This is a genomic window from Streptomyces sp. NPDC048603 (assembly GCF_043199475.1).
Lineage (GTDB): Bacteria > Actinomycetota > Actinomycetes > Streptomycetales > Streptomycetaceae > Streptomyces.
In genome coordinates, this window is sequence record NZ_JBICVY010000008.1 from 1 (window position 1) to 56,486 (window position 56,486).

The 56,486-nt window shown below is 73.1% G+C and carries 48 protein-coding genes (1 of these 48 running past the window's edge); 28 read left to right on the forward strand and 20 right to left on the reverse strand.

Features of this window, described 5'->3' with window-relative positions; genetic code table 11:
- Positions 1–2,530: SNF2-related protein (locus tag ACGFQ9_RS20400; RefSeq protein WP_393575398.1), on the reverse strand; the 2,530-nt coding region annotated here is incomplete at its 3' end.
- 204 nt (positions 2,531–2,734) lie between these two features.
- Between ACGFQ9_RS20400 and ACGFQ9_RS20405 the strand changes: the two genes are divergently transcribed.
- Both ACGFQ9_RS20405 and ACGFQ9_RS20410 read left to right on the forward strand, forming a co-directional pair.
- Complete coding sequence (locus tag ACGFQ9_RS20405) at positions 2,735–2,917, forward strand: hypothetical protein (RefSeq protein WP_393575400.1); 183 nt, start codon at positions 2,735–2,737, stop codon at positions 2,915–2,917.
- A 46-nt stretch (positions 2,918–2,963) separates the two neighbouring features.
- On the forward strand, positions 2,964–3,509 hold the full coding sequence (locus ACGFQ9_RS20410; protein ID WP_393575402.1) for an MOSC domain-containing protein: 546 nt from the start codon (positions 2,964–2,966) through the stop codon (positions 3,507–3,509).
- A 79-nt stretch (positions 3,510–3,588) separates the two neighbouring features.
- Here the strand turns inward: ACGFQ9_RS20410 and ACGFQ9_RS20415 are convergent, their stop codons facing one another.
- Together ACGFQ9_RS20415 and ACGFQ9_RS20420 are read right to left on the reverse strand one after the other, a co-directional pair.
- Positions 3,589–4,050 carry an SAM-dependent methyltransferase gene (locus ACGFQ9_RS20415; RefSeq protein ID WP_393575404.1) on the reverse strand — a complete coding sequence of 154 codons (462 nt, stop codon included), beginning with the start codon at positions 4,048–4,050 and terminating at the stop codon, positions 3,589–3,591.
- A gap of 122 nt (positions 4,051–4,172) precedes the next feature.
- Complete coding sequence (locus tag ACGFQ9_RS20420) at positions 4,173–4,961, reverse strand: hypothetical protein (RefSeq protein WP_393575405.1); 789 nt, start codon at positions 4,959–4,961, stop codon at positions 4,173–4,175.
- A 154-nt stretch (positions 4,962–5,115) separates the two neighbouring features.
- Here ACGFQ9_RS20420 and ACGFQ9_RS20425 point away from each other — a divergent pair, with 154 nt between their 5' ends.
- Positions 5,116–6,036 carry an oxygenase MpaB family protein gene (locus tag ACGFQ9_RS20425; protein WP_393575407.1) on the forward strand — a complete coding sequence of 307 codons (921 nt, stop codon included), beginning with the start codon at positions 5,116–5,118 and terminating at the stop codon, positions 6,034–6,036.
- 30 nt (positions 6,037–6,066) lie between these two features.
- On the opposite strand, the gene ACGFQ9_RS20430 is transcribed toward ACGFQ9_RS20425, so the two are convergent.
- Positions 6,067–6,666 (reverse strand): class I SAM-dependent methyltransferase, encoded by a 600-nt coding sequence (locus ACGFQ9_RS20430; RefSeq protein WP_393575408.1) that lies wholly within the window; start codon positions 6,664–6,666, stop codon positions 6,067–6,069.
- A 178-nt stretch (positions 6,667–6,844) separates the two neighbouring features.
- Between ACGFQ9_RS20430 and ACGFQ9_RS20435 the strand changes: the two genes are divergently transcribed.
- From ACGFQ9_RS20435 to ACGFQ9_RS20455, 5 genes are all read left to right on the forward strand, one after another.
- Positions 6,845–7,621 (forward strand): MHYT domain-containing protein, encoded by a 777-nt coding sequence (locus tag ACGFQ9_RS20435; protein ID WP_393575409.1) that lies wholly within the window; start codon positions 6,845–6,847, stop codon positions 7,619–7,621.
- Positions 7,622–7,688: 67 nt separating this feature from the next.
- Positions 7,689–10,613: a nitrate- and nitrite sensing domain-containing protein gene (locus ACGFQ9_RS20440; RefSeq protein ID WP_393575410.1), complete on the forward strand. Its 2,925-nt coding sequence runs from the start codon at positions 7,689–7,691 to the stop codon at positions 10,611–10,613.
- Entirely contained in the window at positions 10,610–11,059 is a 450-nt protein-coding gene (locus tag ACGFQ9_RS20445; protein ID WP_393575411.1) for a roadblock/LC7 domain-containing protein, read from the forward strand. The genes ACGFQ9_RS20440 and ACGFQ9_RS20445 overlap by 4 nt, the downstream gene beginning before the upstream one ends.
- A 14-nt stretch (positions 11,060–11,073) precedes the next feature.
- Positions 11,074–11,451: a DUF742 domain-containing protein gene (locus tag ACGFQ9_RS20450; protein WP_393575412.1), complete on the forward strand. Its 378-nt coding sequence runs from the start codon at positions 11,074–11,076 to the stop codon at positions 11,449–11,451.
- On the forward strand, positions 11,451–12,080 hold the full coding sequence (locus ACGFQ9_RS20455) for an ATP/GTP-binding protein (RefSeq protein WP_393575413.1): 630 nt from the start codon (positions 11,451–11,453) through the stop codon (positions 12,078–12,080). Before ACGFQ9_RS20450 ends, ACGFQ9_RS20455 begins: the two co-directional genes overlap by 1 nt.
- A 76-nt stretch (positions 12,081–12,156) precedes the next feature.
- Here the strand turns inward: ACGFQ9_RS20455 and ACGFQ9_RS20460 are convergent, their stop codons facing one another.
- Positions 12,157–12,594, reverse strand: coding sequence for a PPOX class F420-dependent oxidoreductase (locus ACGFQ9_RS20460; RefSeq protein ID WP_393575415.1), 438 nt, complete (start codon positions 12,592–12,594; stop codon positions 12,157–12,159).
- Between the two features lie 95 nt (positions 12,595–12,689).
- Between ACGFQ9_RS20460 and ACGFQ9_RS20465 the strand changes: the two genes are divergently transcribed.
- Positions 12,690–13,088, forward strand: coding sequence for a roadblock/LC7 domain-containing protein (locus ACGFQ9_RS20465; protein ID WP_365114447.1), 399 nt, complete (start codon positions 12,690–12,692; stop codon positions 13,086–13,088).
- A 106-nt stretch (positions 13,089–13,194) separates the two neighbouring features.
- Here ACGFQ9_RS20465 and ACGFQ9_RS20470 read toward each other — a convergent pair whose 3' ends face one another.
- Both ACGFQ9_RS20470 and ACGFQ9_RS20475 read right to left on the reverse strand, forming a co-directional pair.
- Positions 13,195–14,730 carry a hypothetical protein gene (locus ACGFQ9_RS20470; protein WP_393575416.1) on the reverse strand — a complete coding sequence of 512 codons (1,536 nt, stop codon included), beginning with the start codon at positions 14,728–14,730 and terminating at the stop codon, positions 13,195–13,197.
- Between the two features lie 120 nt (positions 14,731–14,850).
- Positions 14,851–15,846: a threo-3-hydroxy-L-aspartate ammonia-lyase gene (locus ACGFQ9_RS20475; protein WP_393575417.1), complete on the reverse strand. Its 996-nt coding sequence runs from the start codon at positions 15,844–15,846 to the stop codon at positions 14,851–14,853.
- A gap of 294 nt (positions 15,847–16,140) precedes the next feature.
- Between ACGFQ9_RS20475 and ACGFQ9_RS20480 the strand changes: the two genes are divergently transcribed.
- Positions 16,141–16,896 carry a DUF6397 family protein gene (locus ACGFQ9_RS20480; RefSeq protein WP_393575419.1) on the forward strand — a complete coding sequence of 252 codons (756 nt, stop codon included), beginning with the start codon at positions 16,141–16,143 and terminating at the stop codon, positions 16,894–16,896.
- Here the strand turns inward: ACGFQ9_RS20480 and ACGFQ9_RS20485 are convergent.
- The 3 genes from ACGFQ9_RS20485 to ACGFQ9_RS20495 are packed head-to-tail and all read right to left on the reverse strand — an operon-like array spanning position 16,860 to position 20,726.
- Positions 16,860–17,264, reverse strand: a complete 405-nt coding sequence (locus ACGFQ9_RS20485) for a YchJ family protein (RefSeq protein WP_393575421.1) — start codon at positions 17,262–17,264, stop codon at positions 16,860–16,862. The genes ACGFQ9_RS20480 and ACGFQ9_RS20485 overlap by 37 nt on opposite strands.
- Positions 17,265–17,272: 8 nt before the next feature.
- The gene (locus ACGFQ9_RS20490; RefSeq protein WP_393575423.1) at positions 17,273–18,154 is read right to left on the reverse strand and encodes an acyl-CoA thioesterase; all 882 of its coding nucleotides are present in this window, start codon (positions 18,152–18,154) and stop codon (positions 17,273–17,275) included.
- Between the two features lie 58 nt (positions 18,155–18,212).
- Entirely contained in the window at positions 18,213–20,726 is a 2,514-nt protein-coding gene (locus ACGFQ9_RS20495; protein ID WP_393575424.1) for a DEAD/DEAH box helicase, read from the reverse strand.
- Between the two features lie 112 nt (positions 20,727–20,838).
- On the opposite strand from ACGFQ9_RS20495, the gene ACGFQ9_RS20500 reads away from it, so the two are divergent.
- From ACGFQ9_RS20500 to ACGFQ9_RS20510, 3 genes are all read left to right on the forward strand, one after another.
- Positions 20,839–21,624: a metal-dependent hydrolase gene (locus ACGFQ9_RS20500; RefSeq protein ID WP_393575425.1), complete on the forward strand. Its 786-nt coding sequence runs from the start codon at positions 20,839–20,841 to the stop codon at positions 21,622–21,624.
- Positions 21,625–22,033: 409 nt separating this feature from the next.
- A complete protein-coding gene (locus ACGFQ9_RS20505) occupies positions 22,034–24,301 on the forward strand; it encodes an MMPL family transporter (protein WP_393575427.1) in 2,268 nt (755 codons plus the stop codon).
- Between the two features lie 154 nt (positions 24,302–24,455).
- Positions 24,456–25,736: a hypothetical protein gene (locus ACGFQ9_RS20510; protein WP_393575428.1), complete on the forward strand. Its 1,281-nt coding sequence runs from the start codon at positions 24,456–24,458 to the stop codon at positions 25,734–25,736.
- Here the strand turns inward: ACGFQ9_RS20510 and ACGFQ9_RS20515 are convergent, their stop codons facing one another.
- Positions 25,737–25,910 carry a hypothetical protein gene (locus ACGFQ9_RS20515; RefSeq protein ID WP_393575429.1) on the reverse strand — a complete coding sequence of 58 codons (174 nt, stop codon included), beginning with the start codon at positions 25,908–25,910 and terminating at the stop codon, positions 25,737–25,739.
- A gap of 221 nt (positions 25,911–26,131) precedes the next feature.
- Between ACGFQ9_RS20515 and ACGFQ9_RS20520 the strand changes: the two genes are divergently transcribed.
- From ACGFQ9_RS20520 to ACGFQ9_RS20535, 4 genes are read left to right on the forward strand one after another with little or no spacing between them, the layout of a single operon-like run.
- Entirely contained in the window at positions 26,132–27,553 is a 1,422-nt protein-coding gene (locus tag ACGFQ9_RS20520) for a S8 family serine peptidase (protein WP_393575430.1), read from the forward strand.
- Positions 27,554–27,602: 49 nt separating this feature from the next.
- Complete coding sequence (locus ACGFQ9_RS20525; protein WP_393575432.1) at positions 27,603–28,055, forward strand: hypothetical protein; 453 nt, start codon at positions 27,603–27,605, stop codon at positions 28,053–28,055.
- Positions 28,042–29,010 (forward strand): polyprenyl synthetase family protein, encoded by a 969-nt coding sequence (locus tag ACGFQ9_RS20530; RefSeq protein ID WP_393575434.1) that lies wholly within the window; start codon positions 28,042–28,044, stop codon positions 29,008–29,010. The genes ACGFQ9_RS20525 and ACGFQ9_RS20530 overlap by 14 nt, the downstream gene beginning before the upstream one ends.
- A 2-nt stretch (positions 29,011–29,012) precedes the next feature.
- Positions 29,013–31,217 carry a geranylgeranyl reductase family protein gene (locus tag ACGFQ9_RS20535; RefSeq protein ID WP_393575435.1) on the forward strand — a complete coding sequence of 735 codons (2,205 nt, stop codon included), beginning with the start codon at positions 29,013–29,015 and terminating at the stop codon, positions 31,215–31,217.
- A 240-nt stretch (positions 31,218–31,457) separates the two neighbouring features.
- Here the strand turns inward: ACGFQ9_RS20535 and ACGFQ9_RS20540 are convergent, their stop codons facing one another.
- From ACGFQ9_RS20540 to ACGFQ9_RS20555, 4 genes are all read right to left on the reverse strand, one after another.
- Positions 31,458–33,239: an ABC transporter ATP-binding protein gene (locus ACGFQ9_RS20540; RefSeq protein WP_393575437.1), complete on the reverse strand. Its 1,782-nt coding sequence runs from the start codon at positions 33,237–33,239 to the stop codon at positions 31,458–31,460.
- Positions 33,236–35,095 carry an ABC transporter transmembrane domain-containing protein gene (locus ACGFQ9_RS20545; RefSeq protein ID WP_393575438.1) on the reverse strand — a complete coding sequence of 620 codons (1,860 nt, stop codon included), beginning with the start codon at positions 35,093–35,095 and terminating at the stop codon, positions 33,236–33,238. Before ACGFQ9_RS20545 ends, ACGFQ9_RS20540 begins: the two co-directional genes overlap by 4 nt.
- Positions 35,096–35,225: 130 nt before the next feature.
- On the reverse strand, positions 35,226–38,162 hold the full coding sequence (locus ACGFQ9_RS20550) for an FAD-binding and (Fe-S)-binding domain-containing protein (protein WP_393575440.1): 2,937 nt from the start codon (positions 38,160–38,162) through the stop codon (positions 35,226–35,228).
- A gap of 19 nt (positions 38,163–38,181) precedes the next feature.
- Entirely contained in the window at positions 38,182–38,691 is a 510-nt protein-coding gene (locus ACGFQ9_RS20555; protein WP_393575441.1) for a MarR family winged helix-turn-helix transcriptional regulator, read from the reverse strand.
- Between the two features lie 136 nt (positions 38,692–38,827).
- Between ACGFQ9_RS20555 and ACGFQ9_RS20560 the strand changes: the two genes are divergently transcribed.
- Positions 38,828–40,660, forward strand: a complete 1,833-nt coding sequence (locus ACGFQ9_RS20560) for an ABC transporter ATP-binding protein (protein ID WP_393575443.1) — start codon at positions 38,828–38,830, stop codon at positions 40,658–40,660.
- 85 nt (positions 40,661–40,745) lie between these two features.
- Entirely contained in the window at positions 40,746–41,621 is an 876-nt protein-coding gene (gene mltG, locus ACGFQ9_RS20565; RefSeq protein ID WP_393575444.1) for an endolytic transglycosylase MltG, read from the forward strand.
- A 15-nt stretch (positions 41,622–41,636) separates the two neighbouring features.
- Here the strand turns inward: mltG and ACGFQ9_RS20570 are convergent, their stop codons facing one another.
- Together ACGFQ9_RS20570 and ACGFQ9_RS20575 are read right to left on the reverse strand one after the other, a co-directional pair.
- Positions 41,637–42,719, reverse strand: coding sequence for an FAD-dependent oxidoreductase (locus ACGFQ9_RS20570; protein WP_393575446.1), 1,083 nt, complete (start codon positions 42,717–42,719; stop codon positions 41,637–41,639).
- 36 nt (positions 42,720–42,755) lie between these two features.
- Positions 42,756–43,235 (reverse strand): Lrp/AsnC family transcriptional regulator, encoded by a 480-nt coding sequence (locus ACGFQ9_RS20575; protein WP_393575448.1) that lies wholly within the window; start codon positions 43,233–43,235, stop codon positions 42,756–42,758.
- Between the two features lie 425 nt (positions 43,236–43,660).
- Here ACGFQ9_RS20575 and ACGFQ9_RS20580 point away from each other — a divergent pair, with 425 nt between their 5' ends.
- Positions 43,661–45,412 (forward strand): MFS transporter, encoded by a 1,752-nt coding sequence (locus ACGFQ9_RS20580; protein WP_393575449.1) that lies wholly within the window; start codon positions 43,661–43,663, stop codon positions 45,410–45,412.
- Positions 45,413–45,541: 129 nt separating this feature from the next.
- On the forward strand, positions 45,542–46,414 hold the full coding sequence (locus ACGFQ9_RS20585; RefSeq protein WP_393575450.1) for a hypothetical protein: 873 nt from the start codon (positions 45,542–45,544) through the stop codon (positions 46,412–46,414).
- Positions 46,415–46,468: 54 nt separating this feature from the next.
- Here the strand turns inward: ACGFQ9_RS20585 and ACGFQ9_RS20590 are convergent, their stop codons facing one another.
- The gene (locus ACGFQ9_RS20590) at positions 46,469–47,173 is read right to left on the reverse strand and encodes a TetR/AcrR family transcriptional regulator (protein WP_393575452.1); all 705 of its coding nucleotides are present in this window, start codon (positions 47,171–47,173) and stop codon (positions 46,469–46,471) included.
- A 525-nt stretch (positions 47,174–47,698) separates the two neighbouring features.
- Between ACGFQ9_RS20590 and ACGFQ9_RS20595 the strand changes: the two genes are divergently transcribed.
- The gene (locus tag ACGFQ9_RS20595) at positions 47,699–49,183 is read left to right on the forward strand and encodes an FUSC family protein (protein ID WP_393575981.1); all 1,485 of its coding nucleotides are present in this window, start codon (positions 47,699–47,701) and stop codon (positions 49,181–49,183) included.
- A gap of 93 nt (positions 49,184–49,276) precedes the next feature.
- Here ACGFQ9_RS20595 and ACGFQ9_RS20600 read toward each other — a convergent pair whose 3' ends face one another.
- Positions 49,277–51,316, reverse strand: coding sequence for a HelD family protein (locus tag ACGFQ9_RS20600; protein WP_393575454.1), 2,040 nt, complete (start codon positions 51,314–51,316; stop codon positions 49,277–49,279).
- 54 nt (positions 51,317–51,370) lie between these two features.
- Here ACGFQ9_RS20600 and ACGFQ9_RS20605 point away from each other — a divergent pair, with 54 nt between their 5' ends.
- The 5 genes from ACGFQ9_RS20605 (at position 51,371) to ACGFQ9_RS20625 (ending at position 55,083) form a co-directional block, all read left to right on the forward strand.
- On the forward strand, positions 51,371–51,532 hold the full coding sequence (locus ACGFQ9_RS20605) for a hypothetical protein (protein WP_393575455.1): 162 nt from the start codon (positions 51,371–51,373) through the stop codon (positions 51,530–51,532).
- Positions 51,533–51,731: 199 nt separating this feature from the next.
- Positions 51,732–52,073: a thioredoxin family protein gene (locus ACGFQ9_RS20610; protein WP_393575457.1), complete on the forward strand. Its 342-nt coding sequence runs from the start codon at positions 51,732–51,734 to the stop codon at positions 52,071–52,073.
- A 27-nt stretch (positions 52,074–52,100) separates the two neighbouring features.
- The gene (locus ACGFQ9_RS20615; protein WP_393575458.1) at positions 52,101–52,658 is read left to right on the forward strand and encodes a GNAT family N-acetyltransferase; all 558 of its coding nucleotides are present in this window, start codon (positions 52,101–52,103) and stop codon (positions 52,656–52,658) included.
- Between the two features lie 137 nt (positions 52,659–52,795).
- The gene (locus ACGFQ9_RS20620) at positions 52,796–53,932 is read left to right on the forward strand and encodes a nitric oxide synthase oxygenase (protein ID WP_393575460.1); all 1,137 of its coding nucleotides are present in this window, start codon (positions 52,796–52,798) and stop codon (positions 53,930–53,932) included.
- Between the two features lie 59 nt (positions 53,933–53,991).
- Positions 53,992–55,083 carry a lactonase family protein gene (locus tag ACGFQ9_RS20625; RefSeq protein WP_393575461.1) on the forward strand — a complete coding sequence of 364 codons (1,092 nt, stop codon included), beginning with the start codon at positions 53,992–53,994 and terminating at the stop codon, positions 55,081–55,083.
- A gap of 98 nt (positions 55,084–55,181) precedes the next feature.
- On the opposite strand, the gene ACGFQ9_RS20630 is transcribed toward ACGFQ9_RS20625, so the two are convergent.
- Entirely contained in the window at positions 55,182–56,111 is a 930-nt protein-coding gene (locus ACGFQ9_RS20630) for a hypothetical protein (RefSeq protein ID WP_393575462.1), read from the reverse strand.
- Positions 56,112–56,370: 259 nt separating this feature from the next.
- On the opposite strand from ACGFQ9_RS20630, the gene ACGFQ9_RS20635 reads away from it, so the two are divergent.
- Positions 56,371–56,486, forward strand: the 5' portion of a protein-coding gene (locus ACGFQ9_RS20635; RefSeq protein ID WP_393575464.1) for a uracil-DNA glycosylase. 562 nt of this gene lie beyond the right edge of the window; 116 of the gene's 678 nt are visible here — the first part of the coding sequence; its start codon is at positions 56,371–56,373; its stop codon lies off the right edge, out of view.

Sequence of the window (56,486 nt, forward strand, 5' to 3'; positions counted from 1 at the left end):
GGGCCAGCTTCCCCGAACGGTGCGGGATGCGGGGCCGCTCCTCCTTCAGGAACTGCGCGGGGTGGTTGCAGATCTGCTTCAGCGAGGCCAGCAGCCTGACCACCAGACCGCGCCGCTCCATGCCGTCCGCCGCGGAGATCGCGTCGAGTGTCTCGCGGACCACGGCCTCGTAGAGCGATGCCTGCTCGGAGGTGAGGGACACGGGGTGGTCCGTCTCGGTCTTGGGCGGGAGTTCGGGGGCGATCCCCGGGTCGGACTTCCGGCGGCGCAGCAGGAACGGCCGCACCAGGGCGGCCAGTCGTGCCGCCGCCTGCGGGTCGCGGCCGGATTCCACGGCGTCGGCGTAGCGGGTACGGAAGGTGCCGAGGCGGCCGAGCAGGCCGGGGGTGGTCCAGTCGAGCACGGCCCACAGGTCGGTCAGGTCGTTCTCCACCGGGGTGCCCGTGAGCGCGATCCGGGCCGGGGCCGGTACGGCGCGCAGCGCCCGGGCGGTGCTCGAACGCGGGTTCTTGATGTGCTGTGCCTCGTCGGCGACGACCATGCCCCAGCCGGTGGCGGTGAGGGCGGGTACGTCCAGGCGCATGGTGCCGTACGTGGTGAGCACGACGGCGTCGTCGGACAGTCCGGCCAGGTCCCGGCCGGGGCCGTGGAAGCGGCGTACGGGGGTGCCCGGCGCGAACTTCCCGATCTCCCGCTGCCAGTTGCCGAGCAGCGAGGCCGGGCAGACCACGAGGGTCGGTCCGGCCGTCGCCGGATCCTGCTGCCGGTGCAGGTGGAGGGCGATCAGGGTGATGGTCTTGCCCAGGCCCATGTCGTCGGCGAGACAGCCACCGAGGCCGAGCGAGGTCATCCGGTCCAGCCAGGCCAGGCCGCGCAGCTGGTAGTCGCGCAGGGTGGCGGCGAGCGCGGCGGGCTGGGCGAACGGGCGGACGGCGGCCGCAGGCCTGGCGGCGGCCGGGCTGCCGGCCGGTTCCCCGGCCCGCTCCTCCGGGGCGGAGGTGAGTACGGTCCACAGCCGCTCCAGCGCCCCGGTCGCGGTGACCCCGACCCGCTCTCCGTCCACCTCCGTCGACCCGGTGAGTACGGCGGCCAGCGCGTCGGCGGCGGTGACCTGGTGCTCCTGCCGGGCCCGGGCCCGGCGCGCCTCGGCGGGGTCGACCAGGACCCAACGGTCGCGGAGCCGGACCAGGGGGCGGGCGGCTTCGGCGAGACGGTCGAGTTCGGCCGGGGTGAGGTCGGTCCCGAGGCCGGCCCCGAGGTCGGTCCCGAGGCCGGCCCCGAGGTCGGTCCCGAGGCCGGCCCCGGTGTCCGTGTCGCGCGTTTCGCCCGTACCACCCGCGTCTCGCGTCCCGCCACCGAGTGCGTGCCGCCAGTCGAAGGACAGCAGGGCGTCGGGGGAGAGCAGCCCCCGCCCTCCCGGCGCTCCCGGAGCTCCCGGCCCTCCGTGCGAGGACGGGCGGGAGGGGTCGCCGCCGATCACGGCCCGCGGGGTGAGACCGCGTGCCAGGTCACGCGGCCAGTGCACCCGCACGCCGTCGGCTGCCAGCGCCCGGCCGGGCTCGCCGAGCAGTTCGACCACCTCCTCGTCGGCCAGGTCGACGGCGTCCGGGACGGCGGCCCTGAGCAGCGGGGACAGCGGCGGCCACAGGCGGGCCGCGCGGCGCAGCGCGAGCAGCGCGTCCATCCGGGCGCGCGGACCGAACCCGGCCGCCGCGGGCCCGGAACCGGTCCACACCGCGGCGGCGTCGGCGACCAGGGAGGGGTCGGCCACGCCGTGCAGCTGGAGCACGGCACGGAATCCGGGTTCCCCGGGTGTGCCGGGCCGGTCCGTCAGTTCCACGCGCAGGGAGACGCGTACGCCGGCGTCGTGGCCCGCGGCGACCTCGGCGGCCCAGGTGCGCAGGGCGGGGTACCGGGCCGGCTCCGCGGCGGCGAACGCGGGCCCGCCGGCGGCGGCCGGTGCGGCGGGGGTGCGGGGGAGGGTGTCGGCCACGGCGTCCAGGAAGCGGCGCAGCAGGGCTTCGGGAGCGGGCAGCCGCAGGGGTTCCCCGTCCACCGGGACGCAGTGCGCGGCCGGCGGCATCGCGGCGGCCAGCTCGCGCACCCGGCCCAGGTCGGCCGCGTCGAGCGGGCCGATCCGCCAGGCGTCGTGGTCGGTGGCGGTCAGGCCGGGCAGCAGCAGACCACGGGCGGTGAGCCCGAGGGCGAGGAGGGCGGCCGCACCCCAGAAGGCGGCTGCGGGGGAGGGGGCCGGGGCGTCCGCCCCGGCCGGGTACGGCCCGTCACCGCTCCGCACGCGGGCGCGGATCAGCACCGGCAGCGCGTCGGCGAGCGGCAGCACGAGGGCGGTGGCCGGCACCGGCCGGAGGCCCGGGTCCACCACGAGCAGGAACTCGGGCGAAACGGCCCCGCCGGGCGCGGGCAGGTGCCCGTCCTCCGGTGGCAGGAAGGCCACGCGGCCGGTCCGGGCGGGATCGGCGGGCAGGAAGACGGCGGAGCAGCGGATGAGGTCGTCGATCTTGGGAAGCACGCATTCCTCAAATTTGACTACCGGGTACGAGGCGGACGACGGTACCCCACGAACGGGTCGCGCGGACCCGGCCGGGCCGTGACCCGGATCACTTTCCGGCGCCGGGAACGGCCGCCCCGCCGGGTACGTTGTAGGAGTGCCGCCCGAATCGGGATGCGGGGCGGCAACGGGTCTGCAGGACGGCGCAGGAGGAGGTGCCGAGGGATGTCGACGAGCGGAAAGGTCGCCGCCGCGGGAGTGGTGGCGGCCATCGTGCTGTTCTGGACGGTCGGGTTCTGGCCGGGGCTGCTGGTGCTCATCGGAGTGCCCGCGGCGGCCTACCTGCTGCTGGACTCCTCACAGCGGCGCCGGCTGAGGCGCACCACACGCAAGCAGATAGGCCGCTGAGCGCGCCGCCCGCGCGCAGGCCGGCCCGGGGACAGGGGGAAAGAGAATGAGCACGGCGGTCGTCGCGGCGGTCAGCAGCAACGCGGAGTACTCCTTCAGCAAGCCCAACCGGGACAGCATCACGCTGCTCGCCGGGCTGGGTGTGGAGGGCGACGTCCACGCGGGGGTCACGGTCAAGCACCGTTCACGGGTGGCCGAGGACCCGACCCAGCCCAACCTCCGTCAGGTCCACCTGATCCACCGTGAGCTCTTCGACGAGGTGGCGGCGGCGGGCTTCGAGGTCGGCGCGGGCGGGCTCGGGGAGAACGTGACCACGGAGGGGATCGACCTGCACGCGCTGCCCCGTGGGGCCGTGCTGCGGCTGGGCGCCGAGGCGGAGGTCGAGATCACCGGCCTGCGCAATCCCTGCCTGCAGATCGACCACTTCCGGGAGGGCCTGCTCAAGCAGGTGGTCGGCCGGGACGCCGACGGAGCCATCGTGCGGAAGGCCGGGATCATGGGCGTCGTCCGGCGCGGTGGCACCGTCCGCCCGGGCGACGGCATCACGGTCACCCTGCCCGCCGGGCCGCACGAACCGCTGGAACGGGTGTGACCACCCGGCCGGGCGGCGTACCAGCCCGGCCCGCCCGGCCGGCCCGCACGTCCGGCCCGGCCCCCGGGCGTGAGCGGCGTCAGTAGTACTCGCGCATCAGGACCGTGGCCCACTCCGGCTGCCGGAGCGGGCCCGACGGCCCGAACTCGGCCATGTAGGGCTTGAGATCCAGCACGGGAGTCCCGTCCACCGCGTCCAGCCCCTCGACGTGTACGTCCAGCCCGTCCACCTTCAGCAGCCGGCAGCGCGAGACCCCCAGCCGGTTCGGCCGGTTCTTGCCGCGCTGCGCGAAGATCCCGACCAGCGGCCAGTCCGGGTTGCCCCGGGGATGCCGCGCCCCCGTCTCGACCTTCTCGGCCGGCACCCGGTCGAAGAGGAAGACGACCTCCAGGTGCGAGAAGTCCTCCAGCCCGTACAGCGCCTCCGGCCCGAACCGGGACGCGTCCAGCCGGATCACCGCCCGTTCCGGACCCCACTCGTCGTCCCGGACCTCCGCCCGGCCCCCCACCACCGTGCCGACCGGCTCGCTCTCCACCCGCATGTGCTCCCCCTCGATCCGGTCCGTCTCCGTCAGGTGGCCGTACGGCCACCCGGTTCGGGCGGGCTGTCGCCCCGTTCGGGCAGGCTGTCGCCCCGTTCGGGCCGGCCGTACGCCGACCCGGTTCAGGAGGGCCGTACGGCCACCCGGTCCAGGCCCTCCAGCAGACCTGGCAGTTCCGCGTCGCGGGGCACCGGAATGACCCCGCTCGGTTCCTCGTCCAGCAGCACGAAGGCGATGTCGTCCGTCCGGGCCACCAGCGACCAGCCGGGGCCGTCGACCCGCAGCATGCGGGCGTCCTCGCCCGCGAAGGACGACCGCACCCGCCCGGGCGGCGGCGGGCTCTCGGTGTAGCCCCGTGCCTGATTCAGGGCCCTGTCCAGCCCCGCGTGCGCCACCCGGTTCCGCCCGCCGGCCCGGAACCGCTCCCGCCAGTCCGCCCACTGCAGCGCGATCTGGTCCGCACCCATCCGGCGCTGGGCCGGGCCCCACACCTCCGCGGAGGGCGGAGCCAGCGGTACCCGGCCGGTGCCGTCCGCGCCCTGCTCGGGGTCGTGCGGGTCCGGCAGTCCGGGCGCCGCCACCGCCAGGTCCAGCGGCCAGCCGGCCAGCGAGACCACGATGGTGCGCTCGTCGGGGGACAGGTCGTACTCCATCCCGCAGTCCCACGAGGCGATGGCCGTCGCGACCAGTGACACGTCGTCGACGACCACGGTCCACCGGGCGCCCTCCTCGTCCTGGCCGAGCACCAGCCCGTACCCGTCCACCGCGGGTGCCACCCCGAGCAGCGCGCACGCCTGGGGGTAGTCGTCGCCCAGGATGCTGGGGAACTGCGCCGGAGTCAGCAGCACGGCGGTCAGCACGTACAGCGACCCGTCACCCGCGTCCTCGGCCACCGCCGAAGCAGCCGACACCGCCGTCTCCTCCGACACATCGCCTCCCGGTCGTTCTCTCGTCGGCGCACCCTAACCAGCCGGTAACCCGTACGTCGAGAGCCCACGGGCGGCGATTTCCAAGGCCGCTACCTGCACGTAGAGTTGGACCTCCGCCACAGAAAGGCAGGCCCCGGTGCAGCGTTACGACCGGCTGAAGGAGATCCTCCGCCTGGACGCCGACCAGGATTTCCTCGCCATCTACCGGCTGACCGCCACCTACGAGTTCCCGTGGGACTTCACCAGGGCCCTGGAGCTCGCCCTCTACCGCACCTACGCGGTGCCGAGCATCGGCCGCCTGCTCGCCGAGACCGCCGAGTTCACCGACCGGCCGCAGCGCCGCTACGACGACACCACGCTGCTGCTCGACGCGGTGGTGGAGCACGGCTTCGAGAGCGACACCGGGCGCACCGCGATCCGCCGCATCAACCGGATGCACCGCAGCTACGACATCGGCAACGAGGACATGCGGTACGTCCTGTGCACTTTTGTGGTGATTCCCAAGCGCTGGCTGGACGACTACGGTTGGCGCCCGCTGACCGCCCACGAGCGGCGTGCCTGCGCGAACTACTACGCCACTCTCGGCCGCCACCTGGGCATCCAGGAGGTTCCGGGCTCCTACGAGGAGTTCGAAGCCGCCCTCGTCGCCTACGAGAAGGAGCACTTCGGCTGGGACGAGGGCGGCCGGGCGGTGGCCGACGCCACCCTCGACCTGATGGCCTCCTGGTACCCGGCCCCGCTCGCCCCGCTGCTGCGCACCGCGAGCCTGGCCCTCCTCGACGAACCGCTGCTGCACGCCTTCCGCTACGAGCAGCCGGGTCCGGCGGTCCGGAAACTGGTCCGCGGCGCCCTGCGGCTGCGCGGCCGGGCCGTCCGGCTGCTGCCGCCGCGCAGCGCCCCGCACTACGCCCGGCAGAACCCGGAGATCAAGAGCTACCCCGGTGGCTACGACGTCGGCGAGCTGGGCACCCACCCGGTGCCGGGCCACGGCGGCTGCCCGGTCCCGCACCAGCGCCGCGCCACGGGAGCCGGCGCGCAGCCGCCCGCCGGCGGCTGACCCCGTACCTGCCGGTCCCCGGCCCGCGCGTCAGGAGTCCCGTACGGCCAGGGCCAGGAAGCGGGCGTCCTCGTCGGCGTACGAGACCATCCGCCAGCCCGAACCGGCCAGCAGCGGACCGAGGTTCTGCTCGGCCCGCAGGTCCTCGGGGGACGGCTCGCGGCCGTGCCGGGCCGCCAGTGCCGCTCGCCCGATCGGGTGGAAGAGGGCGAGCCGGCCGCCGGGCCGCACCACCCGGGCCAGCTCGCGCAGGTTCTCGGCCGGCTCGGGCAGGTGCGCGATCAGGCCGGCGGCGAACACCGCGTCCAGGCACCCGTCACGCAGGGGCAGCCGGGCCACGTCGGTGCGCAGCAGCGTCCCGTCGGAGTCGCGGCCGGCACGGACCGCCTCGGCCAGCATCGGGGCGGTCAGGTCCGCCCCGATGACGGTCCCGGTCGGACCGACGGCGGCCCGCAGCGCGGGCAGGGCGCGTCCCGTGCCGCAGCCGGCGTCCAGCACCCGGTCCCCGGGCCGCAGTCCCGACTCGGCCACCGCGGCGGCGAAGGCCGGCCCGTCGCCGGGGAACTTGCGGTCCCAGCCGGCGGCGCGCACGCCGAAGAACTCCTGCACGTGAGTGTGGTCCTCGCTCATGCGCACATGATCCCGCACCGGAGCCGCCGGGCGTACGGTCCGCTGTGCGCGGACCGTGATCGGACTGACACCCGGCACGGTCCGAGGTGAACGTATCTCTGTCATATTCCGGCAGTTCCAGCAGCTTTTGAAATGCTTCCCTTGTTCGTGCCGTCACCCGGACTAGCGTCCCTGGGCCATGGGACACCTGGACCACGCGGCCTACGGCTGGCTGACCCCCGTTCTCTCCTACGCGATGGCCTCGCTCGGCGCGGCCCTCGGGCTGCGCTGCACCGTCCGCGCGCTCGCCGCCACCGGACGCTCCCGCCGCAACTGGCTCCTCACCGCGGCCTCCGCCATCGGCACCGGCATCTGGACCATGCACTTCGTGGCGATGCTCGGCTTCAGCGTCACCGGCACCGAGATCCACTACAACGTGCCGCTGACCATCCTCAGCCTGCTCGTGGCGATGGCCGTGGTGGGCGCAGGCGTCTTCGCCGTCGGCTACGGCCGCGACCGCGGCCGGGCCCTCGTCCTCGGTGGACTCACCACCGGCCTGGGCGTCGCCAGCATGCACTACCTGGGCATGGCCGCCCTGCGCCTGCACGGAACCATCGGCTACGACCCGGTCACCGTCGGCCTCTCCGTGGCCATCGCGGTCGTCGCCGCCACCGCGGCCCTCTGGGCCGCCCTCAACATCAAGTCCCCGGCGGCCGTGGCCGTCGCCTCCCTGGTCATGGGAGCCGCCGTCAGCAGCATGCACTACACCGGGATGGCGGCCGTGGCCGTCACCGTCACCCCCTCCGACACGCCCCTTCCCGGCGCCACCGCCATGCAGTTCGTCTTCCCCCTCGCGGTCGGCCTCGGCTCCTACCTCTTCCTGACCTCCGCCTTCGTCGCCCTCTCTCCGACCGCCGGCGAACGCGCCGCGTCCGCCCACGCCCGCAGCCTGGGCGGGCGGGCCGCCGCCCACTGAGACGGCCACCGGGACGGCCACCGGGCCCACCCGACACCACGACCGGACCGACCGGAACGAGGAGCCCATGCGCAGACCCCGCAGGACGGACGCCGACCGGGCGCCCCGGCTGCCCGCGCCCCCGGCGCGCGGGCGCCGGGCCCACGCCGGGCCACCCGCCGACGAGCTGCCGGCCGTCGGGCAGCCGGTCGACGGAGAGGCGGCCGACGGAGATCCGGCCGGCCGGTACCGGGCCGGTCCTCACCCGGTCGGCGGGTACCCGGCCGGGTCGTACGAGGACCACGAGGACGGGGTGCGGCCCCCGGACGGCACCCCGCCGGAGGGCGGCCGGGCCGGCCGCGGCCCCGCCGCACGGCTGCGGCTGCGCACCGGAACGGTCCGAGGGAAGATCATCGCGCTGCTGATGGTGCCCGTGATGTCCCTCCTCGCCCTCTGGGCCTTCGCCACCGTCAACACGGCCCAGGACGTCGCCCGGCTGAGCCGCGTCCGGCAGGTGGACGAGCAGATCGGCACCCCGGTCGCCCGGGCCGTCACCGAACTCCAGGCCGAGCGCCGCACGGCAGTGCGCTTCCTGGCGGAGGCCGGTACGGGCGGCGGCAGCGGCGGCGGCACCGGCAGCGGCGGCAGCACCGGCGCCGGCCCCGCTCAGGCCCCGGACCTGGAACAGCAGGGCCGTCGTACCGAAACCGCCGTGCGGGCGCTCCGCCTCGGTGACCGGCACACCGTCGCCGACTCCGGCGACTACCCGGCCGACGTGGCCCGCCGGCTGCGCTCCTTCGTCGTAGCCGCCGAGGCCCTCGGCACCGTCCGCGCCGACATCGCCGCCCGCAAGACCACCCCCGACGCGGCCTACACGACGTACACCGAGGTCATCGACCTGGCCCTGAGCGCCGACGGGGCGGTCACGGCCCTCCCGGGCGCCGGGCTCGGCGCCGACGCCCGCGTCCTCCTCGAATTCACCCGCGCCGCCGAGCTCCTGGCCCGGGAGGACGCGCTGCTCGCCCTCCCCGGCCAGCGCACCGCGGAATCCCTCCGCCGTCTCGCCGGCACGGTGGAGGCCCGGCGCACCCTCACCGCCGCCGCTGCCCGCGACCTCCCCGCCCCGCAGGCCACCGCCTGGCAGGCCGTGCTCACCGGCACCGCGCACGCCGGCCTCACCACAGCCGAGGACCGGGTGCTCGCCGCCGGTACCGGCCGCGAGGCGCACGGCGCCCCCGCCGGCTGGGAGACCGCCCACACCGAGGTCACCACCGCGATGCGGGACATCGGCACCGCGGCCCGGCGCGGAGCCGCCGACCGCACCGATCCCCTCGCCCAGGGCGTCCTCAGTACCGCCGGGGCCGCGGTCGTGCTCGGCCTCGCCGCCGTCGTCGCCTCCCTGCTCATCTCCGTGCGCATCGGCCGCGGCCTCGTCGTCGAGCTGGTCTCGCTGCGCAACGGCGCCCTGGAGATCGCCCACCGCAAACTCCCGCACGCCATGGACCGGTTGCGGGCCGGACAGGACATCGACGTCCTGGCCGAAGCCCCGCCCGGAAACCCTGCCGAGGACGAGATCGCGCAGGTCGGCGAGGCCCTGTCCACCGTCCACCGGGCCGCGCTGAGCGCGGCCGTGGAACGCGCCGAACTCGCCGGCGGGATCTCCGGGGTCTTCGTCAACCTCGCCCGCCGCAGTCAGGTCCTCGTCCACCGCCAGCTCGCCTTGCTCGACGCCATGGAGCGCCGTGCCGACGACCCGGGCGAGCTCGGCGACCTGTTCCGCCTCGACCACCTCACCACCCGTATGCGCCGCCACGCGGAGAGCCTGATCATCCTGTCCGGTGCCGCCCCCGGCCGCGCCTGGCGGATACCCGTCCCGCTCACCAACGTCGTACGCGCGGCCGTCTCCGAGATCGAGGACTACCCCCGCGTCGAGGTCGGCCGGCTCGCCGAGGCCGCGGTGACCGGCGCCGCCGTCGCCGACCTCACCCACCTGATGGCGGAACTCATCGAGAACGCCACCCAGTTCTCCCCGCCGCACACCAAGGTGCGGGTCACCGGCGAACCCGTCGGCACCGGATACGTCCTCGAGGTCGAGGACCGCGGACTCGGCATGGGCCGCGACACCCTGGCCGAGGCCAACCGCCGCATCGAGCAGTCCGAGGCCCTCGACCTCTTCGACAGTGACCGGCTCGGGCTCTTCGTGGTCAGCCGGCTCGCCGCCCGCCACGGGATCAGGGTGCACCTGCGTCCTTCCCCGTACGGCGGGACCACCGCGGTGGTGCTGCTGCCCAACGCCCTGCTGCAGAGCGCGATCCCCGCAGGTCCGGCCGCCGGACCGCAGGAGGCCGCGTCCCCTGCCCCGGCCCCGGCTCCGGTCCCCGAGCCGGAGCCGGAGCCGGCCCCCACCGCGGGGTCCGGCTCCCGTGGATCCGTACCGCGGGAGATGCCGCGCCCGCGCCCCGTGCCCGCGGCGGCCCCCGTACCCCGGGCCGAACGGCCCGCTCCGGTGGCCACCCTGCGGTTGCGCGGGAACGGCACACCGGTCACCGTCGGAACCCCGGGCACTCCCGGAACTCCGGGCACCTCAGGCACGTCCGGTACGTCCCGTACCCCTGGCACCCCTGGCACCCCCGGCCCCCGTGCCGTGCCCGCCGTCAGAGCCGTCCTGGCCGAGGTGACCGAACTGCCGAGGCGGGTCAGGCAGGCCAGCCTCGTGCCGCAGCTGCGCGAGGCGTCCCCGGAGGCCGGAGCCGGGCAGGGCGCCGCGGGCACCCGCACCCCGCAGGACCCGCGCGGCCGCAGCCCGGAGGAGGCCCGGGACCGGATGACGGCCTACCGGGCCGGCTGGGTCCGCGGCACCGAGGACGCCGCACACGCCGCACACGCCACGCCCGCCGCACACGCCACGCCCGCCGCACACGCCACGCCCGCCGTGCGCACAGACCCGGCGGGTCCGGCGACCCCGGCAGTCCCGGGCGCCCCCGCAGACAGCAGTGAAAGAGGACAGCGATGATCGAACAGCACAGATTCGACCCGGGCTACGACGGAGCCCGCCGCTCCGGTGAACTGGACTGGCTGCTGGACGACCTGGTGCACCGGGTGCGCGAGGTCCGGCACGCCGTCGTGCTCTCCAACGACGGACTGGCCGTCGGATCCTCCAGCGCCCTGAGCCGAGAGGATGCCGAGCACCTCGCCGCCGTGGCCTCCGGCTTCCACAGCCTCGCCAAGGGCGCGGGACGGCATTTCCACGCCGGGGGCGTGCGCCAGACCATGGTGGAGATGGACGAGGGCTTCCTGTTCGTCGCGGCCGCCGGAGACGGTTCCTGCCTGGCCGTGCTCAGTTCGGCCGCCGCCGACATCGGCCTGATCGCCTACGAGATGGCCCGCTTGGTCAAGCGGGTCGGCGAGCACCTCTACACCCCGCCGCGGTCCGCGGCGCGTCCCCCGGCCGCGGGCTGAGGGCGGCCCGGCGGATGAACGGTCTGTGGTACGACGCGGAGGCGGGCCCGCTCGTCCGTCCGTACGCGATGACCGGCGGGCGGACCCGGCCGGGACCCCACGGGGTGCGCTTCGACCTGATCGCCCTGGTCGCCGTGGATCCCGGAGGCCCGGACGGCGACGAGGAGCTCCTGGGACCCGAGCACCGCGCCCTGCTCGGCCTGTGCCGGGCGGAGACCCAGTCGGTCGCCGAACTCGCCGCCGACGCCGACCTGCCCGTCGGTGTGGTGCGCGTCCTCCTGGGCGACCTGCTGGAGTCCGGACACGTCCGGGTCAGCCGCCCCGTACCGCCCGCCCAGCTGCCGGACGAGCGGATTCTGCGAGAAGTCATCGAGGGATTGCGAGCGCTGTGATGGGACTGGACGAGGGGCGGCTCGGCGGGGGCGACACCGAACTGGCCGCGCTCGCGCTGAAGATCCTGGTGGCGGGAGGCTTCGGGGTCGGCAAGACGACCCTGGTCGGAGCGGTCAGCGAGATCCGTCCGCTGCGCACCGAGGAGCTGCTGAGCGAGGCCGGCGAACTGGTCGACGACACGGGCGGGGTGGACCAGAAGACCACCACGACCGTGGCCATGGACTTCGGGCGGATCACCATCAGGACGGGGCTCTCCCTGTACCTGTTCGGCACCCCCGGCCAGGACCGGTTCTGGTTCCTGTGGGACGAGCTGTCGCAGGGAGCGCTCGGCGCGGTGGTGCTGGCCGACACCCGGCGGCTGGAGGACTGCTTCCCGGCGGTGGACTACTTCGAGCACCGGCGCATCCCGTTCGTGGTGGCCGTCAACTGCTTCGCGGGCGCCCGGGCCTACGGGGCGCACGAGGTGTCCCGGGCGCTCGACCTGGAGGACGGTACGCCGGTGCTGCTGTGCGACGCGCGGGACAAGGACTCCGGCAAGGAGGTGCTGATCCGCCTGGTCGAGTACGCGGGGCGGGTGCACACCGCCCGGCTGCTGGACTCGGTGGCACCCCAGACCGACCCCGCGTGACCACGCGCACCCTCAGCCTCACCCTCACCCGCAGACGTACCCGTACCCGTACCCGTACCCGTACCTGCGTCCGGACCTAGTCGGCGATGCCCGACTGCGCGACCACCTTCTCCACGGTGACCCGGACCAGCAGTTCACCGGGTACCGCGTTGCGGCGGCCGTACGCCTCGGCGTGCTCCTCGCCCATGTACCGGGCGGCGATGCGGGTGGCCCAGTGCAGCATCTCCGCCTCGTTCCCGGCGTGGTGGAGGACTTCGGCGCGACCCTGCAGCACGACGTAGGAGAACGGCGGGCGGTCGTCGTCCACGCAGAGGGCGACCCGGCCGTCCCGGACCAGGTTGCGGCCCTTGACCGTGTCCTTCCCCGTGTTGAAGAGGAACGAGTCGCCGTCGAGCACGAACCAGACGGGGGCGGTGTGCGGGCTGCCGTCCGCCCGCACCGTCGCCAGCTTGCCGGTCCTGGTGGAGTACGACACAAAGGCCCGCCACTCCTCTTCCGTCATCTTCTTCGTCATGGGGACATCCTCCTTGCCGGAAAGCCGCTGGTGGGGAAGGCTGGCGGAACGACGACACGGGGCGGGACCGGCCGCGTGCACGGGGAGGGGCGTAAATGGCACTGGACAAGCAGCTCGACTGGCTGTTGGACGATCTGACGCGCAGGGTTCCACAGGTCCGGCACGCGGTGGTGCTCTCCAACGACGGCCTGGTCACCGGCGCGAGCGCCGGCCTGGCCCGGGAAGACGCGGAGCACCTGGCCGCGGTGTCCGCCGGACTGCAGAGCCTGGCGAAGGGTTCGGGGCGGCACTTCCGGGCAGGTGAGGTCCGGCAGACGATGGTGGAGTACGACGAAGGAGTTCTGTTCGTGATGGGCGCGGGAGCCGGCAGCTGCCTGTGCGTCCTCAGCGGCGCGGAGGCCGACATCGGGCAGGTGGCGTACGAGATGACGCTGCTGGTCAACCGGGTCGGTGAACACCTGGGCGTCGCGGAGCGGCGGATCACCGGAGGCTGACCGGGACGGCGGCGCGCACCGCCGCGGACGCCACCGGGCCGACGGCGCCCGGCCGACGGGCGCCGGGCGGGTGAGACCCCGCCCGGCGGAGGCCGCCGGGCGGGGTTCAGCGGCGGAGTTCCGCGACCACCAGGGCCCCGCCGCCGGGGAAGGTCAGCCGTTCCAGCGGCGCCCGGTACGGCCAGTCCTCGGCACGGTAGAAGGACACGTCACTGGGGATGGGGGCGAGCCGCAGGTCGACCGCGTGCGTCCCGGCGGACAGCCCGGCGGCGGCCGCCAGCAGCGGATCGGACGCGCCCGCCCATTCCTCGACCGGCACCGGACGCGGCCACGCCTCGCCGGTGTTGGGGAACATCCAGCCTCCGCCGATCCGCCAGCCGCCGTCCGTCCGCCGCCGCGCCGTAGCCTCCCGCGCCAGCCGCGCGTAGGTCAGCAGCAGGTCTTCCAGGGATTCGCCGATCAGCGTGAGGTCCGGGAACTCGCGCAGCGTGTCCGGGTCGGCCATCACGGACACCGCGCAGCCCCACGCCCCGGACTCCGGGTCCAGGCGGATCTGCGCGAGCGCCCGGTACGGGCCGTAGGTGACCTCGGCCACCGGCCAGTACGTGCCGTCGCCGCCCAGCATCCGGTGCACCTCGGGGTCGACGCCGAAGTCCACCGAGCCGGGTCGCAGGCGGAGTTCGGGGAGGCCGGTGATGCGGACCGAGCCGATCTCGCGCAGCACGGCGCGCACGGCGGGCGGGACCGGCACGGGCCAGGCGTCCAGCTCGGTGTCCGGGCAGCCCTCGCCCAGCCGTACGTCCTCGGGCAGTTCCGCGGCCAGGGCGCGCAGCTCGGCCACCGCGCGGGCCGCCGCGTCGGCGGGCACGGCGTGCCGGCGTACCGGGCGGCCCAGGAAGTCGCCGCTCACCTCGCTGCGCAGCAGCAGGGCCGCTCCGCCGCCGACGACGGCCGTGTGGACCTCGCTGGAACCGGTGTCGGCCGTGTTGAACTCCGTGGAGTGGTACGGCTCCCAGACGACCCGGCACGGATAGCCGGGCAGCGCCCGCAGGTCCACCACGTCGGTGAGCGAGTCACCGCGTCCGACCAGTGCCGCCAGGACCGGGTCGGTGCCCTCGGCCGCGGCGACACTGGGCACGGCGTGCACCGTGTGTCCGACCCGTACCGTGTGCCCGGCCTGCACCGTGTGCCCGGCGGTACCCGCGGGACCGACGCCTCCGTCCGGAGCGCCGGCGGCGAACCCGGCCAGCCATTCGGTGAACGACGGGGACAGCACGGTCAGCTCCCCGTCCTCCCCGGTGGCCGCGGCCACCACCGGGCCCCAGTCGTCGCGGCCCTCGCCGTCGACGCCCACGATCAGCGGGGCCTCGGTCTCGTCCAGGTAGCCGAGTTCCCAGGTGCCCTGGTGGAAGGGGCTGATGCGGTGGGTCCGGCGGGGCCCGAAGACGTAGCGCTCCCCGTCGGCCTCGATGCCGCCGGTCTCCAGGAGGATCCGGCGGACCGCCGGCGGCAGGTCCAGCTCCCAGCCGTCCAGTTCCTCCGTGCCGAACCCGTCGAGCAGCCGCACCGCGTCGTTCTCCCGCAGTGCCCGCAGGACTTCCTCCGCCCGTGCCCGGATCCGTTCCCGCGCCTCGCCGTTCACCGTTGCCCGCTCCGTTCGTGTACCCGTCGTCCGTTCGGGACCGAGCCTAACGGCGCCGGAACGTGACGCCGGGCAGCGAGGGGGTGGGCGGCGAGGGGGTGGGCGATCGCGCCCTCGGGGTCAGCCGGTGGCGATGAGTTCGGCGAACCGGGAGGGATCGATGTTGCCTCCGCTGACGAGGACGCCGACGCGCAGTCCGCCGAGGTCCTGCAGCTCCCGCAGGGCGGTGGCGTGGGTACGGAGGGCGGCCAGTCCCAGGCAGCCGGTCGGCTCCACGACCAGCTTCATGTAGGCGGCGAACGTCCGCATGGCCTCGACGAGTCCGGCATCGGTGGCGGTGACCGCCGTGACCGTGCCCGGGCCGGCCGCGCGCAGGATCCGGAAGTTCAGCTCTCCGATGTGGGTGACCTGGGCGCCGTCGGCGATGGTCCGCGGTGTCTCGATGCGTACGATCCGGCCTTCGGCCAGAGACCGCCGGCCGTCGTCACCCGCCTCGGGTTCCACCCCGTAGAGGCGGCAGTCCGGGGAGAGCGCGCCGGCCGCCAGCACGGACCCGGCGAGCAGACCGCCGCCGCCGAACGGTACGAACAGCGCGTCGAGCGGGCCCGTCTCCTCGAACAGCTCCATCGCCGCGGTGCCCTGCCCGGCGATGACGTCCGGGTGGTCGTACGGCGGAACCAGGGTGAGGCCGTATCTCTCCACCAGGGCCTGGCCGATCTCCTCGCGGTCCTCGGCGTAGCGGTCGTACATGACCACCTGACCGCCGTAACCCTGGGTGGCGGCGACCTTCACCGCCGGGGCGTCCCGGGGCATGACGATGGTCGCCGGGATGTCCAGCAGCCGGGCGCTCAGCGCGACGGCCTGCGCGTGGTTGCCGGAGGAGTACGCGACCACGCCCGCGCGGCGCTGCTCGGGGGTGAAGCGGGAGAGGGCGTTGTAGGCGCCGCGGAACTTGAAGGCGCCCATGCGCTGGAGGTTCTCGCACTTGAAGACGGCCTGGACGCCGAGCTGTTCGTCGATCAGCCGGGAATGCAGGACGGGGGTGCGGTGGGCGCGGCCGGCGATGCGCGCGGCCGCCGCGGCGACGTCCTCGTAGCTGGGCGGTGGGGTCGGCATGGAGCGCAGCATAGGCCGCGGGTCCGGGTTGTCCACAGGGCTCGCGGGGTGTCGGGGCGCGGGGATACGGTCTTCACTCAGAGTGACGGGCAGGTTGGATTTCGGCGAGGGGGACCCATGAAGGCAGGACAGGTCGACGGACGGGTTGCGGCGGACGTTCCCGGACGGGCCGGCACGCGGGCGGGAGCGAAGGCCGTGCCGAAGGAGGGAGGCGCTGTCTGTGGGAAGGGGGGCGCGGAAGCGCGCACGCGGGTGGGCCCGCGGGTGGGCGCTCAGGGCGTCAGGAGGGCGCGGGTGGCGGTGGGCGGCGCGCGGGCCGCGGCGGAACTGGGGCTGGGGCGGGCCGATTTCGCCCGCGCCGTGCAGCTGGGGATCGTCCGGGCAGGGGCTGCCGGTCCCGGCGGGGCGACCCGGTTCGCCCGCGTGGAGCTGGACCGGATCAGGTCCGGCGAAGGGTTCCCGCGCACTCTGAGGGACCGGGTCGAGACCACCGGAGCCGCGGGAGCGGCCGAGCTGCTGGGGGTGAGCCCCGCCCGGTTCACCCGGCTGGCGCGGTGCGGGCACGTGACCCCGGTCGGGTACCGGATCAACCGGTACCGGGTGGTCGTATGGCTCTATCTCACCGAGGAGCTGAAGGAGTTCGCCGGCCGCAGGCCCGATCTGCTGCGGGGCGGTGCCCCCGCGGAGGACCGGGAGGGGGCCGTGGCCGGGGAGGACCAGCGGCCCCGCCGCTGGCGCGGCCGGCACGTGGGGCTGCTGCTGAGGCGGACCGCCGACCCCTGGGAGCGCGCCGCCATCCTCGCCTCGGTGCTGCCCGACGGCGAGGTGGCCGGTGCCGTCCCCGATCCGGCGGAACGGACCAGGCTGGCCGGGCTGGCCCCTCCGCCACCCTACGGACATCCCCAGGCGGAGGCCGCCGCGGCCGTCGCCCTCCGGCTGCTCCGCGCGGAACAGCCGGAGGAGGTCCTCTGGTACCGCACCAGCCTGGACTTCGCCCTGACGGGGGCGCGGGCTCAGTCGAAGGCGACGGGGGAGAGCGGGCCGACGTAGACCCAGCTGCCGCCCTCCCGGGTGAAGCTGCTGTTCTCGTGCAGGGAGCCGGCGTGCCGGCCCTCCCGGTAGTACGCGCGGAACTCCACCGCACCCTCCGTCTCGAACATGCCGCCGCGCTCGGTGCCCAGGATCTCCAGCCGCTCCCAGCGCTGCGCCGGATCCAGCTCCAGCCCGTCCGGACGGGTCGAGGAGTGCCAGGAACGCAGCAGGTAGGAGGCGTCGCCGACGGCGAACGCGCTGAACCGGGAACGCATCAGCAGCTCGGCGGTGGGTGCCTGCTGTGCGCCGGAGTGGAACCGGCCGCAGCAGTCCACATAGGCGGCGGGCAGCCCGCAGGGGCAGGGACGGGGGGACGGCGTGGGCACGGGAGGGATCAGTCCTTCGGGGAGGCGTACGGGCGGAACAGGCCCTCCTGCACCACGGAAACGAGGAGCCGGCCCTCGAGGTCGTAGATACGGCCGCGGGCCAGGCCGCGGCCGCCGTGGGCGATGGGGGACTCCTGGTCGTAGAGGAACCACTCGTCCGCCCGGAAGGGCCGGTGGAACCACATGGCGTGGTCGAGGCTGGCCATGTCGAACCCGCGCACGCCCCACAGGGGTTCCACGGGGATGCGCACGGCGTCGAGGAGGGTCATGTCACTGGCGTAGGTGAGGGCACAGGTGTGCACCAGCGGGTCGTCGCCCAGCGGGCCGACGGCGCGCATCCACACCGCGCTGCGCGAATCGGCGTCCTTGATCTCCTCGGGCGTCCAGCGCAGCCGGTCCACGTAGCGGATGTCGAAGGGCTGGCGGCGCGCCATCCGCTCCAGCGCCTCGGGCAGTTCCCCGAGGTGCTCGCGGATCTCGTCCGCGACCTTGGGCAGCGCGTCCGGGTGCGGGAAGTCCAGCCGGGGAGGCAGCTGGTGCTCGATGCTGCCCTGCTCCGGCTGATGGAAGGAGGCGGTGAGGTTGAAGATCGTACGGCCCTGCTGGACCGCGGTGACCCGGCGCGTGGTGAAGGAACGCCCGTCGCGCACCCGCTCCACCTGGTACACGATCGGCACCCCGGGGATGCCCGGGCGGAGGAAGTACGCGTGCAGGGAGTGCACGGGGCGGTCGCCCGAGGTGGTCCGGCCGGCGGCCACGAGGGCCTGGCCGGCCACCTGCCCGCCGAAGACGCGCTGCAAGGACTCCTGCGGGCTGCGCCCGCGGAAGATGTTGACCTCGATCTGCTCCAGGTCGAGCAGGTCGACGAGTCTTTCGGCGGGGTTCGTCATCAGAGGTTCTCCACTGCTGTCGGTGCCGTCGGGAACGCGGGGCGGCGGCGCCGCCCGGTCAGAGCTGCCCGACCGAGGTCACCCGGACGACCGCACGGCCCTCCTCGTCGGAGGCCGCCAGGTCGACCTCGGCGCTGATGCCCCAGTCATGGTCGCCGTTGGGGTCGGCGAAGGTCTGGCGGACGCGCCACAGGCCGTGTGCCGGGTCCTCCTCGATCATCAGCAGCTTCGGGCCGCGGGCGTCCGGGCCGGTCCCCAGGTCGTCGTACTCGTCCCAGTAGGCGTCCATCGCCTCGCCCCAGGCGTCCGCGTCCCATCCGGACTCCCCGTCCAGCTCGCCCAGCTCCTCGACGTCGTCGAGGGCCGCGAGCTCCACCCGGCGGAACATGGCGTTGCGGACCAGCACCCGGAACGCACGGGCGTTGGCGGTGACCGGCTTGACCTGGTCGGCCTTCTCCTGGGCCTGCTCGGCCGTCTCCACCTCCGGGTTGGCCAGCTGCTCCCACTCGTCCAGCAGGCTGGAGTCGACCTGGCGCACCATCTCGCCCAGCCACTCGATCAGGTCCACCAGGTCCTCGGACTTCAGGTCGTCCGGGATGGTGTGGTCCAGCGCCTTGTACGCACTCGCCAGGTAGCGGAGCACGATGCCCTCGGTGCGGGCCAGCTCGTAGAAGGAGGTGAACTCGGTGAAGGACAGCGCCCGCTCGTACATGTCGCGGATGATCGACTTCGGCGAGACCGGGTGGTCGCCGACCCACGGGTGGCTCTTGCGGTACACGTTGTAGGCGTGCAGCAGGAGCTCTTCCAGCGGCTTGGGATAGGTGACGTCCTGCAGGCGCTCCATGCGCTCCTCGTACTCGACCCCGTCCGCCTTCATCGCGCTCACGGCCTCGCCCCGGGCCTTGTTCTGCTGGGCGGCGAGGATCTGGCGCGGGTCGTCGAGGGTCGATTCGACCACCGAGACCATGTCCAGCGCGTAGGAGGGGGACTCGGGGTCGAGGAGGTCGAAGGAGGCCAGGGCGAAGGTGGACAGCGGCTGGTTCAGCGCGAAGTCCTGCTGGAGGTCGACGGTGAGCCGGATGGTCCGGCCCTCCGCGTCCGGGGCGTCCAGCTGTTCCACCACACCTCCGTCGAGCAGGGAGCGGTAGATGGCGATGGCGCGGCGGATGTGCCGCAGCTGGTTCTTGCGCGGCTCGTGGTTGTCCTCCAGCAGCCGGCGCATCGCCTCGAAGGCGTTGCCGGGCCGGGCGATCACCGAGAGCAGCATGATGTTGCTGACCTTGAAGCGGGAGGTCAGCGGCTCCGGCTCGGAGGCGATGAGCTTCTCGAAGGTGGTGTCGGTCCAGCCGACGAAGCCCTCGGGCGCCTTCTTGCGGACCACCTTCCGCCGCTTCTTCGGGTCGTCGCCCGCCTTCGCCAGGGCCTTCTCGTTCTCGATCACGTGCTCCGGGGCCTGCGCCACCACGAAGCCCGCGGTGTCGAAGCCGGCCCGGCCGGCCCGGCCGGCGATCTGGTGGAACTCGCGCGCCCGCAGGGTGCGGACCCTGTTGCCGTCGTACTTGGTGAGCGCGGTGAACAGCACGGTGCGGATGGGGACGTTCACGCCGACGCCGAGGGTGTCGGTGCCGCAGATCACCTTCAGCAGACCGGCCTGGGCCAGCTTCTCCACCAGCCGCCGGTACTTGGGGAGCATGCCGGCGTGGTGCACGCCGATGCCGTGCCGGACGTAGCGGGAGAGGTTCTTGCCGAACTTGGTGGTGAACCGGAAGTTGCCGATGAGCTCGGCGATCTGGTCCTTCTCCTCGCGCGAGCACATGTTGATGCTCATCAGCGACTGCGCCCGCTCCACCGCCTGCGCCTGCGTGAAGTGGACGATGTAGACCGGGGCCTGCTTGGTCTGGAGCAGCTCGGTGAGGGTGTCGGTGATCGGGGTGGTGACGTACTCGTAGGACAGCGGGACCGGGCGGGTCGCGGAGCGGACCACGGAGGTGGGCCGCCCGGTGCGGCGGGTCAGGTCCTCCTCGAACCGGGACACGTCCCCGAGGGTCGCCGACATCAGGACGAACTGTGCCTGCGGCAGCTCCAGCAGCGGGATCTGCCAGGCCCAGCCGCGGTCCTGCTCCGCATAGAAGTGGAACTCGTCCATCACGACCTGGCCGATGTCGGCGTCCTTGCCGTCGCGCAGGGCGATGGAGGCCAGTACCTCGGCGGTGCAGCAGATCACCGGGGCGTCGGCGTTGACCGAGGCGTCGCCGGTGAGCATGCCGACGTTCTCCGTGCCGAAGAGCTTGCACAGGTCGAAGAACTTCTCCGACACCAGCGCCTTGATCGGCGCGGTGTAGAAGGTGACCTTGTCCTGGGCCAGCGCGGTGAAGTGCGCCCCCGCCGCGACCAGGCTCTTCCCGGAGCCGGTCGGGGTGGAGAGGATCACGTTCGCCCCGGAGACCACCTCGATCAGCGCCTCCTCCTGCGCCGGGTACAGGGCGATGCCCTGACTCTCCGCCCACGAGGAGAAAGCCTCGAAGAGGGCGTCGGGGTCGGCGGTCGGCGGCAGCTGATCAATGAGGGTCACGCCCCCATCTTGCCTGGCTTCCGCCCGGATCAGGGAACCGGCCGGGAACGGAAGATCGACAAAGGTACTCTGGGGCGTCGAGGATCACCACGGGACTGGGGCGGGAACGAACATGATGGGTCCGGCGCACTCGCTCTCCGGCGCGGCCGCCTGGCTGGGGTTGGGAGCGGCCGTCGCGGCCGCCGGGCACCCCATGCCCTGGCCGGTCCTGCTGGCCGGATCGCTGATCTGCGCGGGTGCGGCCCTGGCCCCCGACCTCGACCACAAGTCCGCGACGATCTCGCGCGCCTTCGGGCCGCTCTCCCGCGGCCTGTGCGAAGTGGTCGACAAGCTCTCGTACGCCGTCTACAAGTGGAGCCGCTCCGCCCGCGACCCCCGCCGCTCCGGCGGGCACCGCACCCTGACCCACACCTGGCTCTGGGCCGTGCTGATCGGCGCCGGCGCCTCCGCCGTTGCCGCGACGGCCGGCCGCTGGGGTGTCCTCTTCCTGCTGTTCGTACACCTGGTGCTGGCGGTGGAGGGCCTGCTGTGGCGGGCCGCCCGGATGTCCAGCGACGTCCTGGTCTGGCTGCTCGGCGCGACCAGCGCCTGGATCCTCGCCGGGGTTCTCGACCAGCCCGGCAACGGCTGGCTGTTCACCGCTCCCGGCCAGGAATACCTCTGGCTGGGCCTGCCCGTCGTGCTCGGTGCCCTGGTCCACGACCTCGGCGACGCCCTCACCGTGTCCGGCTGCCCGGTCCTGTGGCCGATCCCGATCGCCGGCAAGCGCTGGTACCCCGTGGGCCCGCCGAAGGCGATGCGCTTCCGGGCCGGCAGCTGGGTCGAACTCAAGGTCCTCATGCCGGTGTTCATGCTGCTCGGCGGCATCGGCGGCGCTTCCGCCCTGGGCTTCGTCTAGGCCGCGTCCTCCGGATCAAGCCGGGCCCGTGGCACGGACGTCATGGCCGTGATCCGCGCTCTCTAGTGCCGATGCCCCTGTCATGTACAGGGGCATCGATGGTTTGGCGCCACGATGGCGCATTTATGGCGCGTTTATATCGCCGCGCGGCGTGGATCTGACATAAGGCCCCCGTCAGGGGCGACGCGGCGCCCGCTGTGGTGTGACGCTATCGAAGAGCGCATTCCGGAACGCCCGGATAGTGCCTGCATGGCGCCATCGATGGCGGCAAGGTCTTGCGCTGGCGCCATGATGGCGCCATAGTGATGCCACGCGGTCGAGGTGTGCACGCCTCCCGGACCCGTTGCTGCGCGCATCGAGAAGCGGTGCGTGAACCCCACACTGCCGATCCGACAGGAGCCTGTTCGACGTGGCCACATTCCTCTACCAGCTGGGCCGCTTCGCCTTCCGCCGGCGATGGCTGACCCTCCTGATCTGGGTGCTGATCTTCGGCGGGGTGGGTGCTGCGGCCTCCTCCGCTCCACCACCCCCCGCCGACACCTTCACCATGCCGGGCACCGAGTCGCAGAAGGCGTTCGACCTCCTCAAGGAGAAGTTCCCGGCCGCGAGCGCCGACGGTGCCACCGCCCGGGTGGTCGTCCGCGCACCGAAGGGCGAGAAGGTATCCGGCGCGGAGCGCAAGGCCGCGGTCTCCGCGCTCGTCGCCGACATGACCAAGGCCCCCGGAGTGGCCGCGGTCACCGACCCGTACCAGGCGGGTTCCGTCAGCAAGGACGGCACCACCGCCTACGCGGTCGTGACCTACAAGGCCGCCGCCACCGCGCTCAAGGACAAGGAGCACGACGGGCTCACCAAGGCGCTCGACAAGGCCCGCGACACCGGCCTGACCGTCGAGGCCGGCGGTGACGCCATCGAGGTCGAGGCGGCCGCGGGGGGCGCCGAGGGCCTGGGCATCCTGGTCTCGGCCGTGGTCCTGCTCATCACCTTCGGCTCGATGATCGCCGCGGGCATGCCCGTGCTCACCGCCCTCATCGGCGTCGGTGTCGGCCTCAGCGGCATCCTCGCCCTCGGCAGCACCTTCGGGCTGTCCGCCACCACGGGCACGCTGGCCATGATGATCGGCCTCGCCGTCGGCATCGACTACGCCCTGTTCATCATCTCCCGCTACCGTTCCGAGGTCACCGAGGGCCACACCCCGCAGGAGGCCGCCGGCCGCGCCGTCGGCACCGCCGGCTCCGCCGTGGTCTTCGCCGGACTCACCGTCATCATCGCCCTGGCCGGCCTGGCCGTGGTGAACATCCCGATGCTCACCAAGATGGGCATGGCCGCGGCCGGCACCGTCGCCGTGGCCGTCCTGATCGCGATCACCTTCGTTCCGGCCCTGCTCGGCTTCGCCCCGATCCGCACCCTGCGCCGGGTCGACCGCCCGGCGCTCAAGGGCAAGGAGCCCTCGGCCCGTCTGCGGCGCAAGATGGACAAGGAGGCCGCCCGCCGGAAGCCCAACCTGGGCACCCGATGGGCCCGTTACGTACTGCGCCACCCGGTCGCGGTACTGCTCGTCGGCGTCCTGGGCCTGGGCGTGATCGCGATGCCCGCCACCAGCCTGGAGCTGGGTCTGCCGGGCGAGGGCACCATGGCGCCCGACACCACCCAGCGCAAGGCCTACGACATGCTGTCCGAGTCCTTCGGCCCGGGCTTCAACGGACCCCTGACCGTCACCGTCAGCGCGAAGGACGCCACGAAGGCGGCCGGTTCGGTCGGCCAGGCACTGGCCAAGGTGCAGGGCGTCGAGTCCGTCTCGCCGGCCACGGCGAACCCCGCCAACGACACCGCGATCCTCAGCCTCGTCCCCACCACCGGCCCCACTGACCACGACACCGAGGTGCTCGTCCGCTCCCTCCGGGACGGCGTGGGCGGCATCGAGAGCGCCGGCGGCGCCGACGAGATCCTGGTGACCGGCCAGACCGCGGCGTTCATCGACTTCTCCAAGACCCTCGACGACGCACTGGTCCCGTACCTGGCCCTCGTGGTCGGCCTGGCCTTCCTGCTCCTGGTCCTGGTCTTCCGGTCCATCCTGGTGCCGCTCAAGGCCGCCCTCGGCTTCCTGCTCTCCGTCAGCGCGGCCCTCGGCGCCGTCGTGGCGATCTTCCAGTGGGGCTGGCTGGCCGAGGTGTTCGGCGTCAAGGCGACCGGCCCGGTGATCAGCACGATGCCGATCTTCATGATCGGTGTGGTGTTCGGTCTCGCGATGGACTACGAGGTGTTCCTCGTCAGCCGTATGCGGGAGGCCTTCAGCCACGGCACGGAGCCCCGTGAGGCAGTCGTCACCGGCTTCCGCTACGGCGGACGGGTGGTCAGCGCGGCCGCCATCATCATGATCAGCGTCTTCTCCGCCTTCATGACCGAGAGCAACGACCTGATCAAGATGATCGGCTTCTCCCTGGCATCGGCCGTCCTCTTCGACGCGTTCGTCGTCCGGATGGCCATCGTTCCTGCCCTCCTCGCCCTCCTCGGCAAGTCCGCCTGGTGGCTGCCGAAGTGGCTGGTCCGGCTGCTGCCGAACGTGGACGTCGAAGGCGCCAAGCTGGACCGGCTCGCTCCGGCCGGCGCCCCGGCCGGGGCGGGCGCGCCGCAGCACCAGACCGGGGACCGCGACTACGCGGGCTCCCGCCGGTAGGGCACGAACCGGCGGGAGGGGCCGGCCCGGCTGTGACAACAGCCGGGCCGGCCCCTCCCGTTCAGGGAAAATCCCCCCGACCGCCATCTGTTCAGTCCCGGCCGGGACGGACATCATGTGCACCGACGAGCCGCCGGATTCGTCGGCTCGCGCCATGACGGGGGGACACATGGGCAACAGCCGCAACAGAGGCAAGAGAGTCGGCAGGCGCCGCGCGCTCACGGCCGCCGGAGGCGTACTGCTGGCCTCGCTCGCGCTCACCACACCGGCCGGCGCGGCGACGGAAGGCCTCGCCTGCAAGCCGGCCATCAAGGTGCTGGGCTCACTGCCCGGCCCGGACCCGGCCGAACCCAGCCCGTGGATCGAGGACACCCAGGTCAACGGCATCGGCCGGCTGGGGCTGTCGGTCGGTACCTCACACGGGAAGCCCGCCTGGTGGAGCGGCACCACCGTGCACGCCGTGCCGCTCCCCGCCGGATACACCGGCGGCCGCGTCGAAGCCGTCAACCGGTTCGGCCTGATGGCCGGCACGATCACCGGGCCGACCGGGCCCCGAGCCTTCCGCTACTACCCGTGGCAGGCCGCGGTGACGCTGCTGCCCGGCGGCCAGTACGCGACCGCGGTCAACGACCACGGCCGCATCGTCGGCTACCGCCACGAGGGCAGCGACACCATCGGAATCGAATGGCAGGGAGCCGCGGTCCGCCGCGTACTCGCCGAGCCCGCCGGCTTCGACCTGCGGGCCGTCACCGGAATCAACAACGCCGGCCGGATCGTCGGCTACGGCTGGGGCACCAGCAGTGATCCCGACGACAGCTGGGGCACCGCCCCCGGGATCGTGTGGAGCGGCAGCATCGCGGCCCCGCCCGTGTACACCCAGCCGCTCGGCAACGCCTACGAGATCTCCATGCCCGCGGCCATCGACGAGTCCGGCCGCCTCGTCGGCATCGTCGCCGGCAACCGCGACGCGACCAACATCCTGGCGACCTGGGCCCCGCCGTACACCGGCCGGACCGGCCCCGGCACCCTGGCGGGCCGTACCAGTGGCAGCTTCGAGGACATCAGTCCGACCACCAAAGTGACCGTCGGCACCGCCTACGACTCGCCCTACGACTGGCCGCCGGAGCCCATGCCGCCGGTCCAGGCGCAGTACTGGCGCGGCAGCGGTCCGGTGCTCGCCCTGCCGCGACTGGCACCCACCGGCTTCTCGGCCGCCTTCGCCGTGACCGACCGGGACCAGGTCGGCGGTGTGGCCGTGGACGGATCCGGTATCGAACGCCCCGTCATCTGGACCTGTGCCGGCAAGCAGGCCTACGAGCCCGACGTGCCGCTGCGCACCGTCCACCGGCGGCCCGGCGCCGGCATCAACCCGCACAGCCCCTCGGCCGGAGCACCGGAAGCCACCCGCACGGCCCAAGGCCTGTCCGGCAAATGATCACGTGGCCGGTGCGCGGAGACAGAGGATCGGCGAGGCCAGGACGACTCCGGTGTGGTAACGGTCGGCGAGCTGGTCGAACCTGGTGGCGATCGCACTGACCTGCTTGAGGCGGGCGAACCGCTCCCAGGCGGTCTGCCCCAGCCGGTACCGCTCGGGCAGGCCGCGCCACAAAGCCCCGGGTCCGCAGCCGCCACATCAGCCGCCGCGGTGGTCGACACGCTCGTTGCGACGGGTGGGCGAACAATCAGCGAGTTCCGGCTCAATCACACGGTCGCAGCTCGTCTCTCGATACCGTCGCTCCTCACGGGCTCGGGCCGATCGGAGGTCCGGCAGGTGCCGCCGGGTTCGCCGCGCAGGTGGAGATCGTGGCCGAAGCGTGGAGAGGAGCCGGGATGTCCTCGCCAACGGGGAGAGACGGTCGGTCCGCAGCCGAACACAGCCGCGATCAGATCGACTGGTACGTACAGAACAGACGCCGAAAGCAGCTGCAAGAGCTGACGGCGGAGAGCCCGCTCGCGGTGCCCAAGCTCGATCCGTGGATCGTCGACACGATTCTCACCGAACGCGAGGCACGCAAGCTCGCGACCTGGACGGGTGCGCCCCTCCCGACCGAGGAGCCGGTGCACGAGGTACTGATCAACCTGGTGTCGGGCCGGGCTGCCGCGCGCGGCGCCGCTGTTCCGAGGTCCGGACGGGCCCGGGCGATCGAGGCGCGTCAAGCCGAGGCGGAGGTCTTCCTGCGGGGCATCCGGGCGGACCTCGAACGCAGGGGCATCGATGTCCGGAAGGAGTTCTGGCTGACCCACAGCGTGCTCGCCGAGCTGACGTCCTCCGAGGTGCTGGCGGTGGCGGCGCGAGACGACGTCAGCAGTGTCACCAGCAACAAGCTGCGCAACGTCGAGGCGCTTGACTTCAGTCGGCCGCACATCGAGGCGGATGTACTGCCCGCCGGCATCACGGGCGCGGGCTTCTTCGTGGCGGTCGTCGACAGCGGGGTCGACGCCGCCCATCCCGCGCTCACGGGCATCGTCGGCCCGCAACAGGACATGACCGGTACGGCGGTGAAGCGCGACGACACGGGCCACGGCACGCATTGCGCGGGGGTCATCGCGAGCCGGGACGCGATCTTTCGGGGTATCGCCCCGGGAACGAGGATCATCGACATCCGCATCATCAACGGCGAAGGCAGGACGACGGCGGAATGGGCGGTCGAGGGTTTGATCGCTGTGGCGACCTCCGGCGCCGACGTCGCCAGCAACAGCTGGGGGTTCTCACACCATGACGGCGCGTGGGTCTGCGCCGGCGGCACCTGCGTGGTGTGCACCGGAGCCGACGGTCTGGTGAGCCTTGGTGTGGTGGTCGTGGCCGCTGCCGGAAACGAAGGCCCCGAATTCTGGTGGGGGAGCCCTTATTCCAGAATTCGCTGTCCCGGTAACGCGCACAAGATCATCACCGTCGGTGCCGCCACCGACGACGACCTGATTGCGACCTTCTCCAGCCACGGCGAGACGCCGGACGGCAGGCCGAAGCCGGATGTCGCAGCACCGGGTGTCGCAATCGCCTCCGCGCGGGCGGCAGGAACCGGAAAGCCGGCCAACGTCGTCGCACCGGGCTTCATCAACAAATCCGGCACCAGCATGGCGACCCCTCACGTGGCAGGTCTCGCCGCGCTCATCCTGGACAAGAACGACACCCTGACTCCCGGCCAGGTCAGGAAGCTCATCGTGACGACCACGCCGGGACTGATCGGCCCTTTCTGGTACGGCAGGATCGACGCACTCGCGGCGGTCAACGCCACACCGCCGCCACCGTGACGGAGCGGCACATCGCAGGCCGGAAACCCTCGACGAGGAGAGACGTTCCATGTCCGACGACTTCGCGCCCCGCGCCGCAAGCGTCACTCCGAACGACAAGGCACTGGCGGCCCATGTGAAACGCGGGGTGACGAACTTCCGGACCGACAACCCGGTCGAGTTCCAGGAGATGGTCGGCGAGTTCGACGGCCGCAGGGCCAACCTGGCTGTGCTCGGATTCGGCCGGATCAACGTCCGGGTCGTGGGTGGAGACATCGTGATCGAGCCGGGGCTCGGACCGGACGAGGCGATGCACGGCGCCGTCTATCTGGAGGCCGCGCAGGCGATCGCGAGCGGTGTCCTCACGCCACTTCAGGCCTACTTCCGGGGAGATGTCATCGTTCGGGCCCCGGCGGGCGATCTGCACAACGGCTATGGCTTCTTCGTCAGATTCGCCGAACTGGCCTTCGCGTCGGCGAGAATGCGCACGCAACTCGACGAGTTGCGCGATGAATTCCTGTGAGACCTTGCCGCCCTCGGTCGAAGACGGCTGGGCCGCGCGGCTCGACCACGTCATGCACGAAGCGGTGACCGCACAGGACGCGGACCTGGGACGCATCGCCGGCGAGTTGATCCGTCACGGCGGCAAGAGGCTTCGCCCCCGGTTGCTGTTCCTCTCCGCAGGCCTCGGGGAGGCCGACGAAGCGCTGCTCGTGCACGCCGCCGCCGCGATCGAACTCATGCACGTGGGGTCGTTGCTCCACGACGACGTGATGGACGGCGCGGCGACCAGACGCGGAGCGCCCAGCGTGAATTCCCGGTGGGGCAACGCACGTGCCGCCACCACGGGAACGCACGTGCTCGCCTGCGCGATGGCCGAGCTGGAACATCTGCCGCACGACGCCGTGTCCACCGTGACGGAAGCGGCGTTCACGCTGTGCAGCGGCCAACTCCGCGAAACCGAGCATGTGTACGACTTGGATCTCGCCGTCGAGGAGCACCTCGAGATCATTCGCATGAAGACGGCCACGCTGTTCGGACTGCCGTGCAGGCTCGGTGCGGAGCTGTCCGGCTGCGATCCCGGACACATCGACGCTCTCTTCCGCTTCGGCCAGCAGCTGGGGATCGCATTCCAGCTCACCGACGACCTGCTCGATCTCGTCGGCGACGCGGCCGACCTTGGCAAGCCGACGGGTACCGATCTGCGCGCCGGAGTGTTCTCCCACTCGGTTCTCCTCGCGCTGCGACAGACCCCTGGCGGGCGGCTGGCCACACTGTTGCGTCACGAGAACCTCAGCGCGCGCGAAGCGGCCGAAGCCGCGGCGCTGGTGCTTCGCGCCGGCACCGTGGACGTGACCCGCGAACTCGCGGGCACGTATACCGAAGGCGCCGCCGCCGCGCTCGCCGAGCTCCCGGAATTCCCGGGCCGAGACGTGCTCGCCGCCACGGCACGACGTGTCGCGAGCCGAATGGAATGAACGTGCGGAATCACTACGACGCGCTGGTGGTCGGCGCCGGGCCCGCGGGTAGCTCGACCGCCTACCACCTTGCGGTCCAGGGCCGCCGGGTCCTGCTGCTCGAAGCGCAGCGCTTCCCGCGGGACAAGGTGTGTGGTGATGCCCTGACGCAGCGCGCGGTCCGGGTCCTCGCCGCGATGGGTGTCCTCGACTTGCTCCCCCCTCCGGAACGCATGCGGGGCCTGCGGGTCCACATGCGCGGCCGCGGCCGGCGCGATTTCACCTACGGCGCCTATCCGGGTGCCGACAGCCACTGCCTCGTCGTGCCGCGCCGCCTGCTCGACGAAGCGATCTGTGCCCGCGCCGTGGCCGTCGGCTCCGAACTCTGGGATGGGGCCGTGGTAACGGCCCCGATCGTCGAGGGAGGACGAGTCGTCGGGGTGCGGGTGTGCCGCGACGGCCGGCCCGTCGACGTCCGGGCGGCCGCGGTTGTCGCGGCCGATGGCGCACGGTCCCCGCTGGCTCGCGCGGTGGGTCTGCTGCCCGAAGGCGACCTCGGCGTCGGCGTACGCGGCTATCTGACCGCTCTCGACGGTCTGCCGGACCTGCAAGAGGTCTTCCTGCCGCTCGACGACGTGGCAGGGCGGGACCTGTTGCCGTCGTTCGGCTGGATCAATCCGACATGTGCGTCGGAAGCGAACATCGGCGTCGCGTTGTTCCGTCCAGGATACGAAGCCCGCGCGGAACACGTGCTGCAGAACTTCCTCGCCCGGTTGAGCACGGGCAGCACAGGCCGAAAGGCGCTCGACGGTCGGTTGCGCGGAGAGTGGGCCACAGCGCCGCTCCGCCTCGACTTCTCCCCCGGTCGCTGCGCCGGCGACGGCATCCTGCTCGTCGGCGACGCGGCGGGGCTGGTGAACCCGTTCACGGGGGAGGGCATCAGCTACGCGCTTGAGTCCGGCAGGACCGCGGCCGAGGTCATCGACCGCGGTTTGACCCGCGATCCCACGCGTCCGGACCTCCTGGACCATGCGCTGCTGCTGGGGAACGCGTACTCCGGGGTGCTGACGGCCGGCCGCCGGTCGGCCCACCGGTACCAGTTCGTCTGGCGGGTCCTCGAGAGTACGTTCGACAGCGAGCGCGTGCCGTTCGCGCTGTGTCGCCGGGCACTCCTCCTCCCCGAGGGTATGGGCGAGCTCCGGGCGCATCGCGCGATCGACGACGTGGCCGGACTGATGGCGCCCGGGGCCGACGTACGCACCGACCTGCTCGGCATCGGTGAACTCATGGCGAGCGCCGTCCGCGACGAGTGGCCGTTCCTGGCCCGTCTGGCCATGTCGAGCTGGGGAGATCCCGGCGTCCCGTTCCGGCCGGCGCTGTTGCTGCTGCTGGCAAGCCACTTCGGTGACGGCGGCGCGCGCAGCCGCATCAAGATGGGCGCCGCGATCGAGCTCAGCGCCCTGGCGGCGCTCGCGCAACTCGGCGTCGAGGACACGCCGACACTTCACTCCAGCTGGGGAAACAGGTTCGCCATCCTCGTGAGCGATCTGCTGATGTCGAAATCGTTGCACCTGGCCACCGACGGCGGTCCTGAGGCGCTCGCGCTCATCTCCCACGCCGTCACGAAGGTGTGCACCGGCCGGATGGGCGAGCGGCAGCACGCATTCGACGTGCGGATGGCCGCGGACGATCACCTGTCGCTGGTGGAATCCCAGACCGCGTCGTCATTCGAGTTGCCGTGCCGCCTCGGAGCCGTCACCGCCGGAGCCGATCCGGAACATGTCGGAGCACTCGCGAGCTACGGCCGTGCGCTGGGCGTCGCGTTCCGGCTGACCGAGGACGTCCGCATCATCACCGGGGCCGCGCGCCCGACGGACAACGCCGCGGGCGCCGCACTGAGCGAAGGCACCCTGGCACACCCCGTGCTGGTCGCGCTGCAGCGTAGGCCCGGCAAGTTGACGAGCCTGATTCGTCGTGGGCGCTTGACGGCGGACGATGTCGAGGAAGCGGCCGCGATCGTCCGTGACAGCGGAGCGCTCGACGTGACGCGTGCGCTGGCACGCGAGCAGGCCCGCCGGGCGGCGGCCGCGCTGGAGGAACTGCCGGAAGGTCCTGCGCGGGCGTCATTGTTCGCGCTGGTTGACCATGCCGTCGGGCGAAGGGTTCCGGAACGACCCCGTTTCGGCCTCGGCGTTCGCGTGGCGCCCGCACCCCTGAGGCCCCTCTGACCGGCCGTGGCGTGATCACCGGCAGGTGGTCGATGGTGTCCTGTGGCGGCTGCGGACCGGGGCAAGGAGATCCACCGCGACCGCAACGTGGTCGAACGGTGAATCGCCGGCCTCGAGCAGTTCCGTGCGATCGCCACCAGCTCCAGGGGAGGCCGCGCCCCGGCCGCACGCGGCACCCGGCCCCGCGCCAGACCCCTGTGCGGCCCCGGGCCGCACAGGGTACCCGTGCCGCGTGCGGGCTCAGCCGTGCCAGGACCGCCACAGCGCCGCGTACGCGCCGTCCGCCGCGACCAGCTCGTCATGGCTGCCCAGTTCGCTGATCCGGCCGTCCTCCACCACCGCGATCACGTCCGCGTCGTGCGCCGTGTGCAGCCGGTGCGCGATCGCGATGACCGTACGCCCGTCCAGCACCCTGGCCAGCGAGCGCTCCAGGTGGCGCGCCGCCCGAGGGTCCAGCAGCGAGGTCGCCTCGTCCAGCACCAGGGTGTGCGGATCGGCCAGCACCAGCCGGGCCAGCGCGATCTGCTGCGCCTGCGCCGGAGTCAGCGCCGTACCGCCCGAACCCACCCCGGTGTCCAGGCCCTCCTCCAGAGCCCGCGCCCAGCCGTCCGCGTCCACCGCGCCGAGCGCCGCCCAGAGCTCCGCGTCCCCGGCGCCCGTCCGGGCCAGCAGCAGGTTGTCCCGCAGCGTGCCCGTGAAGACGTGGTGCTCCTGGTTGACCAGGGCCACGTGCGCGCGCACCCGCTCCGCCGGCATCTCCGACAGCCGCGCCCCGCCCAGCGTCACCTCGCCCGTGCGGGGCGCGTAGATGCCCGCCAGCAGCCGGCCCAGCGTGGACTTCCCCGCGCCGGACGGCCCGACCAGCGCCATCCGCGTGCCCGGCGGCACCGCCATCGACACCTCGTGCAGCACGTCCACCCCGTCGCGGTAGCCGAACCGCACCCCGTCGGCCCGTACCTCCCGGCCGTCCGGAGAGACCCGGGCATCGCCCGCGTCCGGTTCGATGTCCCGCACGCCGACCAGCCGGGCCAGCGACACCTGGGCGATCTGCAGCTCGTCGTACCAGCGCAGGATGAGCCCGATGGGGTCCACCAGCATCTGCGCCAGCAGCGCACCCGTGGTCAGCTGACCCACCGACAGCCACCCCTGCAGCACGCACCAGCCGCCGATCAGCAGCACCGCGCCCAGGATGGTCACGAAGGTGACGTTGATGACCGGGAACAGCACCGACCGCAGGAACAGCGTGTACCGCTCCCAGGCCGTCCACTCCTTGATCCGCTGCTCGGACAGCGCGATCCGGCGCCGGCCCAGCCGGTGGGCCTCGACGGTACGGCCCGCGTCCACCGTCTCGGTCAGGACGGCCGCGACCGCCGCGTACCCGGCGGCCTCCGAACGGTACGCCGAGGGCGCCCGCCTGAAGTACCAGCGGCAGCCCCACACCAGGACCGGCAGCGCCAGCAGTGCCGCCAGTGCCAGCGGAGGCGCGGTCACCGCGAGCGCGCCGAACAGCAGACCCGCCCACACCACACCGATGGCCAGCTGTGGCACGGCCTCCCGCATCGCGTTCGCCAGCCGGTCGATGTCGGTGGTGATGCGCGACAGCAGGTCACCGGTACCGGCCCGCTCCAGCACCCCCGGGGGCAGTCCCACCGACCGGACCAGGAAGTCCTCCCGCAGGTCGGCCAGCATCTCCTCGCCGAGCATCGCCCCGCGCAGCCGCGTCATCCGTACGAACACCGTCTGCACGACCAGGGCCAGCGCGAACAGCAGCCCCATGCGCCCCAGATGGAGCTCGCGTACGCCGGCCGCCAGATCGTCCACCACCTGCCCCAGCAGGTACGGGCCGACCATGGAGGCCACCACCGCGACCGCGTTGGCCGCCACCAGCAGGGCGAACGCCCGCCGGTGGCGGCGGAGCAGCCCGCCCACGTAGGCGCGGACCGTGGCCGGTGTCCCCACCGGCAGGGTGGCCGCCGTCTCCGGGGCCGCCGGATCGTACTCCGGCGCTGCCACGCCGATCATGCCGACTCCTCGATTTCCTTCAGCTCCGTGTCGAGCCCGTCCCCGAGCTCGCCCTCCATACGCGCCAGTTCCCGCTCCTCGTCCGTCTCGCGGGTCACCACCGCGCGGTAGCGCGGTTCGGAGCGCAGCAGTTCCCGGTGCGTGCCGACCGCGGCCACCGTGCCGCCGTCGATCAGGACCACCCGGTCGGCGCGGTCCAGCAGCAGCGGGGACGAGGCCAGCACCACCGTGGTGCGGCCGGCCCGCAGCGCCGACACCCCGTCGGCGATCCGCGCCTCGGTGTGCGAGTCGACCGCCGAGGTCGGCTCGTCCAGCACCAGCACCTCCGGGTCCGTGACCAGCGAACGCGCCAGCGCCAGCCGCTGCCGCTGCCCGCCCGACAGGGACCGGCCGCGCTCGGTGATCCGGGCCTCCATCGGGTCGGTGACCCCGTCCGGCGCGGACTGCAGCAGCGCCTGCAGTACGTCCCCGCAGCGGGCCGCGGCCAGCGCCGCCGGGGCGTCGACCGTCCCCGTGGCCGGTACGTCGAACAGCTCGCGCAGGGTCCCGGACAGCAGGACCGGATCCTTGTCCTGGACGAGCACCAGCGTGCGCGCGGTGTCCAGCGCGAGGTCGTCCAGCGCGACCCCGCCCAGCAGCACCGACGGGGTGCCCGCCGGGGCCTCGGCGGGGTGCCCGCCGAGCCGCTCGGCCAGCCGGCCCGCCAGGTCCGGGTCGCCGCACACCACGGCGGTGAGCGCGCCCGCCGGCGCCAGCAGCCCCGTCTCCGGGTCGTACAGGTCCCCGCCGGGCGGGGGTGCCCCGGCCGGCTCCCCGGCCGGCTCCGCGGGGCGGGCCGTCCCGGTAGGCTCCGGAGCGCCCGCCCGGGTCAGGGACAGCACCCGCGCGGCCCGTTTCGCGGACGGCCGCGAGAAGGAGTACGCCATGGCGATCTCCTCGAAGTGCCGGAGCGGATACAGCATCGTCGCCACCGCGCTGAACACCGCCACCAGTTCGCCGACCTCGATCCGCCCGTCGAGGGCAAGGCCGGCGCCGTACCAGATCACGGTGACCATCAGCGCGCCCGGCAGCAGCACCTGGACGGCGGAGATCAGCGCCCACATCCGGGCGGTGCGCACGGCGGCCCGGCGCACCTCCTGCGAGGCGTCGCGGTAGCGGCCGAGGAAGAGCTCCTCGCCGCCGATGCCGCGCAGCACCCGCAGTCCCGCCACCGTGTCCGAGGCCAGCTCGGTGGCCTTCCCGGCCTTCTCGCGCTGGATGTCGGCGCGGCGGGTGGCCCGGGGGAGCAGCGGCAGGACGGCCAGGGCCAGCACCGGCACGCCGACCGCCACCACCACGCCCAGCGAGGGCGAGTACACCAGCAGTCCCGCGCAGATCAGCAGCACGGAGAAGGCGGCGGCCAGGAACCGGGAGACCGCCTCCACGAACCAGCCGATCTTCTCGACGTCGCCGGTGGACACGGACACCACCTCGCCGGCGGCGACCCGCCTGGTGAGGGCGGAGCCCAGCTCGGCGGTCTTCCGGGCGAGCAGCTGCTGCACCCGGGCGGCGGCGGTGATCCAGTTGGTGACAGCGGTCCGGTGCAGCATGGTGTCGCCCACCGCGATGGCGATGCCCACCAGGAGGAGCAGTGCGCCGTCGAGCAGCAGGCGGGTGCCGTCGCGGTCGATGACCGCCTCGACGCCCAGGCCGACGGTGAACGGCAGTCCGGCGATGCCGGCGAAGTGGAGCAGGCCCCAGCACAGGCTCCTGGCCTGTCCGCCGAGCTGCATGCGTCCGAGCCAGAGCAGGAAGCGGGGGCCCGAACGGGTATCCGGTACCCCGGGATCCGGATACGGAAGATCACTGATCTGCATGACGCCCCATGCCTCGGTGAGTGGTCCAAACCGTGAAAGGTTCGCCCTTTCCGGGCCCGCCGGGCAATCGATTATCGCGGGAGGGGCCGGAACGGGCCCGGATCCTGTGGCGGGAGGGGGAGGAGGGGCCTCAGGGGCGGGTGGCGCGCTCCAGTTCCAGCAGTACCGAGTGGTAGTGACGGCCGGTCGCGCGGTCCATGCCCACCTCGCACATCCGGTTGGCGCAGAGGTGCGCGTCGAAGGCCCGGGACGTGACCTCGGCGGCCTCCCGCGCGGTGGCGGCGTCGGCCAGTTCCGGATGGAGCATCCCGCGGTCGCCGGCGAAGCCGCAGCAGCCCGCCTCGTCCGGCACCACGACCTCCTCGGCGCAGGCCGCGGCCACGGCCCGGAACCGCTCCTCGCCGCCGAGGTGGCGCATCGAGCAGGTGGGGTGCAGCACCGCGGAGCCGACCCTGCGGAACACCTCCAGGTGCGGCAGCAGCTCGTCGGCGGCCCACACCACCGAGTCCAGGACGGTCAGTTCCGCGTGCAGGGCGCGGTTGTCCCGGGTCAGGTACGGCACCACCTCGCGGGCGAGACCCAGGGCGCAGGAGGAGGCGTCCACCACCAGCGGCAGCCGCCCGCCGGCCGTCCAGCCCCAGGCCGCCTCCACGATCCGGTTGGCCATCACCCGGTTGCCGGCCTCGTACCCCTTGGAGTTCCAGATCGTCGCGCAGCAGGTGCCCGCCACGTCACCCGGGATCCACACGGGCTTCCCGGCCCGCGCCGACACGGCGACCACCGCCTCCGGCAGCGTGCGCGCGTCCGTCCCGTCGGGCGTGCCGAAGATCCGGTTCACACAGGCGGGGTAGTAGACGGCCGCCGCGCCGGAGCGCGTGGTGGCGGGCAGCTCGTGTGCCGGGGCGCCCGGGATCTGCGGCAGCCACTCCGGCACCAGGTCGGGCCGTACCGCCTTGCGGACGGCGCCGGTGAGCGACCGCAGGGGCGCGCCGCCGATCCGGTGGGTGATCCGGTCGGCGGCCCCCACCGCCAGCCGGGCCGCCCGTTCCACGGCCTTGAAGTGGCGGGCGGCGAGTTCGGCGGCGTGCTCCTCGCGGGGGCTGTGCCGGCGGTGGCGGAAGTCCTTCATCAGCGCGCCGGTGTCGATGCCGACGGGGCAGGCCAGCTTGCAGGTGGAGTCGCCCGCGCAGGTGTCCACGGCGTCGTACCCGTAGGCGGACAGCAGTCCGTCCAGCACCGCGGAACCCGGCTGCTGCCGCAGCATCTCGCGGCGCAGCAGGATCCGCTGCCGCGGAGTGGTGGTCAGGTCCTTGCTGGGGCAGGTCGGTTCGCAGAACCCGCACTCGATGCAGGGATCACCGACCGCCTCGATCCGCGGAATGGTCTTGAGGCCGCGCAGGTGCGCCTGCGGGTCCCGGTCCAGCACGATCCGGGGGGCGAGCACTCCGTCCGGGTCGATGATCTGCTTGGTGCGCCACATCAGTTCGGTGGCCCGTGGCCCCCATTCCAGCTCCAGGAAGGGGGCGATGTTCCGGCCGGTGGCGTGCTCGGCCTTCAGCGCGCCGTCGAAGCGGTCGACGGTGAGCCGGCAGAAGGCGTCCATGAAGGCCTCGTACCGGGCCACGTCGGCCGGCTTCGCCGCGTCGAAGGCCAGCAGGAAGTGCAGGTTGCCGTGGGCGGCGTGACCGGCGACGGCCGCGTCGAACCCGTGCTCCGTCTGGAGTTCCAGCAGGGCCGCGCAGGCCTCCGCGAGCCGGGCCGGCGGCACCGCGAAGTCCTCGGTGATCAGGGTGGTGCCGGAGGGCCGGGCGCCGCCCACCGCCGGGATGAACGCCTTGCGGGCCTTCCAGTACCCGGCGACGGCCCCCGGGTCCGAGGTGAAGGTGTTGGTGACGGACGGGACGGGGGCGACCAGCTCCAGGCCGGCCAGCAGGCCGGTCGCGCGCCGCCGGTACTCCGCCTGCCCGGCCTCGTCGGGGGCCCGGAACTCGACCAGCAGGGCGGTGGTGTCGCGGGGCAGTCCGGCCCAGTCCGCCGGGACGCCGTCGACGACCGCCGAGGCGCGCAGCGTGTTCCCGTCCATCAGCTCGACGGCGAGCGCCCCGGCCTCGTTGAAGAGCGGCACCGCGGCGGCCGCGGCGGGCAGCGAGGGGAAGAAGAGCAGCGCGGCGGTGACGTGCCGGTCCAGCGGCAGGGTGTCGAACACGGTCTCGGCGATGAAGCCGAAGGTCCCCTCGGAGCCGACCATCAGACCGCGGAGGATCTCGACGGGGGTGTTCCCGTCGAGGTAGGCGTCCAGCCGGTAGCCGTTGGTGTTCTTGATGGAGTGTTTGGCGCGGATCCGGGCCACCAGCTCCGGCTCGGACTCGATCTCCTCCTTCACCGCCAGCAGGCCGTGGCACAGGGCCGGCTCCGCCCGCAGCAGCTCCTCGTCGGCGAGCGGGTCGGCGGTGTCCACCACGGTGCCGCCGGGCAGGACGAGGGTGAGCGAGGACAGCGTGCGGTACGCGTTGCGGGTGGTGCCGGCGGTCATGCCGGAGGAGTTGTTGGCGACCACCCCGCCGAGCGTGCAGGCGACGGCACTGGCCGGGTCGGGGCCGAGCACCCGGCCGTGCCGGGCCAGCGCGGCGTTGGCGCGGGCGACGGTGGTCCCGGGACGGATCCGGGCCCGCAGGCCGTCCTCGAGCACCTCGATCCCGGACCAGTGGCGGCGTACGTCGACCAGGATGTCCTCGCCCTGCGCCTGCCCGTTCAGGGAGGTCCCGGCAGAGCGGAACACCACCTCGCGCTGCCGGCCGTGGGCGTAGGACAGCACGGCGGAGATGTCGTCGATGTCCTCGGCGATCACCACGACCTGGGGCACGAACCGGTACGGGGAGGCGTCCGAGGCGTAGCGGACCAGGTCGGAGATCTTCCAGAGCACCTTGTCGGCGCCGAGCAGCGCGGTCAGTTCGGAGCGCAGTGGCTCGGGGGTGCCGCCCGCCCGGTGCTGGGGCACCCGGTCGGGTGCCGGGCCGCTGACCGTGTGCGGCCGGAGGGTTCCGGGCCTGGGCTCCAGCAGCGGCATGCGCGACTCCTCGCTCCCGTCAGCAGGGGCGCTCCGCCGGGACGTCCGCCAGAGCGTTGAGCAGGCCGCCGAGCACCTCGCGCTGTTCGGCGGTCAACGGAGCCAGGATCTCCTCCGCGGCGTCGGTTCGCGCGTTGCGCAGCCTGCGCAGCGTGGCGCGGCCGGTGTCGGTGAGCTCGATCCGGGTCACCCGGCGGTTGGCGGGGTCGGGCACCCGGCGTACGCAGCCGGCCGCCTCCAGGCCGTCGACGAGCGTGGTCACCTGGCGCGGCACCACCTCCAGCCGGGCCGCGATGTCCGCCATCCGGGGCGGGGCGTCCGCCGGGTAGTGGGCGACCACGCGCAGCAGCCGCCCCTGGGCGGGGGTGATGCCGACGGGCTCCAGATGGCGCTTCTGGATGCGGTGGAGGCGGCGGGTCAGACGGAGCAGCTGCTCGGCGAGGAGGCGGTCGGTGCCTGCGTCGGTACCTGCGCCGGTGTCTGCGTCGGGGCCGACCCCGGTGCCGGCCTGAGGGGACGGGGTGCTCATACCGGGAACCCTATCAGGACGTTGTTCATTGTGAGTATAGGTAACAATGAGCTATGCTCCAATGGATCCGATGAGTCACGAGCCGAGGTCATGGAGCCGGCGGCCCGTGTCCTCCTGACACCTCCCGAGGGAGCCCATGCACCCAGAAGAACTCACCTGGACGCCGTCCGAGCGTCCCCTCGACACCGGCCGGCCCGCTTCCGGCGAGCAGCCGCGCGAGCTCCGCCGCATCGTGCGCCTGTTCCGCCCCTACCGCGGCCGGCTCGCCGTGGTCGGGCTGCTCGTCTTCGCCTCCTCGCTGGTCGGCGTCGCCTCGCCGTTCCTGCTGAAGGAGATCCTGGACACCGCCATCCCGGAGGGCCGGACCGGGCTGCTCAGCCTGCTCGCCCTGGGCATGATCCTGACCGCCGTGGTCACCAGCGTGTTCGGCGTCCTGCAGACGCTCATCTCCACCACGGTCGGGCAGCGCGTCATGCACGACCTGCGGACCGCGGTCTACGCACAGCTCCAGCGCATGCCGCTGGCCTTCTTCACCCGGACCCGCACCGGCGAGGTGCAGTCCCGGATCGCCAACGACATCGGCGGTATGCAGGCCACCGTCACCTCCACCGCGACCTCCCTGGTGTCGAACCTGACCGCGGTCATCGCCACCGTGGTCGCCATGCTCGCCCTGGACTGGCGGCTCACCCTGGTCTCGTTGCTCCTGCTGCCGGCCTTCGTGTGGATCAGCCGCCGGGTCGGCCGCGAGCGGAAGAAGATCACCACGCAGCGCCAGAAACAGATGGCCGCGATGGCCGCCACCGTCACCGAGTCCCTCTCGGTCAGCGGCATCCTGCTCGGCCGCACCATGGGCCGGGCCGACTCCCTCACCCGCGCCTTCGAGGAGGAATCCGAGAAGCTCGTCGGGCTGGAAGTCCGGTCCAGCATGGCCGGACGCTGGCGGATGTCCACCATCGGCATCGTCATGGCCGCGATGCCCGCCCTGATCTACTGGGCCGCCGGCCTCGCCCTCCAGTCGGGCGCGCCCTCGCTGTCCGTCGGCACCCTGGTCGCCTTCGTCACCCTCCAGCAGGGGCTGTTCCGCCCGGCCGTGAGCCTGCTCTCGACCGGTGTGCAGATCCAGTCCTCGCTCGCCCTGTTCGCCCGGATCTTCGAGTACCTGGACCTCCCCGTGGAGATCAGCGAACGCCCCGATGCGGTGCGGCTGGACCAGGCGAAGGGGGAGATCCGCCTCCAGGACGTCGACTTCTCCTACGACGGAGGGGACTCCGCCCGGCGCACCCTCTCCGGCATCGACATCACCGTCCCGGCCGGCACCTCCCTCGCCGTGGTCGGCCCGACCGGCTCCGGCAAGAGCACCCTCAGCTATCTGGTGCCCCGGCTCTACGACGTCACCGGCGGCCGGGTCACCCTCGACGGGGTCGACGTACGGGACCTGGACTTCGACTCGCTGGCCCGCTCCATCGGGGTGGTCTCCCAGGAGACCTACCTCTTCCACGCCTCGGTGGCGGACAACCTGCGCTTCGCCAAGCCGGACGCCACCGACGAGGAGATCGCCGAGGCGGCCCGGACCGCGCAGATCCACGACCACATCGCCTCCCTCCCGGACGGGTACGACACGCTCGTCGGCGAGCGCGGCTACCGCTTCTCCGGTGGCGAGAAGCAGCGTCTGGCCATCGCCCGGACGATCCTCCGCGACCCGCCGGTGCTGATCCTCGACGAGGCGACCAGCGCCCTGGACACCCGCACCGAGCACGCCGTCCAGCAGGCCATCGACGCGCTGTCGGCCGGACGCACCACCATCACGATCGCGCACCGCCTGTCCACCGTCCGCGACGCCGACCAGATCGTGGTGCTGGATGCCGGCCGGATCGCCGAGCGCGGTACGCACGGGGAACTGCTGGAGGCCGACGGCCGGTACGCCGCACTGGTGCGCCGGGACGCTCGGATGGAAGCCGCCCCACAGTGACCGCGATCCTGTGATCGTGTGACTATCGGTCCGGAATGCGGCATATATGTCGGGAATCCACCGGATCGCGTATTACCGTCCCGGTATGCATCCTGAGCACCGGCCGCCGAGAGGCCGGACCACCCGCCTCACCCGCCTCACCCGCCGCGGCCGACTGGCGATCTTCTTCGCCCTGGTGCTCGCGACGGGGGCGGCACTCCTCGTCCCGAAGCTGCTGCCGGGCGCCGAGCCCGAGCGGGCGCGCACACTGCTGATCCCCGAGGGCTGGCGGGCCGCCCAGGTCTACGCGGCGGTCGACCGTGAACTCGGGCTGCCACCCGGAACCACCCGCAGGGAGGCCGCGAAGGCGGCCCTGCCCCTGCCGGCCGAGGCCAAGGGCAACCCCGAGGGCTACCTCTTCCCGGCCACGTACCCGGTGACCTCGAAGACCACCCCCGCCGACCTGCTCCACTACATGGTGCGGACGGCCACTGGGAAGCTCGGCACCAAGGCCGTGGCCGACGGCGGGCGGGTGCACGGCATGACCCCGTACCAGACGGCGACCCTCGCCAGCATCATCCAGGCCGAGGCCGAGACCCCCGCCGACATGGGCAGGGTGGCCCGGGTGGTGCACAACCGGCTCGCCCGGTCGATGCCGCTGCAGATGGACTCCACCCTCAACTACGCGCTGAACCGCAACACCGTGGACACCACCCTGGCCGACACCCGGATCGACAGCCCGTTCAACACCTACGAACGCCAGGGCCTGCCGCCCACCCCGATCGACAGCCCCGGACTGCCCGCCATGGCGGCGGCAGTCGCCCCGACCCCCGGCAACTGGCTGTTCTTCGTCACCGTCAAGCCGGGCGACACCCGCTTCTCGGCGACCTACGAGGAGCACCAGCGGCACGTGGCCGAGTTCAACCGGGTCCGGGCCGCCGCCCGGGCGGGAAGCAGCCCGACCCGCCCCGGTCCGGCCTGACCGGCCCGCCCCGGGTCAGCCGCTCGCGCCTGCCGCGGCCGGCACACGGAGCAGCAGCCGGCGGATCTCGCGCACGGCCGCGCCGCCGGCGCGGTTGGCGCCGATGGTGCTCGCCGAAGGCCCGTACCCGACCAGGTGCACCCGCGGATCCCGCACCGCCCGGGTCCCGTCCAGCCGGATACCACCGCCCGGCTCGCGCAGACGCAGCGGGGCCAGGTGGTCGATCGCGGGGCGGAAGCCGGTGGCCCAGAGGATCACGTCCGCCGTGACCGAGCTGCCGTCCGCCCAGACGGCTCCCTCCGGGGTGATCCGTTCGAACATCGGCCGCCGGGCCAGCACCCCGGACTCCAGTCCGGCCCGGACCGCCTCGTTCAGCGGCAGCCCGGTCACACTCACCACGCTCTGCGGCGGCAGCCCCCGGCGGACCCGCTCGTCCACCAGCGCCACGGCCGCGCGCCCCTCGGCCTCCCCGAAGTCGCCGTCCCGGAACACCGGCGGCCGACGCGTCACCCAGGTCGTCTCCGCCGCCACCCCGGCGATCTCCAGCAGGTGCTGCACCCCCGAGGTGCCGCCGCCCACCACGACCACTCGGGCCCCCGCGAACGCCTGCGGTCCCGGATAGCCGGCGGTGTGCAGCTGCCGCCCGAGGAAGGTCTCCTGCCCGGGGTGGCGCGGCCAGAACGGCCGGTCCCAGGTGCCGGTGGCGTTGATCAGCGCACGCGCCGACCAGTGCCCCGCCGAGGACTCCACCAGCAGCCGGTCCCCTTCCCCCGGCCGTACGGCCGACACGTCCACCGGCCGCCGGACCGACAGCCCGAAGGCGCGCTCGTAGGAGTCGAAGTACGCGCCGATCACCTCGGACGAGGGCCGCCCGGAGTCCGCACCGGTGAGCTCCATGCCGGGCAGCGCGTGCATGCCGTGCACCCGGCCGTAGGTCAGGGTGGGCCACCGGTACTGCCACGCCCCGCCCGGGCGGGGCGCGCGGTCCAGGACCACGTGCTCCAGCCCGGCGCGCCCCAGGTGGTAGGCGCTCGACAGACCCGCCTGCCCCGCGCCGACGACCACCACGTCCACGTCCACGACCCCGAATTCGTTCACGGTTCTACCAACTCGCGGGTCTGCCGGGATCTTCCCTCAGGATGTGCGGGCAGCCCGTCCCACCGCCTCGACCAGGGGCAGCAGCCGGTGCGGCACCCGCTCGCGCAGCGCCACCTCGGTGCGGGTCCGCACCACCCCCGGCAGCCGGATCAGCCGCTGGATCACGTCCTCCAGGTGGGCGTTGTCGCGGGCGGCCACCCGGGTGAGCAGGTCCCCGCCGCCGGTGATCGAGAACGCCTCGATGATCTCGGGTACGGCGGCCAGCGCGTCCCCGACCTCGTCCAGACGGCCCTGGGTGACCTCGATGTGCACGAAGGCCAGCACCGGGTGCCCGAGCGCCGCGGGGGACAGTACGGGCCCCGTGCCGGTGATCACCCCGGTCCGTTCCAGCCGTTCCAGCCGGGCCTGCAGGGTGCCGCGCGCGATGCCGAGCAGCCGCGCGTACTCGCGCACGCTGGTGCGCGGCTGCTCGATGAGCAGCCGGAGGATGCGGGTGTCGAGCTCATCCACCGTCATGCCCGCCATCATCCCAGCCGGCCGTGGGGACACCGGATGCCCCGAGGCCGTGACCGAGGCCGAGCCCGCGGTCACGGCACCGCCGCCGCGCCGGTGTTCCTGGCGCTGCCCGGGGCGCTGGAGTCGCTGTCCGGCCGCCGCACACCCCGACAGGTGTCGGTGGGCATCGTCCCCGAGCCTCCCGTCGTCGGGCGGCGGCCAGGGGTATCCATGCCGAGGTGCCGGGCCGCGGCACGCCGGGCCCTGCGCGAACAGCGGGTGTACGGAGTGCCGGTCGTCACCTCGGGTGAGGCGGTCCTCCCGCTGCCGCCGAGGTCACCTCCCATTCACACCCCAGGGTTGCGGGGAAAAATTCATGATGCGTAGACTTCATGTCATAGTGAATTACTGGGCGACTGCCGTTCCGGCAATTGCGAGGAGGGGACATGCACACGGTTCGTACGGATGAGCTCACTGGCGCGGGAGCGTCCAGTTCCGCATCCGGATTAGGCCGGGCCGCCGACAAGGCCCGCTGGGTGGTCCTGGCGGTCACCCTGTCCGCCGTCTTCATGCAGATGCTGGACACCACGATCACGATGGTCGCCCTGCCCGAGCTGCAGGCCGATCTCGGAGCGACCTTCGCCGAGGTGCAGCTCGTCGTCGCCGTCTACTCCCTGGCCTTCGCCTGCACCCTGGTGACGGGCGGACGGCTGGGCGACATCCACGGCCGGAAGAAGATCTTCCTGATCGGCATGGTCGGCTTCACCCTCGCCTCCGCGCTCTGCGGGGCGGCGACCGGCTCGACGTTCCTCATCCTGTCGCGGGTGTTCCAGGGAGTCTGCTCCGGGCTGATGTTCCCGCAGGTCCTGTCGATCCTCCAGGTCACGTTCTCCCCGCAGGAGCGCCCCAAGGCCCTCGCGGCCTACGGCGCCTCCGTCGGTCTGGGCACGGTGCTCGGGCCGGTGCTGGGCGGCTGGCTGATCGACCTGGACATCCTCGGCACCGACTGGCGGTCCATCTTCTTCGTCAACCTGCCCATCGGCCTGCTCGCCCTGTTGGTGGGCATGGCCAAGATCCCCGAGTCCTCCGCCGAGGGCGCGCGCCGGCTCGACGTCATCGGCGCCGTGATCCTCACCGCGGGCCTGTTCAGCCTGATCCTCCCGCTGGTCATCGGCCGCGAACACGACTGGCCCGGCTGGAGCCTGGTCCTGCTCGGCCTCAGCCCGCTGGTACTCGTCGGGTTCGCCCTCTGCGAAAGGGCGCTGACGGCCCGTCCGGACGGTGCTCCGCTGGTCCCCACGGGCCTGTTCCGGGAGCGTTCCTTCTCCGTGGGTCTGCTCATCAGCATCGTCTTCTTCGCGGGCATCCCGTCCTTCTTCATGACCTTCTTCCTGACCCTCCAGGCTGGGTTCGGCTACAGCCCCGTCTCCGCCGGCGCGGTCAGCCTCGGCTTCGCGCTCTTCATCGCGGTCGGCAGCGCCCGTTCCGCCGCCGTGGTCAAGAAGCTCGGCAAGTGGACGCTCGCCCTGGGCACCGGCCTGCTGCTGATCGGCATGACGGGGGTCATGGTGACCGTCGACTGGGCCGGCACCGATCTGCACGGCTACCAACTGATCCCGTCCCTGATGATCGCCGGCGTCGGCGGTGGCTTCTTCCTCGCCCCCTGCACCGGCATCATGCTGGCCGGCCTCAGGTCGCGCGAGGCCGGGTCCGCCTCCGGAGTGCTGGCCACCGCCCAGCAGGTGGGCATCGCGGTGGGCATCGCCGTGGCGGGCATCCTCTTCTTCGGGCTGCTCGGATCCAACGCGGCGGGCTCCAGCGGCAGCGCGGTCCCCGAGCTGCGGCGGGACCTGGCCGCGGCCGGCGTCCCGGCGCCGCAGCAGGACCGGATCGTCACCGGGTTCGAGACCTGCTTCGGTGACCGGATGAACCAGAAGGACCTCACCGAGACCCCGGAGAGCTGCACCCGGATCGAGCGGGAGACGGCCCAGAGCCCGGCCCCGCAGGAGCTGAAGACCAAGGTGCAGGCGGCCGTGCTCGGCAAGGCCGTGCCCGAGGCCCGCAAGGCGAACTTCAGCGACAGCTTCGGCCAGGTCGTCTACTGGCAGCTCGGCTGCTTCGCCCTGTCCTGCCTGCTGGTGTTCCTCCTGCCGAAGATCCGGCCGGAGGACGTCGCCGACGTGCCCGGCGGGGCCTGATCAGGACCCGGCGTGTGCGGCCGTACCGCACACCAGCGCACGGTGAACACGGCTGTCGGCCACGGGCCGGCAGCCGTGCGGTCTTTCCGGCGCCCGCGCGGCGCCGGGTTCTCGGAGGGTGGGAAAACGATGCTCGTGATGGTGCTGCCGGCGGTGGCCTCGGCCTTTGTGTACGGGGCCGCGGCCGTGGCGCAGGAGCGCGCGGCGGCCGGCGGAGCCACCGGAGCGGCGGCGTGGAGGCTCTCCGTACCGCTGAACCTGCTCGGAGCGGGGCTGCACATCTGGGCGCTGGGTTACGGTCCGCTGACCGTGGTCCAGACCCTCGGAGCACTCACCCTGGTCGCCGCGCCGCTGCTGTCCCAGGCGCTGCGGCACCGGCGGATGAACCGGCAGCAGTGGACCGGGATCGCCCTGACGGTGGCGGGGATGGCCGGGCTCCTCCTGCTCGGCCGGTCGGCCCGTGTGAACGAGGCCCTGAGTACGGGCCGGATCCTCGCCGTCGTCGGCATCACCGCCGCCGTGCTCGGGATCTCGGCGGTCGCGAGGGCGGTGGCCCGCCGGCCGGTGGTGGTCAGCCTGTGGTTCGCGGCAGCCGCGGGCGTGGCCTTCGGCGCCTCCTCGACCCTCGCGCAGGCCCTGGCCCTCGCCCTCGGCGGGGAAGGTGCCCGCATCTCCTGGCTGCCCGCCCTGCTCGTCGCCGCGGTGGTCGCCGCGCTGGCCTGCGCCGGACTGCTGACCTCGCAACTCTCCTACAAGGCCGGGCTCGAGGCCCCGCTCGCCACGGTCACCCTGGTCAACCCGGCCTATACCGCGATGGTCGGCTTCCTCGTCCTGGGCGAGCGCTACGTGACGGGGATCCCCAGCGGGCTGCTGGCCGCGGCCACCGCGCTGGCGGTCGGCCGCGGTGTGTACGTCCTCGCCCACGCACCGGCCGCGCCCCGTGCCGTGCCGGTCGCCGCCGACCGGACCGGAGGCGGCCCGAAAGCCGCATCCGTCGTGTAGCGATCGGCGACGGTGCGGCTCACGGGCCGGCCGTTGGACGTCCGGGGTGTCCGGCTAACGCGCATCCGCTTCCTTGCGGGCCCAGATGGAGTCGAGGGCCGGCGCCACCCAGGTGATCAGGTCGTCGAAGTCCATCGAGGCCAGGGGCTCCACGCGGGCGACGTACCGGAGGATGGCGATGCCCAGCAGGTGTGCCGAGGCGATGGCCAGTACGGACCGGGTCGCCTCGGTGTCCGGCATGCCCAGGAAGCGCGCGACCTGCTCGTTGCTGGCCTCTACCCGTGCCCGGTACACGTCCGAGGTGGTGGCGTCGCTCAGGGCGCCCCGGTAGATCGCGATCATCGCGAGCCGGGTCGTCTCGTTCTCGCAGAAGCTCAGATAGGCCCGGGCGAACCACTTGACCTGGGTCATCGCGTCCGCGTCCTCCAGGGCGCTCTCCTGGAGGTTGTCGAAGATGCTGGACGCGCTGAGCTGCGAGCCGATCGCGGCCTGGTACACGCCTTCCTTGTTGGTGAAGAAGTGGTGGACCAGGGCCGGGTCGACCTGCGCCAGATCGGCGATCGCCCGGATCGTCGTCCCCGAGTACCCCTTCGCCGCGAAGAGCTGCAGGGCGGCGGACAGGATCTGCGTTCTGGTGCCGCTGTCGCCGGGGCGCCGGCCACTGCGGGCCGGAAGCGGACGCCCGCTGCCCGTGGTGCGCGGCGCGTCGGCAGACGTGTCCGGTGTGCCCGAGCTGTCCGAGGGCTTACGAACGCCCATAAGACCCCTTCGATGAAATTCACGACTTGAAGAAATCGAAAGTACCACAGCCCCTCCACGTCCCGACCGGCCGGTAACCGGATTCGGTCCGGTCCGTCCGGTGCCGACGGGGACGGGAACACGCAGGTCCGGTACGGCAATCCGTACCGGACCTGAGTCCGTCGCGGAAGGGGGCGGTCCCTGCCGCCGAGCAACTCGTGCCGCAGAGCAGCCCTCGCCCCGGCGGCATCCAGCCGGTGGTGGCAGGCAGGGCAGCCATGGACCACTGGCCTCCCCGTGGCCGAACGGATCAAGGATTTACTGAGCCAATGGCTCAGTGAACTCGAGCCGAGTTGAGCCGGCTGCCTTCATCTCCTTATCCTTGCCCTATCCATGTATCTACGGCGCCGCAGCGCCGGGCCGGCGACGAGGCCGGACCGGACCGCGGTGCCTTCGTCGTGCCCGAGCCCCGCCCACCACCCCCGGGCGGCCGCCGGGTGCGGCGCGCAACACCTGCAAGGGGGGCGGCACACCGCCGTGAAGAGGATGTTCGTGGCTCCTGATCCGGGGCTCGCAAGGCTCCGCAACTCGTCCCGCGCCGTCATCGGCGTCGCACTCGCCGTCGCCCTGGCGGAACTCGCCGGGCTCTCGCTCACCGCCTCCATCACCGGCGGCCTGGCGGCCCTGCTCGCCCTCTTCACCGTCACCGACGCCACCGTCCGCGCGCAGCGGATCACCACCGCCCTCCTGCCTGCCGCGGGCTTCCCGGTGCTCGCCCTGGCGACCACCCTCCACGGCGTGCCGCTGCTGCGCGACACCGCGTTCCTCGCCGTCGTGTTCTGCGGGGTCTACGCCCGCCGCTTCGGGCCGCGCGGCCACGCGCTCGGCATCTTCGCGTTCATGCAGTTCTTCGTGACGCAGTTCCTGCACGCCGCGCCCGCCCAGCTCCCCGAGCTCTGCACAGCCGTCAGCCTGGCCCTGGTCGCCGCCGCCGCGGTCCGCTTCGTCCTCTGGCCCATCGAGCGCCGCACCCCGCCCGCCCCGGCCCCGCCGCCGCTGCCCGGCACCGGCCTGGCCCGCCCCACCACCCGGCAGGCCTTCCAGGCCACCGCCGCCTGCGCCTTCGCACTGACCGTCGGCCAGATCGTCTCCGCCGACCGCTGGTACTGGGCCGTCGGCACCGCCTGGTGGATCTTCGTCAACACCGCCTCCCGCGGCGAGACCCTGGTCCGCGGCTTCCGCCGGGTCGTCGGCACCGTCACCGGCATCGCCGCAGGCCTGCTCGTCGCCGTCCCGCTGCACGGCGCCCCCGCGCCCACCGCCGCCCTGGTCGCCGTCTGTGTCTTCGGCATCTTCTACACGGCCGCCCCCTCGTACTCCTGGATGATGTTCTTCGTCACCGTGATGGCCGGCCTGCTCTACGGGCTGCTCGGAGTGCTCCACCCCGGCCTGCTCCTCCTCCGCTTCGAGGAGACCGCCCTGGGCGCCCTGGGCGCCGCCCTCGCCGTGACCCTGGTCCTCCCCGTCACCACCCACGCCGCCAACGACGCCTGGATCCAGCGCGCCCTGCACTGCGTACGCGCCGCCACCGCCGCCGCCAGCCGGCGCCTGGCCGGCGACCCGGAGGCCGACCCGGCCCCGCACGCCGCCGAACTGGAACTGCTGCTCGGCCGGGTCCGGCTGGCCCTCGCCCCGCTGGTCCACCCGCTCAGCCCGTTCCGCGCCCGCAAGGCCCGGGCCCGCCAGGTCCTCGCCCTGCTCGACGACTGCGCCCGGGAGGTGCGCGGCCTGGCGGCCGTCGCCGCCGACCCGCAGGCCTCGCACGACGCCCGCCTCGCCGCCGCCTGCTGGCGGGTCGAAGCCGCCGTCGAGGCCCTCACCGGCCCGGGCGAGGACACCCCCGACGTCCCGCTGCCCGGCCCCGGCGCCGACGCCCCCGCCCTGGCGCACCTGCACGGCCTGGAGCACGCCCTGGCCGCCCTGGCCACCCCGCTCCGCACCGACCCGAAGGCCCCCCTGGTCACCGCCTGACCCGCGGCTCCGCCCCCGAACCCGCCCCCCGTCCCCGAGGCGTCCCGCCCGGCCGGGGGGCTTCTTCGTGCACCCCCGCCCCCGCCCCCGGCCTCACCCCAGGCCCGCCGGAAGCCGCCCCGTGTGCAGGACGCCCAGGTGCTGCGTCGCCCGCGTGAGGGCGACGTACAGGTCGCTGGGCTGCTGGTCGGCCGGCTCCACCACGATCACCGTGTCGAACTCCAGGCCCTTGGACTGGCGCGGATCCAGCAGCACCACGCTCCGCGTCAGGTCCGGCTCGGCGCCCGCCTCCACCTCCGGCAGCACCTCCGCCAGTACGCCGTGCAGGGCGCGCGGCGCGATCACGGCCAGCCGGCCCTCGGCCGGCACGCCCTCCGCCACGGCCTTCGCTACCTCCGCCGGCAGGTCCGCGGCGGCCCGCACCCACGGCCGCACGCCCGTCGAGCGCACCGAGCGCGGCGGCTCGAAACCGGGCCTGCCCGCCCGCAGCACTGCTGCCGCCAGGTCCATCACCTCGGCGGGCGTGCGGTAGTTCACGCCCAGCCGGACCAGCTCCCAGCGGTCCCCGACCCAGGGGCCCAGGATCCGCTCCCACGAGCCCAGTCCCGCCTCGTCCCCGGTCTGTGCCGGGTCGCCCACCAGGGTCATCGACCGGGTGGGACAGCGCCGCATCAGCATCCGCCAGGCCATCGCCGACAGCTCCTGCGCCTCGTCCACGATCACGTGCCCGAAGGCCCAGGTGCGGTCGGCGGCCGCCCGCTCGGCGGTGCTCCGGTGATCGGCCTCCTCGTGCCGCTCCGCCATCCGCTCGGCGTCGATGATGTCGTGCGCGGCCAGGTACTCGCTCTCCATGTCCTCGAACTCGTACGACTTCGAGCCCTCGGACAGGTCCAGCACGCCCTGCGCGTACGCGATGCGCTCCTGACGCTCCCGCTCGGCGGCCGCCCTTTCCGCGGCGTCGTCGTACCCGAGCAGCTCGGCGGCCTCGTCGAGCAGCGGCACGTCGGCCGCCGTCCAGCCGCCGCCGGCCCGGCGGATCAGGGCGGCGTCCGCCCCGGGGAGGTGCGTGGGGTCCGCCAGGAACTCCGCGACCAGCCGCTGCGGGGTCAGCTCGGGCCACAGCGTGTCGATGGCGGCGTGCACCTCCGCGCTGGTGGCGATCTCCTTGCCCAGCTGGGCGATGTCGTCTGGGCCGAGCAGGTTGGGACCGCCGTACGGGTCGGCGCCGAGCCGGTCGGCGAGCTGCTCGGTCAGGGCGTCGATGATCCGGAAGGCGAAGAAGGGACGGGCCAGGTTGTGCGGCAGCCCGGTGGCGCGGGCCCGGTCCCGGGCCTCATGGGCCATCGTGCGGTGCAGCAGCAGGGTGCCGTAGTCGTCGTGGTCGACCTCCAGCGCCGGCTCCGGCAGCACCGCGCTGTCCTCGCCGGCCCCCGCCGGGACCGTCTCCGGCAGGGTCTGCCGGTCCCGGACCACCGCGGCCAGCACTTCCGCCATCCCGGCCCGGCCCTTGACGGCCGCGGCCCCGGGGCGGTCGCCGGCGGTGGGCCGTACGCCGGGGAACAGCTCGCCCACGGTGGCCAGCAGCACCCCGGTCTCGCCGAGGGCCGGCAGCACCTCGCCGATGTAGCCGAGGAAGGCCGGATTGGGGCCGACGATCAGCACCCCGCGACGGGCCAGCAACTCCCGCTGCGCGTACAGCAGATAGGCGGCGCGGTGCAGGGCGACGGCCGTCTTGCCGGTGCCCGGCCCGCCCTCCACCACGAGCACCCCGCGGTGCGGGGAGCGGATGATCCGGTCCTGGTCGGCCTGGATGGTCCGCACGATGTCGTGCATCCGGCCGGTCCGGGCCGCGTCGAGGGCGGCCAGCAGCACGGCGTCCGCGTCGGCTCCCTCGTGGCCGGTGCGCTCGGCGTCGGTGAGGTCGAGGATCTCGTCGTGCAGGGCGGTGACCTCGCGGCCCCGGGTGGTGAGGTGCCGGCGGCGGCGCAGCCCCATCGGGTGGTAGCCGGTGGCGAGGTAGAAGGGGCGGGCGACGTCCGCGCGCCAGTCCACCACCAGGGGAGTGCGCTCGCCGTCGTCCTCCCGGATTCCGATCCGGCCGATGTGGTGGTCATGCCCGTCGGAGTACGTCACCCGGCCAAAACACAGCCCGTTCTCGCCCGCGTTCAGCGCCGAAAGCAGGCCGGATTGCTCAGCGACCAGAACATCGCGTTCAAGGCGGGCCTGAAACCCTTCGCCTTCGCTCCGCAAGGCCTCCCGTACGGCCCGTTCGGCCTGGTCGCGCAGGTCGTCCAGGCGTTCGTAGAGCCGATCGACGAAACGCTGCTCATTCCGGAATTCCTCGGTTGACAATTCCACTCCCGCCGCGATATGGTGTCCTCGTGACTTTCCTTCATGTCTTCCTTTTCTGGAGGACATGAAACAACGAATATATGCGCACAGACGCCCTGGCAGTCAATATACGCCGGGGCATTTTTGTGCGGCGAACCCGCGAAACCGCGAACCCGCGAAACCGCAGTCCATACGTCCGCACGTCCGGGAGCAGTCGATGGCGACGCACGTCCACCAGCCGCGTGAGGACGCCGAATTCGACTTCGTCCTCGGCCTCGCCTCGGGCACCCCGATCCTCGCGTACTTCACCGGGGCCTGGCCCAAGGCCCTCGACGCCTGCCGGGCCATGGACCTCGTGGTCCGCGACACCGCGCGGGAGCGCGCAGGACGGCTCACCGTCGTCCGTGCCGACATGACCCGCTGCCCCGGGGCGACCCGGCGCTGGGCCGTGGCCTCCGCACCCGCCGTCGTGCTGATCGAGGACGGCCGCCCGGTCGCCGCCCACGAGGGCCCCCTGGACCACGCCGGACTCGCCGCGTTCCTCGACGGGCCCCGCTGACCCGGTGCCCGCGTTACGGTCGTACCCGTGACCACCGCACCAGGAATCACCTACCGCCTCGCCCGCCCCGAGGACGCCCCCGCCATCGAGGCCCTCGACAGCTCCTTCACCACCGCCACGGTCTTCGAGGCGGCCGCCACCGACACCGGCTTCGCCCTCCGCGAGGTGCCCGTCGACCCGCCCGTGCGCAAGGTCTTCCCGTCGGAGGAGCACGACGAGCAGGAGATCGGCGAGGACGCCGACACCGACCGCCGCACCTTCGTCGCCGTCGACGGCGACGAGCTGTGCGGGTTCGCCGCCGTCGGCTACTCCGCCTGGAACCGCCGCCTGACGGTCGAGGACATCGAGATCGCCCCGGCCCACCGGGGCCACGGCATCGGGCGCGCCCTGATGGAACACGCCGACGCCTTCGCCCGCGAGCGCGGCGCCGGCCACCTGTGGCTGGAGGTCTCCAGTGTCAACGCCCCGGCCGTGCACGCCTACCGGCGGATGGGCTTCGTCTTCTGCGGACTGGACACCACCCTGTACGACGGCACCCCCGCCGCGGGCGAACAGGCCCTGTTCATGAGCCGGACCGTCGGCTGACGTCACTCCAAGGGGGTGTTCCCTGCCGAACCGGCTGACGGATCCGAACTGCCGCATGTACAACGGGTGATTGTTTGAAGCACATGCATCCGGCACGTACAGGGTGGATCTGTTCGTACAGGGGGTAATCGCCCGGGATGGAAACACTGCAGCAGCTCTCGACGACCGCTCACATATGGTCGGAGGCGGAGGAGTTCATCCGCCTCTTCCATCTGGAGAACCCGTCGGCAGGCGATCCGCGAGACCGGCTCGCCGCCGTACGGAGAGAGATCGAGGAATCCGGCACCTACCGGCACACCCACGAGGAACTCGTGCACGGTGCCCGTGTCGCCTGGCGCAACAGCAACCGCTGTATCGGCCGGCTCTACTGGAACTCCCTGCGGGTCCGCGACCGCCGGGACCTGACCGGAGGCGACGAGATCGCCGCCGAATGCTTCGAGCACCTGCGCGAGGCCACCAACGGCGGCCGGATCCGGCCCACCATCACCGTCTTCGCCCCGGAGGCGCCGGACCGCCCCGGCCCCCTCATCTGGAACGAGCAGCTCGTCCGCTACGCCGGGTACGGCGACCACCCCTCGGTCACGGTGGGCGACCCGCGCAACCGCGAACTCACCGAGGCGCTGCGGGAGATCGGCTGGGCCGGCGGCCCCGGTACCCCCTTCGACCCGCTCCCGCTGGTGGTGCAGGGCTGCGACGACAAGCCCCGCTGGTTCGACCTGCCCGCCGACGCGGTCCTCGAAGTGCCCATCGGGCACCCGGACGGCGACGACTGGGCGGACTGGGGGCTGCGCTGGCACGCCGTCCCGGCCATCTCCAACATGTGCCTGGAGATCGGCGGGATCCGCTACCCGGCCGCCCCCTTCAACGGCTGGTACATGGGGACCGAGATCGGCGCCCGCAACCTCGGTGACAGCGACCGCTACAACCTGCTCCCCGTGGTCGCCCGCCGGCTGGGCATGGACACCTCCAGCGACCGCTCGCTCTGGAAGGACCGTGCCCTGGTCGAGCTCAACCGGGCCGTGCTGCACTCCTTCGACCGGGCCGGGGTCACCATCGCCGACCACCACACCGAGTCCCGCCGCTTCCTCACCCACCTGCAGCGCGAGGAGTGCAAGGGCCGCGAGGTCGGAGCCGACTGGTCCTGGATCGTGCCGCCGATATCCGGGTCGGCGACCCCGGTCTTCCACCGCACCTACGAGGACCGCCGGCAGACCCCGGCCTACGTCCACCTCCCCGGAGCACAGGAGCGGGCCCGGGGGATCGATCTGGTCTAGACCTTCTGTTACCGTCGGCTGTCCGTGCCGAACGGCCGAACGGCGAAGAGGGGTACAGCGTGACGGAGCACGACGACCGCACCGGTGAAGTCCGCGCCTACATCGGTTCGTTCACATCGGCGGGCGGCGGCGGCATCACCACCGCGGCCGTGGACGCGCACACCGGCGCCCTCACCGTCCTGGGCGTCACCGGTGCGGTCGCCGACCCCTCGTACCTGGCGCCCGGGCCCGACGGCCGCCGGCTCTACGCGGTGAGCGAGAGCGAGCGGGGCGCCGTACGGGCCTTCGCCGTGGACGGGCCGGGCCTGCCCCGGCCCGCGGCCCCCGCCGTCCCGGTAGGCGCGGCCGGGCCCACCCACCTCGCCGTGGCGGGGGAGTGGCTGCTCACCGCCAACTACACCTCGGGCAGCGTCAGCGTGCTGCCCGCCGCCGGGGTCGCCGCCGGAGCCGCCGCGGGCCCCACCGCCGTACTGCGGCACGAGGGCTCCGGCCCGGACCCCGGCCGGCAGGCAGGGCCGCACGCCCACCAGGTCGTGCCCGATCCCTCCGGCCGCCGGTTCCTCGGCGTCGACCTCGGCACCGACTCGGTCCGGGTCTGCACCCTGGACCCGGACACCGGAGCGGTGGCCCTGCACGCAGAAACCGCGCTCCGCCCCGGCAGCGGGCCGCGCCACCTCGCCTTCCACCCCGGCGGGAAGCTGGTCTACGTACTGCACGAGCTGGAGCCGCTGCTGACCGTCTGCCGGTGGGACGGGGCCCGGGGGCAACTGGAACCGGTCCGGGAGGTTCCGGTCGCCCCAGGGGGCGCCACAGGCCCGGCGCGGGCCTACCCCTCGGCGATCGTGGCCTCGCCCGACGGGCGGTTCCTCTGGGCGGCCGTGCGCGGGACCGACGTCATCACCGCCTTCGCCCTCGGCCCGGGCGGCGCGGCACCGGACGCGGGTCCGGAGCGGCCCCGGCAGGTCGGCAGCGTGTCCTGCGGCGGCCGCTGGCCGCGTGACCTCGCCCTGGACCCGGCCGGCCGCCGCCTCTACGCGGCCAACGAGCGCTCCGGGGACGTCACCTGGTTCGACGTGGACCCGATCACGGGCCTGCCGCGGCGGGCCGGTTCGGTGGCGGTGCCCGCCGCCACCTGCGTGGTCTTCGGCTGACCGGGCGGACAGGAACGCGGGCGGGCCCGCGGCCGGGATCCGGCCGCGGGCCCGCCCGCGTACGGCTGCGGGTACGCGGGTGCCGGGGGTGCGCCGGGTCAGCGTGCCGCGGCGGCCTGCGGCAGGCCGAGCGCGGCGGCGTACTGGGCCACCGCGAGCTTGCCGAGCGCCGGGTAGGCGCCGAGCACCTCGGCGGCCGAGCAGTCGGCCTCCTTGCAGGCGGTGTCCAGCAGCCCCTCGGCGGCCTCCGGGCCGATCAGGTACGGGGCGAGCGCCAGCTGCACCGAACCGGAACCGCGCAGCTGCTCGGCGACCGAGGCCACCGAACCCTCCTGGTCCAGGGCGGCGGCGATGACCGGCACGGCGAGCCGGGCGGCCAGCAGCATGCCCGTGATCCCGGCCGCCTGCACGGCCTCCTCGCCGCCCGTGGTGGCCAGGATGATGCCGTCGGCGGCGGTCGCCACGGTGAACAGCCGGGCCCGGTCGGCGCGCGCCAGACCGGCCTCGGACAGGCGCACGTGCAGACCCTCGGCGAGCAGCGGGTGCGGGCCGAGTACGTCGGCCAGCTCGGCGGCGGCGGTCGAGTCCATCAGCGCCTGGCGGGTCCGGCGCAGCAGGTCGGCGTCGGGTCCGGCCAGCAGCGGCACCACCACGGCGTCGGGGCCGGTGGGCTCCGGGACCTCGTGGCCGGCGGCGCGGGCGAACTCGGCGCGGGCGGTGCGGTCGGCGGTGACCGCGTTCAGTACGGAGGACAGCGAGGGGAACTCGGGCGTGGTGTCCCCGTCCGGGGCCTCGCCCTCGAGGTAGCCGATGCGGGCGTCCAGACCGGGCAGCTCGGAGCGGCCGATGCTGAGGATCTCCTCCGCGAGTCCCCGGGAGGCGGCCGACGGGACACCGGGCACGGCGAGCACCAGCGCGGGCGCGTTCTCCGGCGCCACCGCGGGCTCGGGCCGGCGGTGCCGTCCGCTCGGGCGGGGTCGCGGCATTCGTACGGGCAGGCCGTTCGCGGGGCCAGTCGGTGTGCTCATGGCGCCGCATGCTACTGGCTTTCGCGTACCGACTGTTCGGGCAGGGTTCGTAGAGACGGCTTCTGTCCGTATTTTTCCGCTGAAAATCGCATACGGTAAAACGATCAACAACCCGCCGCCCGGACGGCCGGCGGAGCCCTGCTTTGATCATGACAGCGTAGCGCCGGAAACGGTTCCCGGTGCCGGGCCGCTGCCGGGTCCGGTGCCCGGCCCGTGCGGTTGCGCCGGGTGTCGGTGTGGGCCAGTAGAGTGATCGACCGTGGCACCACGACCGTTGCATGAACTCGTAGAAGCAGGCTGGGCGAAGGCCCTGGAGCCGGTGGCCGGACGCATCGCCGGCATGGGGGACTTCCTCCGGGCGGAGATCGCGGCGGG

What these genes read in the sequence shown, in the direction of transcription:
- ACGFQ9_RS20580 (WP_393575449.1), top strand. Translation starts at nt 43,661, where the DNA reads ATGCACACGGTTCGTACGGATGAGCTCACTGGCGCGGGAGCGTCCAGT.
- ACGFQ9_RS20610 (WP_393575457.1), top strand. Translation starts at nt 51,732, where the DNA reads ATGGCGACGCACGTCCACCAGCCGCGTGAGGACGCCGAATTCGACTTC.
- ACGFQ9_RS20530 (WP_393575434.1), top strand. Translation starts at nt 28,042, where the DNA reads ATGAATTCCTGTGAGACCTTGCCGCCCTCGGTCGAAGACGGCTGGGCC.
- ACGFQ9_RS20525 (WP_393575432.1), top strand. Translation starts at nt 27,603, where the DNA reads ATGTCCGACGACTTCGCGCCCCGCGCCGCAAGCGTCACTCCGAACGAC.
- ACGFQ9_RS20460 (WP_393575415.1), bottom strand. Translation starts at nt 12,594, where the DNA reads ATGACGAAGAAGATGACGGAAGAGGAGTGGCGGGCCTTTGTGTCGTAC.
- ACGFQ9_RS20545 (WP_393575438.1), bottom strand. Translation starts at nt 35,095, where the DNA reads ATGCAGATCAGTGATCTTCCGTATCCGGATCCCGGGGTACCGGATACC.
- ACGFQ9_RS20430 (WP_393575408.1), bottom strand. Translation starts at nt 6,666, where the DNA reads ATGAGCGAGGACCACACTCACGTGCAGGAGTTCTTCGGCGTGCGCGCC.
- ACGFQ9_RS20440 (WP_393575410.1), top strand. Translation starts at nt 7,689, where the DNA reads ATGCGCAGACCCCGCAGGACGGACGCCGACCGGGCGCCCCGGCTGCCC.
- ACGFQ9_RS20450 (WP_393575412.1), top strand. Translation starts at nt 11,074, where the DNA reads ATGAACGGTCTGTGGTACGACGCGGAGGCGGGCCCGCTCGTCCGTCCG.
- ACGFQ9_RS20520 (WP_393575430.1), top strand. Translation starts at nt 26,132, where the DNA reads ATGTCCTCGCCAACGGGGAGAGACGGTCGGTCCGCAGCCGAACACAGC.
- ACGFQ9_RS20510 (WP_393575428.1), top strand. Translation starts at nt 24,456, where the DNA reads ATGACGGGGGGACACATGGGCAACAGCCGCAACAGAGGCAAGAGAGTC.
- ACGFQ9_RS20415 (WP_393575404.1), bottom strand. Translation starts at nt 4,050, where the DNA reads ATGCGGGTGGAGAGCGAGCCGGTCGGCACGGTGGTGGGGGGCCGGGCG.
- ACGFQ9_RS20410 (WP_393575402.1), top strand. Translation starts at nt 2,964, where the DNA reads ATGAGCACGGCGGTCGTCGCGGCGGTCAGCAGCAACGCGGAGTACTCC.
- ACGFQ9_RS20490 (WP_393575423.1), bottom strand. Translation starts at nt 18,154, where the DNA reads ATGACGAACCCCGCCGAAAGACTCGTCGACCTGCTCGACCTGGAGCAG.
- ACGFQ9_RS20550 (WP_393575440.1), bottom strand. Translation starts at nt 38,162, where the DNA reads ATGCCGCTGCTGGAGCCCAGGCCCGGAACCCTCCGGCCGCACACGGTC.
- ACGFQ9_RS20405 (WP_393575400.1), top strand. Translation starts at nt 2,735, where the DNA reads ATGTCGACGAGCGGAAAGGTCGCCGCCGCGGGAGTGGTGGCGGCCATC.
- ACGFQ9_RS20555 (WP_393575441.1), bottom strand. Translation starts at nt 38,691, where the DNA reads ATGAGCACCCCGTCCCCTCAGGCCGGCACCGGGGTCGGCCCCGACGCA.
- mltG (WP_393575444.1), top strand. Translation starts at nt 40,746, where the DNA reads ATGCATCCTGAGCACCGGCCGCCGAGAGGCCGGACCACCCGCCTCACC.
- ACGFQ9_RS20445 (WP_393575411.1), top strand. Translation starts at nt 10,610, where the DNA reads ATGATCGAACAGCACAGATTCGACCCGGGCTACGACGGAGCCCGCCGC.
- ACGFQ9_RS20595 (WP_393575981.1), top strand. Translation starts at nt 47,699, where the DNA reads ATGTTCGTGGCTCCTGATCCGGGGCTCGCAAGGCTCCGCAACTCGTCC.
- ACGFQ9_RS20560 (WP_393575443.1), top strand. Translation starts at nt 38,828, where the DNA reads ATGCACCCAGAAGAACTCACCTGGACGCCGTCCGAGCGTCCCCTCGAC.
- ACGFQ9_RS20500 (WP_393575425.1), top strand. Translation starts at nt 20,839, where the DNA reads ATGATGGGTCCGGCGCACTCGCTCTCCGGCGCGGCCGCCTGGCTGGGG.
- ACGFQ9_RS20630 (WP_393575462.1), bottom strand. Translation starts at nt 56,111, where the DNA reads ATGAGCACACCGACTGGCCCCGCGAACGGCCTGCCCGTACGAATGCCG.
- ACGFQ9_RS20540 (WP_393575437.1), bottom strand. Translation starts at nt 33,239, where the DNA reads ATGATCGGCGTGGCAGCGCCGGAGTACGATCCGGCGGCCCCGGAGACG.
- ACGFQ9_RS20465 (WP_365114447.1), top strand. Translation starts at nt 12,690, where the DNA reads ATGGCACTGGACAAGCAGCTCGACTGGCTGTTGGACGATCTGACGCGC.
- ACGFQ9_RS20455 (WP_393575413.1), top strand. Translation starts at nt 11,451, where the DNA reads ATGGGACTGGACGAGGGGCGGCTCGGCGGGGGCGACACCGAACTGGCC.
- ACGFQ9_RS20585 (WP_393575450.1), top strand. Translation starts at nt 45,542, where the DNA reads ATGCTCGTGATGGTGCTGCCGGCGGTGGCCTCGGCCTTTGTGTACGGG.
- ACGFQ9_RS20475 (WP_393575417.1), bottom strand. Translation starts at nt 15,846, where the DNA reads ATGCCGACCCCACCGCCCAGCTACGAGGACGTCGCCGCGGCGGCCGCG.
- ACGFQ9_RS20435 (WP_393575409.1), top strand. Translation starts at nt 6,845, where the DNA reads ATGGGACACCTGGACCACGCGGCCTACGGCTGGCTGACCCCCGTTCTC.
- ACGFQ9_RS20590 (WP_393575452.1), bottom strand. Translation starts at nt 47,173, where the DNA reads ATGGGCGTTCGTAAGCCCTCGGACAGCTCGGGCACACCGGACACGTCT.
- ACGFQ9_RS20620 (WP_393575460.1), top strand. Translation starts at nt 52,796, where the DNA reads ATGGAAACACTGCAGCAGCTCTCGACGACCGCTCACATATGGTCGGAG.
- ACGFQ9_RS20575 (WP_393575448.1), bottom strand. Translation starts at nt 43,235, where the DNA reads ATGACGGTGGATGAGCTCGACACCCGCATCCTCCGGCTGCTCATCGAG.